A 55,026-nucleotide genomic window follows, 5' to 3' on the forward strand; every position below is an offset into this window, starting at 1 on the left:
TCGCCGACAACGATACCGAAGCGGGCCGCGAGGCCAATCGCCGGATCGAATTCACCCTGATCGAGCCTGATCCCGTCCCGGAAGAAGAAACAACGCTCGAAAGCGTTGAAGCCGCGCCCCAAGATGGGGCACAAGAAGAAAGCGGGGACGGGACGGACGAGGTAGGCGAGTGAACAGGATCGAATTCATCATCAGCACAGCGATCATATTATTCGTGGCGTTCTGCCTGGGCTGGTTCGCGAACTGGCTGGTGCACCGCTTCACGCGCGTCAGCCAAAGCGACATCTCCGAGCTCGAGAAGATGAGCCAGGAGCTGCACGAGGCCGAAGAAACGCGCGACCAGGCGATCACCTACCTGCAGCAGCGCGAGGCCGAGCTCACCAATCAGCTCGCACAGACCGAGGCTGAGCTTTCGGCGGCCATGGAGGGCTTGCGCGAGGCGCGCCACGAGGCCGAAGAGCTGCGCTCCTATCTCGAACGCAGCCAGGCCGCGGGCTGACCCTTTCTCTTGGGTTGGCCAAAATACCGCGGGGAGCGCGAGGGGCCGCGCCCCTCGCTCGCGGGATGATCGGAACGATCAGCCCGCCAGGGATGCGCGGGCCCAGGGCCCGCTCCGCCGGATCATCGTTTCCGCCGCCCGCCCGAAGATCTTTTGTGAAATGTCGGCGGACGCTTTGCGACCCAGGCGAGGAATCCTTGCATCCTGGGATGCGCGCGCAGCTTCTCGGGCGTGTCGTAGTCCCGCGCAAGCTCGGCCTCGGTGAAGGTGGCATGGATCTCGTTGTGGCAGATCTGATGCAACCTGACGACCGGCCCGCCTTTCCCGCCTTTGAGCTTCGGAACGAGGTGATGCAGGCTGCTCTTCGCGTCGGGCGGAATGGGCCGCAGACACAGCGGACAGATCGGATCGTCGGTCATGGCAGGCAAGATGGCAGTGGCTGATACGGCTTCAAGAGCGGATGCGCTGGTGATCGGCGGCGGCCCTGCAGGCCTGATGGCGGCCGAAGCATTGCTCGATGCCGGTCTTCGCGTGCTCCTGGCGGACCAGAAACCAAGCCTTGCGCGCAAGTTCCTGATGGCCGGGAAATCCGGGCTGAACATCACCCATGACAGCGCCCCCGCAGCCTTCCGCTCCGCCTTTGGAGCCGCGACCTGGCTGCACCCGGCTTTGGACGCATTCGGCCCACGCGAGGCCATCGCCTTTTGCGAGGCGCTGGGACAAGAGACGTTCACCGGCTCGACGGGCCGCGTCTTTCCCAAGGCGATGAAAGCGTCGCCGCTTCTGCGCGCATGGCTCGCACGGCTTGCGGGCAAGGGCCTTCAGACCCGTACGCGCTGGCGCTGGCAAGGCGATCTCGGCCCGTTCACTTTCGAAACGCCGGAGGGCGCCACGGAAATCGCTCCGCGGGTAACGGTTCTGGCGCTCGGCGGAGCAAGCTGGCGGCGTCTTGGCTCGGATGGCGAATGGGCTGTGCCGGTCGCAAACGCGGGCATCCCGCTCACGCCCTTTGCCCCCAGCAATTCAGGGCTGTGGGTGCGCTGGTCGGATCACATGCGCCGCCATTTTGGCGCGCCTCTCAAGAACGTGGCGTTTCGCGCAGGTGATCTGACGTCGCAAGGCGAAGCGGTGATCTCCGAACGGGGCCTGGAAGGGGGCGGGCTCTACCCGTTGACCCCTGCCTTGCGCGAAGGTGCCCCGCTCAAGATCGACCTTGCGCCGGGTCTGAGTACGGATGATGTGGCGCGGCGGCTCGCGAGACGGCGCGGGAAGGAGAGCCTGTCCAACCGGCTACGAAAGGCTCTCAATCTCGCGCCCCAGGCGCAGGCGCTTTTGATGGAATGGGGTCGTCCCCTCCCTGGTGATGCCGCAGAGCTTGCCGCATGCGTCAAATACCTGACTGCTCAGCATGACGGGCTGCGGCCAATGGACGAGGCGATTTCGACAGCCGGGGGCATCCAAGCCGGCGCGCTCGATACCGGCTTCATGCTCGACAGCCACCCCGGCATCTTCGCCGCGGGCGAGATGCTCGACTGGGAGGCCCCGACGGGCGGCTTTCTTCTGACCGCCTCGATGGCGACCGGCCTCTGGGCCGGCCGGGCCGCCGCGCGCTACGGCAGCGCCGACGCCCGTTTGTAAGCCTCGCGAGCACGCAGGGTCCGCGTGTAGTCCTTGAAGGCCTCGGGTGGATCGGGAAACTTCGCCGCGCGTGCCCAGCCGCCGCAATGGCACAAGAGGATGTCCGGCACGGTCATGGTTTCACCCAGAAGGTAAGGCCCCGCGATTTCGTCTGTGATCCGCGACAGGTTCTCGGCGAACTCGGATTTCAGACTGTCCTTGATCGCGGGCACGCGCGCAGGCTCGGGCAGGATGAAAGAGTGCCGAGCCGCTGTCCACAGAAGCGCGTCGAGCTCGTCGAGAATGCGGAACGTCCAGGCGTCCTGCTTGGCGCGCTCAACCGTTCCGGCGGCAAAGGTAAAGGCCCCGTGCCGGTCTGCGAGAAATTGCAGGATCGCTGCGGAATCGGGAATGGCCCGATCGTCCGCAAGAAGGACCGGGACCTTGCCCAGTGGGCTTGCGCGCCGCACCTCGTCGCTGCGCGGGCCGACGGGCTGGTGCTCGTAGTCGACCTCAAGCTCTTCCAAGAGCCATAGCGGGCGGAACGCGCGCGTTTTGGCCGTGCCAAGAAGGGTGTATTTCATCTGATGCTCTCCTCTGCGGTGCAGAGTGACAGCCACCTTCTGCCCCGGCAAGGCTCAGCGGCGGGCGAGCATCGCAAGGCGGATGAGCGCGCGCTCGACCAGCGCCATCTGCGGCGCGGTCTGGCCCGCAGAGCGCAGGCTGAGATCCGTATCGGTCAGGATGGTCAGCGCTTGTTCGAGCTTGCGCCCGCCCCAGCCGTGCGCCTGCCTCAGCATCCGGTCGCGGCGCGGCCCGAAGACGGGCGGGCGCACGCGCCCGATCCCCGCCTGCGGCCCGCCCGGATCGGAGGCCGCCGCGTGCAGCGTGCGGAAATGACGGGTCGCCATGATAACAAGCGTCACCGCGTTGCTGCCCTGAGCCTCGAGCCGCTGCATGACCGGGCCAATCTCTTCGGTCCGCCCTTCTGCAACGACATGCAGGATCTCGTCCACATCCGCTTCGGTCGAGGTCGGCGCCATCAGCGCCACCTCGGAGGCGGATAGCGGGGCCTCGTCGCCGATCTTGTAGAGCGCAATCTTCTCGACCGTCTGGCGGAAATCGCCGGGATCGAGGCTGCGCGCGAGCGCGAAAAGCGCATCGCCCGCGGACCGGTCGATCCGCGACAGGCCAGCGCGTTCCAGGTCGGCCTCGATCTCCGCACGGCTTGGCGGGTCGTTGTAGATGCCAACGGCATAGGCGCGAGGATGCGCCTCGAAGGCTTTGCGGAGCTTGGAGGTGGCCTTGAGCTGGCCTGCCGTGACGATGATCTGCGCATCGCCCGGTTGCCAATCCGCAAGCGCCGTGGTGACCGGCGCCGCGACGTTGTCGTTGCCTTCCTCGACAAAGGCGACGCGCGGGCCGGGGAAGAACCCTTGCGCCTTGATCGCATCGATGAGGCGCGCAGGCTCTTTCCTCAGCTCGGCGGCGGACATGCGTTCGAGCCGCATCTCCTCCTCACCGCTTGGGCCGATGAGCGCCGCGATCACCTCTTGCCGGCGAAGCGCCACGCGCATCGCGTCCTCGCCATAGATCAGAAGGCCAGCAGCCTCCGGGTCGGGCTTTCGGAAATAGGCGGGCGCATCGCGGGGCGAGAGTTTCATCGCGCCGGGGTCAGACGGTCCGCGACGAACAGAAGATCCTCGACGATCCGGTCGCCGAGAATCGTCGCCAACCGCTCCTCCGCATCGGCTTGGGACGCAGGCGTCGAAACGATGGAGCCGGTGGCCGAATAGCCGACGAACTCCTCGGCCTCACCCTCCGCGATCTCGATGCCGCGCGAATCCTCGAGCGAATAGGTGGCGCTGCCGACGATGCGGAAGCGCGTGGTGAAGCCGGCCGAGGTCGTGCCGAAATCCTGCTCTTCGGTTGAGACGTTCACGGTCAGAACGTAAGGCCCTTCGGCCCGGCCGATCCGCTCCTCGATCCGTCGGCGCAAGAGATAGCCGGAGCGATTGTCCGGCGCATCGACCCGGATCTGACCGTCCAGCACCTGCGCGCCACCCGACGGCCCATAGGCCGGGGTGAAGCCGCAGCCGGTCAGCGACGCCGCGATCAGGCTCGCCGCAACGCCATGCCGGATCCGCTCAAACGACCACATTCACGATCCGTCCCGGCACCACGATCACCTTCTTGGGTTCGGCACCGTCAAGCGCCTTGACCACAGCATGATGAGCGAGCGCGGTCTTTTCAACCTCGGCCTTGTCCATGTCCTTCGGCACGGCGATCTCCGCGCGGCGCTTGCCGTTGATCTGGATCGGAAGCGTCACGGTGTCCTCGACCATCATCGCCGGGTCGGCCTCGGGCCAGGGCGCATCGACGATGAGCCCCTCGCCGCCGAGCATCGACCAGAGTTCTTCGGAAAGGTGCGGTGTCATCGGCGACATGAGCTGCGCCAGCACGCGCGCGGCCTCCCGCTTCGCCTCGCCTCCGGCCTCGGCCTTCGACAGCGCGTTGGTGAAGGCGTAAAGGCGCGCGATGGCGGCATTGAAGCCAAAGCTTTCAACACCCTTCGTCACCTCGTCGATGGTCTTGTGCATCTCGCGCAAGAGCACCTCGTCCCCCTCTTGCGAGGAAGCCTCGGAGGTGGCCGCTTCGGAGGCGATGCGGTAGACCCGTGCGAGGTGCCTGGACGCAGCTTCCGCCCCCGCGGCGGTCCACTCGACATCCCGCTCGGGCGGACTGTCGGAGAGGACGAACCAGCGCGCGGTATCCGCGCCGTACTGATCGATGATCGAGACCGGATCGACGACGTTCTTCTTTGATTTCGACATCTTCGCAGATGGTACGATCTCGACCTCGGTGCCGTCTTTCAGGAACGCGGAATCGCCGCGCAGCTCGACATCCTCGGGGAAGTGGTAGACCGGGCGGCCCGCCTTGTCCTTGGTCTGGAAGATCGCGTGCGTCACCATGCCTTGCGTGAAGAGCGCGTCGAACGGCTCGTTCGCGGTCTCGGGCAGATGCCCGGTCAGGTGCATCGCGCGGGCAAAGAAGCGCGAATAGAGAAGATGGAGGATCGCGTGCTCGATCCCGCCGATATACTGGTCGACATTCATCCAGTAATCGGCTTCCGCCCGATCCGTCGGCGTCTCCGCGCGCGGCGCGGTAAAGCGGGCGAAATACCAGGACGAATCGACGAATGTGTCCATCGTGTCGGTCTCGCGCCGGGCCGCCGCACCGCAGTTCGGACAAGGGACATCGCGCCAGGTCGGATGCCGGTCGAGCGGATTGCCCGGCACGTCGAAGCTGACATCGTCCGGCAGCTCGATCGGCAGATTCTCCTTTTTCTCGGGCACCACGCCGCAGGTCTCGCAATGGACGACCGGGATCGGACAGCCCCAATAGCGCTGGCGCGAGAGACCCCAATCGCGCAGGCGGAACTTGGTCACGCCCTGCCCGACGCCCTGCTCTTCGCAAAACGCGATGGCGGCCTCGAGCGCCTCGTCACCGGTCTGCGCCTCCTGTCCCGCGAAGCCCTTGATATAGCGCACGGTCTCGGCCTTGGGCGGCACGTAGGCGGGCCCGCCCTCTTCCGGCAGGATGAAGGTGCCTTCCTCGCCCATCGCCGGGGCGAAGACGGTGGTGACCGGCAACTCATATTTGCGCGCGAAATCGAGGTCGCGCTGATCGTGGGCCGGGCAGCCGAAAATGGCGCCCGTCCCGTAATCCATCAGGATGAAATTCGCGATATAGACCGGCAGCTCCCAGCTCGTATCGAACGGGTGGCGCACGGTGATGCCCGTGTCAAAGCCACGCTTTTCGGCTTTCTCCAGCTCCTCTTCGGAGGTGCCCATGCGGCGGCACTCGGCGTTGAACGCGGCGATCTCGTCATTGTCGCGCTCAAGCTGACGGGCCAGAGGATGGTCGGGCGAAATGCCGACGAAGGACGCGCCAAGCAGCGTGTCGGGCCGGGTCGTATAGACCTCGATCCGGTCGAAGCCCTCGGGCGCGTCCACCGTCGAGAACGCGAATTGCAGCCCCCGCGACCGGCCGATCCAGTTGGCCTGCATGGTCTTCACCTTGGCGGGCCAGTCGTCGAGCGTATCGAGCGCATCGAGCAGCTCTTCGGAATAATCCGAGATGCGGAAGAACCATTGCGTCAGCTCGCGCCGCTCCACCAAGGCGCCCGACCGCCAGCCGCGCCCGTCCTCCACCTGCTCGTTGGCGAGCACGGTCATGTCGACGGGGTCCCAGTTCACCACCGCGTTCTTGCGGTAGACGAGACCCTTCTCGAGGAAATCGAGGAAGAGCGCCTGCTGCTGGCCGTAATATTCGGGATCGCAGGTCGCGAACATCCGGCTCCAGTCGAGCGAGAAGCCGAGCGGCTTCATCTGCTTCACCATTGTGTCGATGTTGTCGTAGGTCCAGGTCTTCGGATGCCCACCCGACGCCATCGCGGCGTTCTCGGCCGGCATGCCGAACGCGTCAAACCCCATCGGGTGCAGCACGTTATGCCCGGTCGCCCGCTTGTAGCGCGCCACCACGTCACCCATCGTGTAGTTTCGGACATGGCCGATATGAATACGCCCGGACGGATAGGGGAACATCTCGAGCACGTAGTATTTCGGCTTGTCGCCGGTGCGGCGGGCTTCGAAGCTGCCGGCCTCGTGCCAGGCATCCTGCCATTTCGGCTCGATCTCGGCGGGGGTGTAGCGCGCCATGCGGGCGTCCTTTCGGGGATCGGATCGTGTTTTCGCCTCGGGGTGATAGGGCGCACGGCGCGCGGCGTCCAGCCCAAGGGCGGGGCGTCCGGGGCACAATGGGCCGGAAACCGGTCGCATCCGGAGTGACGCTGCCACCCGGCTCGTGTCACATCCCACGCGAGACGACATCGGACCTGCGCGACATGAAGATCCTCTGCATCCACCAGAACTTTCCCGGCCAGTACAAACACCTCGCCCCGGCGCTGGTCGAGGCCGGACACGATGTCTGGGCGCTCACGCTCAGGGTCAAGGAACGCGCGATGTGGAAAGGCGTGAAGCTCGTGCCCTACAAGGTGGAGCGTTCATCGACCAAGAACGTCTTTCCGCTCGTCGCCGATTTCGAGACCAAGCTCCTGCGGGCGACCTACTGCTATCGCAACGCGATGACGCTGAAAAAGCAGGGCTTCGAGCCGGATGTCATCCTGGCGCATCACGGCTGGGGCGAGAGCCTCTTTCTCAAGGATGTCTGGCCGAACGCGCGGATGGGGCTTTATTGCGAATTGTATCATCTGTCAGACCCGGAATTCACGCAGTTCGATCCCGAATTCGCGCCGAAGACGCCCGAGGATCAGCCGCTCAAGCTGCGGCTGAAGAACCTCAACAACCGTTTGCACGAAGAGATCATGGATTCCGGCCTGTCGCCGACGCGGTTCCAGGCCGGGACGTTCCCCGCCGCCTTCCAGGACCGGCTCAGCGTCATCCATGACGGGATCGACACCGATACGGTCCGCGCCGACCCGGATGCCGAGCTGCAGATAGAGAACGGCCCGCGCCTTTCGCGCGAGGACGCGGTCATCACCTTCATCAACCGCAACCTCGAGCCTTATCGCGGCTATCACGTCTTCATGCGCGCCCTGCCCCGGCTTCTGCGGGACCGGCCCAATGCCCAGGTCGTCATCCTGGGCGGCGATGGCGTGAGCTATGGCTCGAAATCACCCGATGGCCGCAGTTGGAAAGACATCTTTCTCGATGAGGTGCGCGGACAGATCCCGGATGCGGACTGGGCGCGGGTGCATTTCCTCGGCCGCATTCCCTACGAGACCTTCCTGTCGGTGCTGCAGGTCAGCCGCGTGCATGTCTACCTGACTTACCCGTTCGTTTTGAGCTGGTCTCTGCTCGAGGCGATGAGCGCCGAGGCCGCCATCGTGGCGAGCGATACCCGGCCCGTGCGCGAGGTGATCGCGCAGGGAGAGACGGGACGGCTGATGGATTTCTTCGACCGCGAGGCTCTGCTGCGCGAGATATACGCGCTTCTGGACGATCCCGAGACGCGCGCGCGGCTCGGGGCGGCAGCGCGCCGGCACATTGTGGAAACCTACGATCTCAGAACGAGGTGCCTGCCGGAGCAGATGGCCTGGGTCGAAGAGCTGGCGGCCAAGACCGCCCGTCCGCCGCGAGACTGATCAGAACCGCGAATCCTGCTGCCGGAGCTGCCGCGCGCGGGTGAGGATCGCGTCCTCGACCGCGAGGACGGTCGCCGCGCTCGCCGGGCCGGATCGCGTCATCAGCGCCACGTTCAGGGAACGCGCATCGAGCGCCGGGTCGGTGACGTAGACCGTCGCGCGATATGGCTGCCCTCCGCCCGGCGGGGTGCCGAAGCCGGTGGTGATGACGCCGGTGAACGGATCGATGGAATCGACCGGCAGGAAGCTCAGCGTCTCGAGCGAGGCGTTCCAGATGTAGCGGTTGACCGCGCCGATCTGCTCGTTGTCGCCGCGATTGCGGAAAAGATCCCAGATCGTGCTCGAAGGGGGACCTTCGTCGCCGTAGATCTCCTGGTCGAGGATTTCGCTCGCGGGTCGGGTCTCGACCGGCGGCGCGGCCGGGTCGCGCTGGAAGACACCGCAACCGGTGAGCGCCACCAGCGCCATCGTGAGCCCAAGCCCTTTCGCGATCCGCATTGCGTTCATGTCCCCGTCCCTTGCGCCTTATAGTCTATAGTATCGCGTTCCTCATTAACGGCGGCGGCTGCGCCCGACAAGCGATCAATGGGCAAGGCCGGGATGCCGCGCCCGCCTTCGGGCCAGCCCGCACGGCCTGTGGCAGCTTTGTGGCAAATGTGCATCATGGATCGAGTTGTTCCCCCGGCCATTTCTGCATCGCTTGCAAGACCAGGGGTGCTCGGCGCATAGAAATCCCATCAAGGCCGGGCATCCGGATTGGTACGTGCCTTACGAACACATGAGGGAAACAATGAAAAAGCTTCTTCTTGCATCGACTGCGCTCGTTGCAACCGCAGGCGTCGCTCAGGCCGATATCGCCCTGACTGGTGGCGCCGAAATGGGTATCTTCGACAACGGCAACGATGACACTCAATTCTTCACCGACCTCGAGCTACGGTTCACGTTCTCCGGCGAGGCAGACAACGGCCTGTCGTTCGGCGCGACTATCGACCTCGACGAGGCCAATGCGAACGGCGTTCATGAAAATCCGGCACTTCAGGGTGGCGAAGCAATTTTCGTGTCTTTCGGTGGCGCAACGCTCACCATGGGTGACACCGACGGTGCGCTTGACGCGCGTTCGCCCGAAGCCAAGGTCGGCGGTGCGTCCTCCCTGGCGGACGACGAGACCATTCACCTCGGCTACAACCCCGATGACGGTTACGCCCTCTTCGGCGGCGGTGGTCTGGCACTTGACGGTGCCGGCGTCGACGGACAAATTGCAAGGTTCGACTACACCGTAGGCGGCCTGATCCTTTCGGCCTCCGTCGAGCAGTTCAATAATGGCGATAGCTCTGCGGACGACTTCGGATTCAATCTGTTCAATGGGCTGGTTCTGGGCAACAGAGGCGGTATCAACGGTAACGCTGGTCTCCCAATCTTCGTGGCAGATCCGGACTCTGATGTGGGTGAAATCTTCGGCGTTGGCGCATCCTACGCAACGACATTTGGCGGCGCAGACCTTTTGCTTGGTGCGGGTTACCAGTCGGCTGATGACCTCGCGTCCACTGCCTCCATTGGCGCAAACATGACGTTCTCGAATGGCTTCTCCGCTGGTTTGTCCTTCGCGCAGACGCAAATCGATGACACTCTTGAAAGCGCGATCGAAACCGCACTCGTAACGGGTGTTGGTCCCGGTGCCGTAAGACCGAGCATCGACACCACGATTTCGCACTTCGGCGTTGGCGTCGGCTACGAGATGAACGCTCTGGCAATCGGCCTCAACTACGGCCGTTACGAGAGCGACGAGATCGAAGTAGACGGCTACGGCCTCGCTGTTGCATACGATCTTGGCGGTGGTCTGTCGCTGAACGCAGGCTACGGCTACTCTGATGCAGACATCGACTTCACGACTGCTGACTACGACGATGACTTCGACACCTTCTCGCTGGGTGCACGCATGAGCTTCTAATCTCCCCGGAGATTGGATTGGAGAGCGGGTCCTTCGGGGCCCGCTCTTTTCTTTTGCGAAGGCGCGGCTTAGACCGAGTCCCATGTCGCGCGCTCCGCAAAATACCGCCCAGCCGGGCCCATTGACCGCCCGGTTCCAGGCCGGGATCGCGGCCTTGCGGGCCGGGCGTCTGGGCGAGGCCCGCAAGATCCTTGCCGCGCTCGATCTCGAGCGGCCGAACCAGCCCGAAATCCTGTTTCAGCTCTCGCGTCTCGCGCATCTCGAAGGCGATGCGAAAGGCCGCGCGCGGTATCTCAAGAATGCGCTCGCCGCGAAGCCCGATGAGCCTGCGCTGCTGACCGAGGCGGCGGAGGCGTTCGCCCGTGCAGATCTTCCGAAAGACGCGCTCGCGGCCCATGACCGGCTCATCGCCGCCGCGCCGTCGCAGATCAAACCCAAGGCCGACAAGGCGCTCTACCTGCAACGGCTGGGGCGGTTCGACGAGGCCGAGGAAATCTTCCGCAAGCTTCTGGCGAAGCATCCGCGCGAAGGCTCGCTCTACCGGATGTTCTTTGCCACCTCGAAACTCGACGCCGGTGATCCGGCTTTGCCCGCTCTGAGGAAGGCGCTGAACAATCCTGCCGTGACCGGCGAGGCGCGAATCCAGGGGCATTTCGCGATGGCGAAAGCGCTGTTCGACCAGGGCGAGGGTCCGCGCGCCTTCGAGGAACTGGACCGCGCCAACAAACTCCAGCGCAAGGCCGCGCCCTATGACGATGCCGCGCGCCGGGCCGAGCAATTGGCGATCCGCGCCGCGCAGGAAGGCGTCGACCTGGCACCCATCGGCTCCACCCCTGAGCCGCGTCCGGTCTTCGTCACCGGCCTGCCGCGCTCGGGCACGACGCTGGCCGAACAGATCATCGGCGCGCATAGCGAGGCGACGGCGGGCGGGGAGCTTGCCCATGCGCTCCGGCTCGTCTGGACATCCTTCGTGACCGAGGGCCGGATGGCGCCGCTCCGCAAAGCGTCCGACGCGCAGGTCCGCGACCTCGCCCGCGCCTACACGATGATGGTGCGGCGCGACACCGGCGCGCGGTCGGGCGTCGTGACCGACAAGTCGATCCAGACGCATCTGATCTACGGGTTCCTGTCGAAGGCCCTGCCCGGCGCGCGCTTCATCGTGATCCACCGCGATCCGCGCGACATCGCGCTGTCGATCTACCGCAACCATTTCGCCACGGGCACGCACCGCTACGCCAACGATCTCGGCGATATCGCGGGCGTCATCAAGGATTTCCGCGCCAGCATCGCCTATTGGAAGGGCCGGCTCGGCGACCGCATCGTCGAGTTCCGCTACGAGGATCTGGTGAGCGATCCCGAACCGCAGGCCCGCGCGCTCGTCGAGGCGGCAGGTCTCGATTGGGAAGACGCCTGCCTGCGCTTTCACGAATCGGGCGGCGCCGTCAAAACGCTGTCCGTGGCGCAGGTGCGCGAACCGATCCATGCCGGACGCCGCGCCGCCTGGACGAAACACGAGGCCGAGCTGGCCCCCTTCATCAAGGCCTGGGGAGACGATCCATGGGACTGAGCGACATCAAGGCGCGTATCGCCAAGGCGGAGGCGGATGCAGGCCGCGAGACCGGATCGACGCACCTCATCGCGATCTCCAAAGTGCAGCCGAACGAACGCGTCGAAGCGGTGCTGAATGAAGGGCATCGCCTCTTCGGTGAGAACAAGGTGCAGGAAGCCGAAGGCAAGTGGCCGGATTTCCAGGCGCGCTTTCCGGGCACCGAGGTGCATCTCGTCGGCCCGCTGCAATCGAACAAGGCGCGCCGCGCGATGGAGCTTTTCACGGCGATCCATTCGCTCGATCGCCCGAAACTGGCGCGGAGCATGGCGCGGATCGCGCAGGAGATTGGCTCCTGCCCCGATCTCTTCATCCAGGTGAATACCGGAGAGGAAGAGCAGAAGGCCGGGGTCGCGCCCGCCGACATGGATGGCTTCGTCGCGGAATGCCGCGATCTGGACCTGCCGATCCGCGGCCTCATGTGCATCCCGCCCGTCGAAGAGACGCCTTCGCTGCATTTCTCGCTTCTGGCGAAGATCGCAGAGCGTAACGGTCTCAGCGGCTTGTCGATGGGCATGTCGGGCGATTTCGAGGAGGCCATCTCCTTCGGTGCCACGCATGTTCGGGTCGGGTCGGCGATCTTCGGAGAGCGGGTCTACGACTAGGGTCGAACGCCCACGCGGCGACGGGTGACAAGCTGATCGCGCCCTCCTATAAGGCGCGCGACATACGTTGCGTCAAACGAGGACATTCCATGACCATCCAGGTTTTCGGCCACAAATCGCCCGACACCGACTCCACCGGCAGCCCGATCATCTGGGCGTGGTATCTCAGTGAAATCAAGGGCGAGACAGCCGAGCCCGTCCTCTTGGGCGAGCCCAACACCGAGGCCGCCTTCATGCTGGAGCGCTGGGGCCTCACGATGCCGCGCGTTCTGGGCAAGCTGGAGGAAGGTGCTCCGGTCGTGATCGTGGACACGAACAACCCCGCCGAGCTGCCCGAGAACATCAACTCCGCCGACATTCGCGGGATCATCGACCATCACAAGCTGGTCGGCGGCCTCGAGACCAAGGGCCCCATCGATATCCGTATCGAGCCTCTGGCCTGCACCGCCACGATCATGTGGAAGATGATCGGCAAGGACATGGCGCAAGCGCCCAAGCACGTGAAAGGCGCGATGCTGACCTGCATCCTGTCCGACACGCTGGAGTTCCGCTCGCCCACGACGACGCAGGAAGACAAGGCCATCGCGCATGAGCTGGCGAAGGATCTCGGCATCGATATTTCGGACTATGCCGCCGAGATGTTTGCGGCGAAATCCGATGTCTCCGCCTTCTCGGATGCAGAGCTCATCCGCATGGACAGCAAGGAATACGAGGTCGACGGCGTGAAGCTGCGCGTCTCCGTGCTCGAGACCACCGCGCCGGAGCAAGTGCTGTCGCGCAAGGAGAGCCTGATGGCCTCCATGAGCGATGTCTGCGTCGAGGACGGCGTGGACGAGGTGACGCTCTTCGTCGTCGACATCCTGAAGGAAGAGGCGACGATGCTGATCCCGAACAACCGGGTGAAGACCATCGCCGAGAAAAGCTTCGGTGCGAATGTCGACGGCGACACGGTCGTGCTGCCGGGCGTCATGAGCCGGAAAAAGCAGATCATTCCGAATTTGAAGGCGTAAGCGCGTTCGGCGCAGCCAAAATTCAAAGCACGTCATCCTCGGATCAACTCCGAGGATGATTGGCGTCGTTTGGCATCTAGCCATTCGCGGGCCCGCCCCCTACCAATAGGCGCATCGCCACAGGAGCCGCCTCATGACCGAAATCATCCGCCAGCTCTCTGACATCTCGGCGCGGTATGACGCGTTGTTCGTCGATCTCTGGGGCTGCGTTCATAACGGCGTCGTGGCCTATGACGACGCGGTCACGGCGCTGCAGGCGTTCCGCGCGACGGGCGGCAAGGTGGTGCTCGTTACCAACGCACCGCGCCCTCGCGACAGCGTGGCGCGCCAGATCGCGAAGCTCGGCGTGCCGGACGATGCCTGGGACACGATCGCGACCTCGGGAGATTCCGCCCGCGCGGCGATGTACCGGGGCGCGGTTGGCCGCAAGGTCTGGTTCATGGGCGAGGATCACGACAAGAGCTTCTTCTCGCCCCTCCACATCGTCGACAACCCGGTCGAGATCGAACAAGTCCCGCTTGAGGACGCCGAGGGTATCGTCTGCTGTGGCCCGTTCGATCCGCACGCGGATATCGCGGTGAACCGGCCCGAACTCCTTTATGCCAAACAGAAGGGCCTGAAGCTGCTTTGCGCCAATCCCGATATCGTGGTCGACCGCGGCGACAGTCGCGAATGGTGCGCGGGCGCGGTCGCCAAGCTCTATACCGAGATGGGCGGGGAAAGCCTCTATTTCGGCAAGCCGCATCCGCCGATCTACGATCTTGCGCGCAACCGGCTGGCCGAGCTGGGCGAAGCGCCGAGCAATTCAGGGATCTTGGCCATCGGGGATGGCCCGCAGACCGATATCTCGGGTGCGATGGGCGAAGATCTCGATTCACTGTTCATTTCCGGTGGACTTGCCTCTGAAGAGACGCGCACCACCACCGATCCCGACTCCGATGCGTTGAAGGCGTATCTGGCGAAGGAAGGCATATCCCCAAGCTTTGCCATCGGTTATCTGCGCTAAGGGCCTCTGCGACCAAAGCGGCGCTTGATTTCTGCGCTCGCGAAGTAATATTGTTGCCCGAAAGGCCGCGACGCGTCGCGGAATATTACTTACACAAGACGCGGAGGCGGAAGTGTTGGATAATCAACCGCGCGGCACGATTCCCATCGAGGATATCGAGATGGGCATGACCCGGTATCTCCAGAAAGAGATCACCGATGCCGATATCGAGAAATTCGCCGATGTCTCAACCGACCGGAATCCTGTCCATCTCGACGAAGGTTATGCGCGCGATACGATCTTCGGCGGTCGCATCGCCCACGGAATGCTGACCGCTGGGCTGGTCTCGGCTGTCATCGGCGAACAGCTTCCCGGTCACGGCACCGTCTATATGAGCCAGACGCTCAAGTTCCTTGCGCCCGTGCGGCCCGGCGATCTCGTCCATGCCGAGGTGAAGGTCACCGGTATCGAGGTCGGCAAGCGCCGCGTGACGCTCGATTGCCATTGCTCTGTCGATGGCAAGAAGGTTCTGATCGGCGAGGCGACCGTGCTCGCGCCAACACGCAAGTTCGACTGAACCCGCGCCTTGCAGAGGCCCCGCTCCGGGGCTAATTGCGGCCCATGCGGATCTTTCGCGATCATCGCCGGATACCCGAGGACGCCCGCGGCGCAAGCGCCGCCATCGGGAATTTTGACGGCGTGCATCGTGGACATCGTTCCGTCCTGGAAATCGCGCGAGAGGCGGCACCGGACGCACCCCTCGGCGTTTTGACCTTCGAGCCCCATCCGCGTGAATATTTTGCGCCCGATGCGCCTCCGTTTCGCCTGACATCAGCGGCAGCCCGCGCGTCGAGACTGCAGAAGATCGGCGTCGAGACCCTGTTCGAGTTGCCCTTCGATGCCGCGCTGGCAAGCCTGTCGCCCGAGGCTTTCGCGCAGGACGTGCTCGCCGACGGTCTCGGCCTTGCCCATGCTGTTGTTGGCGCGGATTTCTGTTTCGGAAAAGGACGCGCAGGCACGGCAGACGATCTGAAAGCCTTCGGGGCGAAGATGGGCTTCGGTGTCACCATCGCGCCGCTCATGAAGGCGGGCGATCGGCAGGTGTCGTCGACCGCGATCCGCCGCGCACTCAGTGAGGGCCGCCCGAGGGCGGCGCAGGATCTGCTGGGCCATTGGCACCGGATCGAAGGCCCCGTCCTGCACGGAGAGAAGCGCGGGCGCGACCTTGGCTATCCCACCGCGAACATGTCGATCGATGGGCTGCATCCGCCCCGCTTTGGCGTTTACGCCGTCTTCGCCGACGTGCTGACCGGGCCGCATACAGGCACCTATCGCGGTGCGGCATCCATCGGCGTGCGCCCGATGTTCGGTGAGAACCAGGCCAATATCGAAACCTTCCTGTTCGATTTCAAAGGCGACCTCTACGGCGCGCAGGTCTCGGTCGCGCTCGTGGAATTCCTGCGCCCCGAAGAGAATTTCGACAGTCTGGATACGTTGATCACACAAATGGAAGACGATTGCGCCCGCGCCAGGGCGATCCTCGAGGCGGCATGAGCGACAAAGACCCGATCGACCGGAACGGCCTGACCGAGCGGTTCTGGGAGCGGAAGGCGCTCAAGGATCTCTCGCCTGCGGAGTGGGAGGCGCTTTGCGACGGCTGCGGCAAGTGCTGCCTCAACAAACTGGAGGACGAGGATACGGGCGAGGTCGCGCTGACCCGCGTCGCCTGCCGTCTCTTCGATGACGAGACCTGCCGCTGCAGCCAATACGACATCCGGCACTCCTTCGTGCCCGAATGTATCGTCCTGACCCCGAAGACCATCGAACAACACGCCTACTGGCTGCCACGCACCTGCGCCTATCGCCTGCTCTGGGAGGGTCGGGATCTCTACGACTGGCATCCGCTTCTGACCGGCACGCCCGAGAGCGTGCACGAGGCAGGCGTCTCCGTTCGCGATATGACCGTGCCCGAATTCGAAGTCGATAGCGATGAATGGGAAGACCATATCATCGAAGAGCCCAACTGAAAGCCGCACCCCCATGTTCTTCGCATCCGACAATTCCGGCCCCGTGCCGCCGCAAATCCTCGACGCGCTCGCACGGGCGAACCACGGACCGGCCAAGGCCTACGGCAACGACCCGCTCAGCGAAGAGGTTGTCCAGCGCCTCCGCACGCTTTTCGAGGCGCCCGACGCCGCCGCATATCTCGTGGCAACCGGCACAGCCGCCAACAGTCTTGCTCTGGCAAGCTACGTGAAGCCTTACGATGCGATCTTCTGCACGCCGCCCTCCCATATCGAGGAAGACGAGTGCAACGCGCCCGAGTTCTATACCGGTGGGGCGAAACTGCGGCTCGTGGGAGACAGCGACCTTCTCGATGCAGACGATCTGCGCGCCGCGATCGACCGGTCGGGCCGTGCGGTTCACAATGCGCAACGCGGCGCCGTGTCGATCACACAGGCGACGGAAAAAGGTCATGTCTATACTCTGGAAGACATCGCCGCGCTGAGCGCGGTTGCCCGCGATTACGGCCTGCCGCTGCACCTCGACGGCGCGCGGTTCGCCAATGCCTGCGCCGCACTAGACTGCACGCCGGCAGAGATGACGTGGAAGGCGGGGGTCGATGTCGCGGTGTTCGGTGGCACCAAGAACGGGCTGATGGGGGTAGAGGCCGTGATTTTCTTCGATCCCGAGAAAGCGCGGGAATTCGAGCTGCGGCGCAAACGGGGTGGGCACTTGTTTTCCAAGCACCGCTATCTCGCCGCGCAGATGCAGGGTTACCTCCAAGACGATCTGTGGCTGGATCTCGCGCGGGAAGCTAATGCCAAATCCAAGAGGCTCCTCGACGGGCTCTCGGGCGTGGCAGAGATCACCGGCACTCCGCAGGTCAACATGATCTTTGCCAAGCTGCCGCGAAAGCTCCATGCGAAGGCGTTCGCGGCTGGAGCCTATTACTACTGCATGGACGACGTGGAATCGGGCGACCAGGATCAGCCAGTCATGGCGCGCTATGTCTGTGACTGGTCCATCTCGGAGGACCAGATCGACAGATACCTTGAGATCGTCACGGGCTGAGCCCGGTTCAGTTCATCTGAAAATGCGGCTCGTAGGAGCCGTCATGGAACTGGCCGAACAGCTCGGAGATGTCGGGGTGATCCACCGGCTCGCCCGAATAATCCGCCACGAGGTTCTGCTCGGATACATAAGCCACGTAGAAGCTCTGATCGTTTTCCGCGAGCAGGTGGTAGAACGGCTGGTCCTTCACCGGGCGGCTTTCCTCGGGGATGGACTCGTACCATTCCTCGGTATTCGCGAACTCCGGATCGACATCGAACACGACGCCGCGGAAGGGATGCTTGCGGTGCCGTACGACCTGACCGAGCTTGTATTTGGCGCGTTGTGTGTTCATGGGCGTGATCCTCTACCCTTGACACCTAGCGCTTTCAACGCCGGTTTGTCCATTTTTCCGCCCCATTTTCGCCGGAAACACTCTGTGCAGGTGAGTCGGACAAACGGGACTCGCTTTCAGCGCATGTCGGGCGATAAGCCGCCGTTTACAAGAGGCGCGGCGAATTATGGCCCATTCGTGATTTCCTCGCGCGCCGTGTTCCGCTAGAGTGGACGCCAAGAGCCGATAACGGCCAATTCAGAGCGAGAGGCAAATGAGCAGTTTCCTTCGCGCGCTTGTGATCGTGTTGCTGGCGGCGTCCTGCGGGGGCGGCGGTCCGAAGACCGCGCCGTCCAATCTGGACGATGCCTGTGAAATCTTGCGCGAGCGCCCACATTACACCCGCGCTTTCCGCGCCACCGAACGCAAATGGGGCGTCCCCGTTCACGTTCAGATGGCCACGATCTACCAGGAAAGCAAATTCATCGGCGATGCCCGGACGCCCTTCCAGTATCGGCTGGGCGTGATCCCCGTAGGCCGGCAAAGCTCTGCCTTCGGCTACGGCCAGGCGCTCGACGGCACTTGGGAAGAGTACCAGGAGCAGCATGGCGGCTTCCGTACACGCCGCGACGACATCAACGATGCGACCGACTTCATGGGGTGGTATATGGCCCAATCGCAGCGTGAGCTGGGGCTGTCCATGTGGGATGCCCGGAACCAGTACCTTGCCTATCACGAAGGCCGGGCCGGATTTCGCCGAGGCAGCTACAATTCGAAAGCGTGGCTGTTGCGGGTCGCCGATTCCGTCGGCTCCCGCGCGACGACCTATCAAGCGCAGCTCGTCGGATGCCGCTACGCGCGCTGAACGCATCAAATGGCTGCCGGACCGCCCATGAAGGCGCTCCGGCAGACGTCGCGATCTCGCTTAATTGGCCTCCGCAACCGCCCGGTCGATGTTGAACAGCGAGTTCGGCAGCTCTTGCTTCTGCAACGCGCCCAGCACGACGGTGGTCGTCTGCCCGTTCTGATCGGTGACGACCCATTGCTTGAGTTCCACCGGATTGTCGGTGAACTTCATCTGGATCGTGCCGTATTCGGGTCGCCGGGGATCGCGCGCGGTCACGGTGGTCGCGGTGCCATCGAAGCTGTGGCCCACGACCATGCCTTGCTGCGCGAGATTGACGTTCTGCGCCAGGATGATCGACAGCGGTGTCTGGTTCAGCGGATAGGTCTCGGGCACCCCGCCGACTTTCTTGTCGATGATGACGACCGTGCCCCGCCCCGCCATCACAAGCGCCTGCTCGGGCGGATTGTAGTCGAAGCGCATCTTGCCCGGCCGGGATAGCGCAAGCTCACCTGTCGAGATCGTGCCGTCGCCGTTGATCTGGGTGAAATCGCTCGCTGCCGTGCGGATCCCGTTGAGGTAGTTCGAGACCTCGTTCAGCGACAGCTTATCCGCCGCCGCCTGGCCTGCGGAAAGAAGCCCGATACCAAGGGCCGCGATGAAACCGGTGAAACGCATGGCGTATGATCCTCTTTGCATCGTGTCGTTCTGAGATCCGATATGGGCCGAGGCGGCCTGATATGCGATAGCGCGTGATTTCATTGTGATAAAAGCAGCAACGGCCCGCCAATCAACGCCGGAACCGCCGCGCAAATCGCGAGGAACATGACCGCACCATCGCGGGCGGTGATCGCAAGCCCGAAGATGAAGATCCCGATCATCGGGATGATCCCCGCGAAGGGCACAAGCTCGAGCGGCGGAACCGTCGCGCAGAGGGCAAGGATGAAGACCGCCGCGACCTTGCGAGCCGCTTTGCCTGCCAGCATGCTCATTCTCTGTCCGAACCAGCGATCCATCCGCGCGGCGACAGGCTCGATCCGGTCGAGCGCGGCGCAGAGACGTCTATCGGGCACGTTTTGGCGGCGGATGATGCGCGGCGTCCAGATATGATCGCTGCCGAACAGCATATGCAGGGCAGCGAAAGTCATGATCGCGGCCGTGAAGGTCGGCACACCCGGCACGCCTCCGAGCGGCGTCAGGATGAGCGCCGAGAGAATCAGAAAGACCGGCCCGAAGCCGCGCTCGCCGATGGCCTCGACGACATCGCCCACGGTCACGGTCTTGCGCGTCTCATCTTCTTGCGACACGCGATCGCGAAGATGGTTCACGACATCGCACACCTCCGAGCCACCCGGCGCGGCGAATGCCTTGATCTGTTCTGTCGCGTCGGCCCCTGACATGCAGGCCCAACGTCACGCTTGCGTGAGGGGTTCCGGAGCGGCGGAGCCGTCGGGCCCGATCACTGCTGTTCCGGCACCAGGATCTCGCGCTTGCCGACGTGGTTCGCCGAGGAGACGACGCCCTGATCCTCCATCTGCTCCACGAGCCGCGCGGCCTTGTTGTATCCGATGCCGAGCTTGCGCTGGATATAGGAGGTCGAACACTTGCGATCCTTGATGACGATGCCCACCGCCTCGTCGTAAAGGGCGTCCTCTCCGCCGGTATTCCCGCCGGTATTGAGGCCGAGAACCGCGTCGATATTGTCCGCCTTGTCGTCTTCCGGCCCTTCGACCACGCCGCCGACATAGGAGGGCGGACCAAAGGCCTTGAGGTGATTCACCACCTCCTCGACCTCCTCGTCCGAGACGAACGGGCCATGACAGCGGGTGATCTTCGCACCGCCCGCCATGTAGAGCATGTCGCCCTGCCCCAGAAGCTGCTCGGCGCCCATCTCGCCCAAGATCGTGCGGCTGTCGATTTTCGACGTCACCTGGAAAGAGATGCGCGTCGGGAAGTTCGCCTTGATCGTGCCGGTGATGACATCGACCGAGGGACGCTGCGTCGCCATGATGAGGTGGATGCCCGAGGCCCGTGCCATCTGCGCGAGGCGTTGGATGCAGGCTTCGATCTCCTTGCCCGCGACCATCATCAGGTCGGCCATCTCGTCGACGATGACGACGATATAGGGCATCTTCTTGGGCTCGAATTCCTCGGTCTCGAAAACCGGCTCACCGGTCTCGTCGTCAAAGCCCGTCTGGACCGTCCGGGAGAACATCTCGCCCTTCTTCTGGGCGTCCTCGACCCGGCCGTTATAGCCGTCGATGTTCCGCACGCCCATCTTGGACATCTTGCGGTACCGGTCTTCCATCTCACCGACGACCCATTTCAGCGCGACGACCGCTTTCTTGGGGTCGGTCACAACCGGGCTCAGCAGGTGCGGGATGCCGTCATAAACGCTGAGTTCCAGCATCTTTGGGTCGATCATCACCAGCCGCAGATCCTCGGGCGTGAGCTTGTAGAGAAGCGACAGGATCATCGTGTTGATCGCCACCGACTTACCCGAACCCGTCGTACCCGCGATCAGCAGGTGCGGCATCTTGGCGAGGTTCGCGACCATCGGATCGCCGCCGATATCCTTGCCGAGCGCGAGCGGCAGGCGTTGGTTGCCGTCCCCGTAGGAGCGCGAGGAGAGGATCTCGCGGAAGGACACCATCTCTCGGTTGTCGTTCGGCAGTTCGATCCCGATCACGCTGCGGCCCGGCACGGTCGAGACTCGCGCGGAGAGCGCCGACATCGACCGCGCGATGTCATCGGCAAGACCGATCACGCGGGAGGCCTTGAGTCCCGGCGCGGGCTCCAGCTCGTACATTGTCACGACAGGGCCGGGACGCACGCTGACGATCTCGCCTTTCACGCCGTAATCGTCGAGCACGGTCTCCAGCATCCTCGCGTTCTCTTCGAGCGCTTCATCCGAGAGGTGCAGCCGTTCGATCCGTTCGGGGTTCATCAGAAGCGACAGGGGCGGGAGTTCGAAATCTGTCTGGTTGTCCTCGAAGGAGAGGCGCGGCTGCGCCTCTTCCTGCGCGCGACGCGACGGCTGCACGGGTTTGCGCTGCGGCGTCTGAACGACCTTTTTCGGCTGCGCGGCGGGCATCGCCGGACGTTCGAAGGCAGGCGCGGACGCTTCGGCATAGGCCGAAAAATCGCTGTCCGCATCGTCCTCGTCGTCCTCGACCGCGATGAAGCGATCCTCGGGCACCTCATCGGTGCGCGGCGCGGCGCGGCTCGAAATGCGCGCGGGCTCCGCGGCGGGTGCGGGCGCTGCCGGTGCCTCGGGCGCCGCAGGCGCGCCGGAACGCGCGGTAAGCGGCGGCTCGGCGCGCAAACCGACCGGTGCGGGCGTGTAGATCAGAGGATCGGGGCCTCGGCCACGACCCTTGGTGAGCGGCATCTCCTCGGCGATGCGTGCTTCGGGCACACGGCGCAGCTTGGCCTTCACCGCGTCCGAGATCTTCGCGCTGACCCGCGCGGTTTCGGGCATGGCGGCATCCGGCGCGAGATCGGGTTCGATCAGCTCGGGTTCGAGATCTTCGGGCTGGCTGCGCGGCATGAGCCTCGAGAGGAAACCACCGGACTTTTCGGTTGCAGGCGCGGCATGTGCCGGATGCGCCTGGGCTTGAACGGAGGGCGCGGGACGCCGGGCGGTCAGGCTCGGCTCGGCACGCACGACGCGCTGCCCGGCTGATGCAGCCGCGGGAGCAGCGGCGGCACGCGGCTCCGCCCAAACCTGTGCATACTCGGCCTCTTCGGCACGCGCCGCACGGCGCGCATCCTGCGCCGCCTGCATCGCACGCGCACCGCGCACGGCGCCGGCTGCGCCTTTGCCGAATACTTTCAGAAGCCCGGCGTAGGCCATGACCACACCGACGAGCGCCAGCTGCGCTCCGCGCGCCAGCTCATCACGCGTAAAGCCGAGAACGAACGCGCCGAACGCAAGGACGCCAAGCCCGAAGACCAGCATGGCAAGCTTGAGCGATGCCCCCGCGCCCAGCGGCAGGAAGGTCAGAACCGATCCCATCGCCATATCGCCGAAAAGTCCGCCCATTCCGAAACTGTGGCTCCAGCCGTCGCCGGGGAGCTGGCCTGCCGCAAAGATCGACATGAGGGCAATCCAGATCGGCGCGAAAAGGGCGCGGGAGACCGCGCGCTCCTCGCCGCGATGAAGAACGAGCCGCAGGCCCCAGACGATCAGCACCGCAGCGATCGCCCAGGCGCCGCGCCCGACGATCATGTAGAGCGGTGCCGCAACGGCGGCCCCGAACCGGCCCATCCAGTTCTGCACGGGCGCATCCGTCGAAGAGAACCAGGACGGATCGTCCGGCGAGTAGGAGCCGATCATCGCGGCGGCCATCAGCCCCACCAATACCAGGGCAAGGCCCACAAGCTCCTTGCTCCGTTTCTCGATCGCCGCCTGCATGTCGCTGTCAAAGAGCGGTTCGCGTCCCCGTGCCGGATATGCCATTCCTCGCCTCGTCTTCGGTCTTTTGTAATTATGCACTCAATCGTAGAGGCAGGCGCGCAATCTCTCGAGCCCGTCCTGCATCTCGTCTCTCGGGGCGACCATCGCCGCCCGGATATACCCTGTTCCCGGATTGCCCGAAGGCGTCTCCCGGGAGAGATAGGCGCCGGGCAAAACCCGAACGCCCGTGTCGCGCCAAAGCTTCAGCGCCGCCGCCTCGCCATCCTCGACAGGCAGCCATAGGAAAAACCCGGCCTCGGGTGCCCCGGCGCCGTCGATGCCTTCGAACACGCGATCGGCAATATCGAATTTCTCGACGTAAAGCCGACGGCTCTCTTCGACATGCGCTTCATCCGCCCAGACCTTTTCCGCCACGCGCTGAAGCGGCATCGGCAGAGGTGCGCCGGAATAGGCACGAAGCTGGCGAATGCGCGCGATGCTCTCGGGACCGCCCGCGACGAAGCCGGAGCGCAGGCCCGGCAGGTTCGACCGCTTGGAGAGCGAATGAAACACGACGACCCGTTCGGGGCTGACGCCCATGTCGCGCGCCACCTCGAGCGCGCCGATCGGCGGCACGTCGCGGTAGATCTCGGAATAGCACTCGTCCGCGAGGATCTGGAAATCGTGTTCTTCGGCCAGGCCAATGAGCCGCTCCCAATAGGCGCGATCGGCCACCGCGCCCTGCGGGTTCGCTGGCGAGCAGATGTAGCACAGCGCGGTGCGCTCCAGCACGTCGCGCGGCAGGCCCGCGTAATCGGGCAGATGCCCGGTCTCGGCCGTGGCGGGCACGTAGACAGCCTCTGCGTTCACCGAAAGAGCCGCGACCGCGTAGACCTGATAGAACGGGTTCGGCGTCAGGATCACAGGCTGCTTGCCACCCTTCGTCTCGGGGCAAAGCGCCATCGCCGCGTTGTAGAGCCCTTCCCGCGTGCCGTTCAGCGCCATGACGCGGGTTTCAGGGTCGAGATCGACGCCATAGCGGCGACCCAGCCAATCGGTGATCGCGCGGCGTAGCTCTTCGCTGCCTTCGTTCACGGGATAGCGCGAGAACTCGTTCACATGTCGCGCAAGCACCTCGCCCACCCAATCCGGGAAGGCGTGGCGCGGCTCACCGATCGTCATGTGGACGACCGGCCCGCCGGGCTCATACGCGTCGAGAAGCGCCCGAAGGCGCGGAAACGCATAGGCCGGAAGGTCCGAAAACCGTTCGGGAAACATGCTCGACTGCCTCGTGAATGCGGGATCGTTCCTGCCCCGCTTTGAGGGGACGATACCCTGTCAGGGGGAGGGTCGTCCAGAAATTCCCAGAACTCTCAAGGAGCTGTGGCAGGAAATCCGCATTGACAGAAAAGTCTATGCAAGGGCGCGTTCTGTCTCTGCCGCAACGCGCAAAAGGCGCGACTCGCCCCAAGGCGCGCCATTGAGCAAAAGCCCCGCCGAGGGTGTGCCCGTCGGCAGGCTCACCCCCGCCAGACCCATGAGGTTGCCGACGCGCGTATTCCTGAGGGTGCGAAGGTTCTCCGACACATAATACTCGCCATCCGTCATCAGCCGCTCCGCCTCGGGCGGCAAGTTCGGCGTCGTGGGGCAGAGCACCGCATCGACGCCGGCAGTAGCCCGCGCCCATTCCGCGCGCACGGCCTTCATCCGCTCGACCGCCCGCAGAAAGGTCGCCGCCGCAACCTCTTTGCCCGCTGCGAAGCGCGACCGCACCGCGCCGAACATCAGATCGCCCTTCTCGTCGATGAGCGCGCCCCATTCCGCCCAGGCCTCAGCGGTGTAGAGAACGCCCGCATCGCCCATCGGACCTTCAAGCGCGGGAAAGTCGAAATCCACGATCTCTGCGCCCGCCGCCCCAAGCTTCGCGAGCGCGGCCTCGTAGGCCTCGGCGATTGCCGGTGAGAGATCGTCTTCCACGATCGTGCGAAGCCGGGCGAAGCGCCGTCCTGAAAGGCCCCCTGCCCTCCCCGGCACCGGCGGCTGCACGCCGTCCAGCGCCGCGAAGAGCGCCGCCGCATCGGCGACGTCGCGGCAGAGCGGCCCGACCGTGTCGAACCCTTTCGCCAGCGGCACCACACCTTCGAGGGGCAGCCGCCCCGAGGTCGTCTTGAGCCCCACAAGGTCATTCCATGCCGAGGGCACGCGGACCGATCCGCCGGTATCCGATCCGATGGCCGCGGCGGCGAGCCCGAACGCGACCGAAGCCGCTGCTCCCGACGAAGATCCCCCCGGAACGGCAGCTTGATCGTTCACGCAAGGCGGTGTGGCCGTCACCGGGTTCAACCCCAGCCCCGAAAATGCGAGCTCGGACATATGCGTCTTGCCAAGGCAGACGAGCCCCATCGCGGCACCGTTCCGCAGCACGCGCGCATCCGCAGAGGGCACTCGTCCCGCCAGCATGGCAGAGCCCGCCTCCGTCGCGATCCCGGCCGTGTCGAACAGATCCTTCCAGCTCACCGGCACGCCGTCGAGACGAGAGCGCCGCCGCCCGATGCGCGCGCGCTCCGCCGCCGCCTTCGCTTCCGCGCGGGCGCGATCCGCGGTCACGCGCGCATAGATCCGGTCACGCAGCGGGTGTTCGTCGATCTTCTCCAGAAAGGTCTCCGTCAGCTTGGCCGCGTCGATCTCACCGCGCCCGATGCCGTCGCCCAACGCAAGGGCGTTCATCTCCGTCCAATCGCTCATGCCGTCCTCCGTTGACCTTTCGAGACGCTAGCGGCGGGACGCCTCATGGACAATGCCGCGCACGAGAGCATATTTCGCCCCATGAAGATGGATTGCGATATCGCCATAATCGGCGGCGGCCTTGCCGGTGGCACGCTGGCCCTAGCGCTGGCCCATGCGGGCTTTGGCGTCACCTTGCTGGATGCCGCCCCGGCGGAGACCCACCGCGCGCCCGATTTCGACGGACGGTCCTATGCGCTCGCGCTGACGTCGAAGCGTCTCCTGACGAATCTCGGGCTCTGGGACGTGCTCGGCCCCAATAGCCAGCCGATGCACCGGATCAAGGTGACCGACGGGCGCGTCGGCGATGCCTCGGTCGCTCTTGGTCTCGAGTTCGACAGCGCGGAACTCGAGGAAGGGCCGATGGGCCACATGGTCGAGGACCGGCACCTGCGCGCGGCTATGCTCGATGCGCTGGACGCCGCGCAGGGAATCGACCACCGCACCGGCACGCGCGTCACGAACCAAAGCGCGGCGGAACATGGCGCGACGCTGACGCTTGAGGATGGACTTGACATCACCGCTCCCCTCGTGATCGCCGCCGATGGCCGCCAGAGCGGCACCGCCCGCCGCGCCGGCATCACGCGCACGGGATGGGACTACCCCCAGACCGCGCTTGTCTGCGCCATTGCCCATGAGCGGGATCATGGCGGCACCGCCCACCAGCTCTTCCTGCCCTCCGGTCCGCTCGCGATCCTGCCACTGACCGGCAACCGCTCCTCCATCGTCTGGAGCGAGCGCCGCGGCCTTGCGGAAGACATCAACGCCTTGTCCGAAGAGGATTACCTGACCGTCCTGCGACCCCGTTTCGGGGATTTCCTCGGCGAGGTTTCACTCGCCGGCGCGCGCTACAGCTATCCTCTGAACCTGACGCTGGCCGACAGCCTCACCGCGCCCCGCCTCGCGCTCGTTGGCGATGCCGCGCACGGCGTGCATCCGATCGCGGGACAAGGCCTCAATGCAGGTCTGAAAGATGTCGCGACGCTGGCGGACGTTCTGTCCTCCGCCCGCCGCAGGGGCGAGGATATCGGTGCGCCTCAGGTTCTGGACCGCTACGCGCGGTGGCGGCGCTTCGACACGGCAAGCCTCGGGCTCGCGACCGATCTCTTCAACCGCCTCTTCTCGAACGACAGCGCGGCGCTTCGGGCGATCCGCGATCTCGGCATGCAGGCGGTCAATGCCGCGCCCGGTCTGCGCCGGGCCTTCATGCGCGAGGCGGCAGGCCTTTCGGGCGAGTTGCCCGAACTCATGGCCCGCGAGCGCTGATCCTCAGCCCGGGCGCAGCCCGGTCTCGACGAGCATGCCCTGCCGCTTGGCCTCGTAGTAGTAACCGCGCGCATACCAGCTGACCGCAGTGCCGTGATCGCCGTCCGACAAAAGCCAGGCGCCGCGCAGGTATTTCACCGCGTATTTGAGGTTCGTCTCCGCATCCAGGAGATCCTCGGGCGCGCCGCGGAAGCCCATTGTTCGTGCGGTCGCGGGCAGGATTTGCATGAGACCGTAATACGGCCCGTTCCGCGCCCAGGGCCGATGCGTGCTCTCGCGAATGACGACGCGATGCACCAGCTTGCGCGGAACCTGATAATAGTCGGCATATTCGTTGATCAGCGCACGCAGCTCTTCGGTCTCGTTCGGATGAAGCGGCGGATTGTAGCTGTCGACCGGGTCGGGCGCAGCGGCGAATTGCAGCCGCTCGGTCGATCCAAGGTCGGGAAGAGAACAGGCAGACAGAACGGAACCGAGTAAAAGAGCCAAGGCGAAACGAAGCATATCCGTCATCCGGAATTGTTGAACTGCATCGCTTGTGCCCTCTGCCCATGATTCGCGCGACCCCGGCCTTGCGCGGTAGGCGGGGCGCCGCCCATCCCTTGCCAAATGCGCGGGCGCGCGCCAGTTTCGCGACCATGACAGGCACGCTTCTTTCACTGGGTCACGGCTATTCCGCGCGCGCGCTGGCAGCGCGGCTTTTGCCGCAAGGCTGGACCGTGATCGGCACGACCCGCGATCCCGATAAGCTGGGCTCGCTCGCCGAGACCGGGATCGAGCCGATTCTCTGGGACCGCGAAGCGGTCGAGCGGGCCTTGGCCCGCGCCGATCATCTCCTGATGTCCGCCGCCCCAGGCGACGAGGGCGATCCGGCCCTTGCGCTCGCACGCGACACCATCGCCGCGCGGGCACCAAATATCCGCTGGGCGGGCTATCTTTCCACCACCGGCGTCTACGGCGATGCGGACGGCGCGTGGATCGACGAGAGGGCACCTCTCAATGCCCATAGCCGGCGCGGGCGCGCGCGCGTGAAAGCCGAAGCCGACTGGGCCGCGATACCCGGCCTGCCGCTCCACATTTTCCGCCTTGCTGGCATCTACGGGCCGGGCCGCGGCCCGTTCGCCAAGGTCCGCGAGGGACGCGCACAGCGGGTGGTCAAACCCGGACAGGTTTTCTCGCGTACCCATGTGGAGGACATCGCCCGCGTGCTGGAAGCCTCGATCGCACATCCGACCCCGGGCGAGGCCTTCAATGTCTGCGATGACGAACCCGCCCCGCCACAGGACGTGATCGCCCATGCCGCCGAACTCCTCGGCCTGCCGATCCCGCCCGAAGTCCCCTTCGACGAAGCCGACATGAGCCCCATGGCCCGCAGCTTCTATGCCGATAACAAACGCACATCGAACGAGAAGGTGAAGCACATGCTTGACCTTGAAATGCGCTACCCGACCTACCGCGAAGGCCTCGCCGCCCTCTTGCGCGAGACCGAAGGGGACAGCGGCACGCCCTGATCTTTGGGTTGGGACAAATACCGCGGGGGTGAATTGGCGGCCCCGCCGCCAAGAGGGGGCCGCGCCCCCTTCCCTGCCCGATGATCGGCACGATCAGCGGGCCAGACATGCCCCGCGCGGCACGCGCGGGACCGCTGTATCAGGCGCGCTTTTCCATGCGCGCAACACCCAGGACGTCGAGAACTTTCGCCTCGATATCGGATGCGTTCAGTCTTGCGACGGCATACATGTCCGCCGGGCTCGCCTGGTCGATGAACGTATCCGGCAGCACCATGGAGCGGTATTTCAGACCGGTATCGAACACGCCTTCCTCGGCCAGCAGCTGCGCGACATGGCTTCCGAAGCCGCCGATCGCGCCTTCCTCGATCGTCACGAGTGCCTCGTGATCCCGCGCAAGGCCGAGGATCAGTTCGCAGTCGAGCGGTTTCGCAAAGCGCGCATCGGCGATCGTCGGATGGATGCCCCGCGCCTCCAGAGCCTCCGCGGCCTGCAACACTTCCTTGAGCCGCGCCCCGTAGGACAGGATCGCGACGCGTGCGCCCTCGCGGATCATCCGGCCCTTGCCGATCTCGAGGATTTCTCCCCGTTCGGGCATCTCCACACCCATGCCCTCGCCGCGCGGGTAGCGGAAGGCGATCGGCCCCTCGTCATGCGCCGCGGCTGTCGCGACCATGTGCTTGAGCTCGGCCTCGTCCGCCGCGGCCATCACGGTGAAGCCCGGCAGATTGGCCAGATATGCCACATCGTAGCTGCCCGCATGGGTCGCCCCATCCGCCCCGACGAGCCCTGCCCGGTCGATGGCAAAACGCACGGGCAGCCGCTGGATCGCGACGTCATGCACGACCTGGTCGAAGCCGCGCTGCAGGAAGGTCGAATAGATCGCCGCGAACGGCCGCATCCCGCCCGCGGCGAGGCCCGCGCAGAAGGTCACGCCGTGCTGCTCGGCGATACCCACGTCGAAGCAGCGCGACGGAAACCGCTCGGCCATCAGGTTGAGCCCGGTCCCATCCGGCATCGCCGCTGTCACCGCGCAGATCCGGCTGTCCTCCTCGGCAAGCTCCACCAAGGTCTGACCGAAGACCTTGGTATAGGCCGGTGCATTGGAGGCCGCCTTCTTCTGCTCGCCCGAGCTCACGTCGAATTTCGCCGTCGCATGGCCCCGGTCCGGGCGACCTTCAGCGGGCGCGTAGCCCTTGCCCTTCTTGGTGATGCAATGAATGAGGATCGGCCCATCCGCCCGCGCCTTCACGGTCCTCAGGACCGGCAGCAGGCTTTCCATGTCATGCCCGTCGATGGGCCCGATATAGGAAAAGCCGAGCGCCTCGAAGAGCGTGCCTCCGACGGCCATGCCCTTGATCATGTCCTTGGCCCGCCTGGCCCCTTCGCGGAATGGCTCCGGCAGAAAGCTCACCGCTCCCTTGGCGACATCCTTCAGGGAATGGAACGGCGCCTCGGCATAGAGCCGCGAGAGATAGGACGACATCGCTCCCACGGGCGGCGCGATGGACATTTCGTTGTCGTTCAGGATCACGATCAGCCGTTTGCCGAGGTGGCCGGCATGGTTCATCGCCTCGTAGGCCATGCCCGCCGACATCGCGCCATCACCGATGACCGCGATGGCATCGCCATGCCCCGTCTCGGACGCGCCGTTCAAATCGCGCGCCACCGCGAACCCCAGGCTCGCTGAAATCGACGTCGAACTGTGGGCCGCCCCGAACGGATCGTAGGGGCTTTCGGAACGCTTGGTGAAGCCCGACAGCCCGTCCTTCTGACGCAGCGTGCGGATACGGTCGCGCCGCCCCGTGAGGATCTTGTGCGGATAGCTCTGATGGCTCACATCCCAGACGATCTTGTCCCGCGGCGCATCCCAGACCGCGTGCAGCGCGACGGACAGTTCCACGACGCCAAGCCCCGCGCCGAGATGCCCGCCCGTCTCGGAGACGGCCGAGATCGTCTCGGCGCGCAATTCGTCTGCCACCTGTCGGAGCTCGGTATCAGAGAAGGCCTTGAGGTCTGCCGGTGTATGGACGCGGTCAAGCAGCGGTGTTTGGGGGCGGTCGGACATCGTCACTCACATCTGGTTCGGTCTGCCCGGAATGGATCAGGCTTTCCGGGCGATAACGAAGCGGGCGGCCTCGATCAAGCCGCGTGCCTCCTTGCCGTAGTCAGATAGGGCCGTCTCGGCGCTGTCCACCAGCTCGGCCGCGCGCGCCTTCGCGCCACCCAGCCCCAGGAGCGAGACGAAGGTGGCCTTGCCCCGATCGGCATCCTTGCCCGCCGCCTTGCCCATCGCCGCTGCGTCGCCCTCGATGTCGAGGATGTCATCAGCAATCTGGAAAGCGAGACCCAGCGCATCGGCATAGGCCCGCATCGGCGCGGGATCAGCCCCGGCAAGGCGCGGACCCGCTTCCGCGGCCCAGCGAATGAGCGCGCCGGTCTTGCCCGCCTGGAGGGCCGTGATCTCCTCGAGGTCGAGCGGCGTGCCCGCGCTCTCGGCGGCAATATCGAGCGCCTGGCCCAGAACCATGCCCTCCGCCCCGCTCGCACGTGCGAGGCTCAGGGCGAGATCCGCACGCACCGACGGATCGGGATGCGCCTCGGGCGCAAGGCAGAGCTCGAAGCCCAGCGCCTGCAGACCGTCCCCCACCAGGATCGCGGTCGCCTCGTCCCATTTTCGATGCACGGTCGGCTGACCGCGCCGCAGATCATCGTCATCCATCGCCGGCAGATCGTCATGAACGAGGCTGTAGGCATGCACGGCCTCGATGGCGAGCGCGGCATTCAGCGCATCGTTCGCGCCGTGCAGCCGCGCGCCTTCAAGTGCGAGATAGCCGCGCAGGCGTTTACCGCCGCGCGTGGCATAGGCCATCCCGCGGTGAAGCGGCAGATCCGCGCGGGCCTCGAAAAGCCTGTCGAACCCGCCCTGGATCCGGGTCTGCGCCTCCGTCAGTCCGGCCTCGAACATGCGAGGTCAGAGCCCCTCGACCGGGGTCGTCCCCTTGGGCTGGCCCTCGGCGTCGAGCGTGATCGCCGCGACCTTTTCCTCGGCCTCTTTCAGCTTCTGCTCGCAACGCTTCTTGAGCTTCGCACCGCGTTCGTAAAGCGCGATCGACTGCTCGAGCGGCACGTCCCCGCGTTCGAGTTGCCCCACGACCTCTTCAAGTGCGCGCATCGCTTCCTCGAAACTCATCTCTTCGACGGGCTTGCCTTCGTCGCTCATTCGCCTGCCTCCATCAATGCGCGCACATGCGCCGCCCCGGCCTCGGACAGCGCCTGAAGATCATAGCCGCCCTCGAGTGTCGAGACCACGCGGCCGCCGCAGACCTCGCTGGCCAGCGCGCAAAGCCGCTCGGTCAGCCAGCGGAAATCCTCGGTCTGCCAATTCAGGTTGGCCAGCGGATCGTCGGCATGGGCATCGAACCCTGCCGACAGGATGATGAGGTCGGGGGCGAACTCCCGCAGCCGCGGGAAGACCCGGTCCTCGTAGACCTCGCGCATCCGCGACCCGTCGCTCCCGGGCGGCAGCGGCAGGTTCAGCACGTTGTCATGGGCTCCGGTCTCGTGCGACGCGCCGGTGCCGGGCCAGAGCGGCGACTGGTGCGAGGTGATCGTCAGCGCCCGCCTCTCGTGCCATAGAAGATCCTGAGTGCCATTGCCGTGATGCACGTCGAAATCGACGACCGCCACGCGCGAAAGACCCCGCGTCTCGAGCGCGTATTTCGCACCGATTGCCGCGGTCCCGAACAGGCAGAAGCCCATCGCCGTCGTCCGCTCCGCGTGATGGCCGGGCGGGCGCATCGCAACGAAGGCATTGGCGACCTCGCCGTCCAGTACCATGTCGATGGCCTTCACGATCCCCCCCGCCGCGCGCCGCGCCGCATCGAGCGATCCCGGCGACAGCCAGGTATCCCCATCGACCTGATGCAAGCCCCGCGACGGCAGATGGCTCTCGAGCGAGCCGATATAGCTCGGCGGATGGCAGCGCTCGATATCGCTGTCCTCCGCCAAGGGCGCGGGCACGCGCATCAGCGGGAAGGCGGCCAGCGCATGCAGGAGATGCTCGATCCGCGCCACCCGCTCGGGATGACCTTCGGGCGTGACGTGATGCAATGCGGCGTCATGGGTGAGAAGGGCAGTGACCAAGGCGCATCCTTTCCTGAACGGGCTCGAACAAACCGCGAAACGGCGCCGCTGGCAACCCGGTGACCGGCGCCCCTTTGGATTGGGACAAATACCGCGAGAGCGCGAGAGCTGGCTCTCGCCGGCCGGGTCCGGGGCTCGATGCCCCGGGACCGGACGCGCTAGCGCCGCCAGTGGGTCGGCACGATGATGAGCGCGCCAACCGAAGCCAGAATCGCGTTCCAGCCCTGTCGGCCAAAACCGATGCCGAACATGATCGAGACGAAATAGAACAGGAACGCGCCGCCGACGCAGATGATGACGCTGGCAAGCACACCGTTGTGCGTGAAGCTGGACCGCTCCGAGAGGTATCCGACGATGCCCGCGATCACCACGGTGCCGATCAGGGTTGGGAACACCTCGCCTCACTCCTCTCCGAGCCGATCGCCCGGGACAAGACCTGCCCCGCGCAGGAACGCATCGGCATCCTGCGCACCGCGTCCTGCCTTCTGCAAGCGCGTAACTTCGATCGCGCCATCGCCGCAGGCGACGCGGAGGCCGGGCCCGCCCAGGACTTCGCCCGGCGCGCCCTCCCCGTCCGACATCCGGCTCCCGAGAAGTTTCAGCCGCTCGCCACGCGCCTCGGTCCAGGCACCGGGAAAGGGGGCAAGCGCGCGGATCTGCCGATCGACGATACGGGCGGGCCGCGTCCAATCGATACGGGCCTCCGATTTCTCGATCTTGGTCGCGTAGATCACGCCCTCGTCGGGCTGCGGTTCAGGGGTGAGCGTGGGCAGCCTCGAAAGCGTGTCGACGATCATCCGCGCGCCCATCTCCGACAGCCGGTCGTGCAGGGTCTCGCTTGTCTCCTCCGCTGCGATCTCGGTCGCCTCGGCCATGAGAACGGGGCCGGTATCGAGACCCGCTTCCATCTGCATCACGGCGATGCCGGTCATCCGGTCGCCTGCGAGGATCGCGCGCTGGATGGGCGCGGCCCCGCGCCAGCGAGGCAGGAGGGATGCATGGATGTTGAGGCAGCCGTAATCCGGCGCATCGAGGACCGGCTGGGGCAGGATCAGCCCGTAGGCGACGACCACCGCGACCTGGGCCTCGAGCGCGGCAAAGGCCGCCTGCTCGTCAGCGCCCTTCAAGGATGCCGGGTGGCGCACCTCCAGCCCAAGTTCGAGTGCGCGCGCGTGGACCGGGGTCGGCCGGTCTTTCTTGCCACGCCCGGCGGGCCGGGGCGGCTGGCAATAGACCGCGGCGATCTCGTGTCCGGCCGCCGCCAGCGCCTCCAGGACCGGAACCGAAAAGTCCGGCGTGCCCATGAATACGACGCGCATCGCGCACCAACTCCTTTTGTCTGTCCCACCCGGCTTATCGCGCCGGGCGGATCAGGAAAAGGGTGGCCTCACTTCACCTTGCGGATCTCGCCCGAGCGCAGCTTCTCGGAATATTTCCGAAGCTCCTGCTTCACCAGCGGCATCAGGAAGTAGAGCCCGATCACGTTGAAGATCGCCATCGAGAAGAGCGCCGCATCGGAGAAGGCGATGACCGGATCCAGGCTCGCCGCCGCTCCGATCACGACGAAGAAGCAGAAGATCGCCTTGAAGACGAGCTCCTTGCCCTTGCCTTCGCCGAAGAGGAAGGTCCAGGCCTTGAGGCCGTAATAAGACCAGCTCAGCATCGTCGAGAAGGCAAAGAGCACCACCGCGACGGCCAGCACGATCGGGAACCAGGAGAACGCCGTCGCGAAGGCGTCCGAGGTCAGCGCGACACCCGTTGCCCCCGTCTGGGTCACGATCTGACCGTTCTCGACCACGAAGAGCCCGGTCTCGGGATCGGTGACGAGTTGATCGGAGATGATGATGACAAGCGCGGTCATGGTGCAGATCACGACCGTGTCGATGAAGGGCTCGAGAAGCGCGACGAAGCCCTCGGTGATCGGCTCCTTGGTTTTCACCGCCGAGTGGGCGATGGCCGCCGAGCCGATGCCCGCCTCGTTCGAGAAGGCGGCGCGCCGGAAGCCCTGGATCAGCGCCCCGACCATGCCGCCGGCGACACCGAGCCCGGTGAACGCCCCTTCGATGATGCGGCTGAAGGCGATGCCGATCTGATCGAAATTGGCGAGGATGATGACGAGCGCCGCAAGGACGTAGAGGATGCCCATGAAGGGCACGACCTTCTCCGTGACACGGGCGATGGATTTAAGACCGCCGATGATGACGACACCGACGATCACCGCGAAGACGATGCCGGTGATCCAGCCGGGATATTCCCCTACGACGCCAGAGATCTGCTGGTGCGCCTGGTTGACCTGGAACATGTTGCCGCCGCCGAGGGCGCCGAGCAACGTGAAGACCGAAAAGCCCACGGCAAGGAAGGTGCCGCCGGGAAGGCCGCGTTCCTTGAACCCCTTGGTGAGGTAATACATCGGCCCGCCCGAGACGCTGCCGTCCGGGAACTCGTTGCGATATTTCACGCCAAGCGTGCACTCGGTGAATTTCGTCGCCATGCCCAGAAGACCCGCAAGGATCATCCAGAACATCGCGCCGGGCCCGCCGATGCTCATCGCCACGGCGACGCCCGCGATATTCCCGAGTCCGACCGTGCCCGAGAGGGCGGTCGCGAGCGCCTGGAAATGGCTGACCTCACCGGCATCGTTCGGGTCGGAATAATCGCCTTTCACAAGGCGGATCGAATGTCCCACCCAGCGAAACTGCACGAAGCCGAAATAAAGCGAGAAGACCACCGCGCCGATCACCAGCCAGCCGACGATCCACGGCACCTCGGTGCCGGGAAAGTTCGCAAATATCAGGTTCACGTACCAGCCCGTCGAGCTTTCGAAGAGGCCGTTGATGGTCTCGTCGAGCGATTGCGCCTGCGCGCCCGTGGCCGCGAGGAGCGCGGCGAAGAAAACGAAGATGCGAGAGATGACTGACATGGTCTGGCTCCTTCAGGGAACGATGGTGCAGGGCACAGGCGAGACCTGGACCAGCGTTGCGGCGGTGGAGCCGAAAAGACGGGCCTTGAAGGCCGAAGAGCCATCGCGACCGACGAAGATCTGCCGGGCTTTCTCGGACTTGGCGAGCTCGACCAGGATCTCGGCGGAATGGCCGTAGCGGATCACGGGCGACACCTCGACGCCGTGTCCCGAGACCCGTTCGAGCGCTGGCGTGACCACGGCGCTTTCGGCGCGGGCCAGCTCTTCCTTGCGGCGGCGGTGGCGCTCGGCCAGCTCTTCCTGCGTCAGAAACGAATACGGCGACCATTCGAGAACATGGACAAGAATGATCGGCGTGGAGGCTTCGACCGCTTGCGCGATGGCGACATCGAGCGCCCGATCCGAAGCGGGGCTGCCGTCATAGCCGACGATGAATGGATCTGACATGGGAAGGCTCCGGCTGTGGGAACAATGGAGTTCAGCTAGCGCAGATGTGAAGTGCGGCCAAAGAATTGTTTTCCCAACGCATGACGCACGGAACGCAAGAGCGGCCTTGCAAGGCAAGACCGCTCAGAAAATACGCGGCGCGGCCCCGAAGGGCCACGCGATATCCGCCCGTGTCAGGCGACGTCGAATTGCAGGTTGCGGATCTGCCGGAACAGACCGGTCTCGTGCAGTTCCTTCAGGGCCTCTGGCTTCACCGCCTCGTCGACGTAGAGAAGCGCGATCGCCTCGCCCTTGGCTGCCGAACGCCCGAGGGTAAAGTTCGCGATGTTCACGCCGTTCTTGCCCATCGTCGTGCCGAGCGTGCCGATGATGCCGGGCACGTCCTCGTTCGTCGTGTAGAGCATGTGGCGGCCGATCTCGGCGTCGATATTGATGCCCTTGATCTGGATGAAGCGCGGCTTGCCGTCCGAGAAGACCGTCCCGCCGATGGAGCGCTCGCGCTTGTCGGTTGCGACCGTCACCTTGATATAGCCCTCGAAGGCACCCGATTGCGCCTGCCGCGTGGTCGAGATCTTGATCCCGCGCTCCTTCGCGATGAGCGGCGCGGAGACCATGTTCACCTCGGGATTGATGCTCTTCATGATCCCGGCGATCAGGCTGCAATTGAGCGCCTCGAGATTCATCTCGGACACCGAACCGTCATAAAGGATGTTGATCGCCTTGATCGCCTCGTCGGTCATCTGCCCGATGAAGCTGCCGAGGTGATCGGAGAGCTTGATCCACGGCCCCATGACCTTGGCCTCTTCGGCCGTCACAGACGGCATGTTAAGCGCGTTCTGCACGGCGCCTGTCAGCAGGTAGTCGGCCATCTGCTCGGCGACCTGGAGTGCCACGTTCTCTTGCGCCTCGGTGGTCGCCGCGCCCAGATGCGGGGTGCAGACGACGTTCGGCAGGTTGAAGAGCGGGTTCTCCTTGGCAGGCTCCTCGGCGAAGACGTCGAAACCCGCACCGGCGACATGGCCCGACTTCAAAAGCTCGGCCAGCGCCGCCTCGTCGACGAGCCCGCCGCGCGCGCAGTTGATGATCCGCACGCCCTTCTTCGTCTTCTCGAGGTTCTCCTTGGAGAGAATGTTCTTCGTCTGGTCGGTCAGCGGCACATGCAGCGTGATGAAGTCGGCGCGGCTCAAAAGCTCATCGAGCTCGACCTTCTCGACGCCCATCTTGTCGGCCTTTTCCTGGCTGAGGAACGGATCATAGGCGACGACCTTCATCCGCAAGCCCCGCGCGCGGTCGCAGACGATGCCGCCGATATTGCCCGCGCCGATGACGCCAAGGGTCTTGCCCGTCAGCTCGACCCCCATGAACTTCGACTTCTCCCACTTGCCCGCGCGGGTCGAGGCCGAAGCCTCCGGGATCTGGCGAGCAACGGCGAACATCATCGCGATGGCATGCTCGGCGGTCGTGATCATGTTGCCGAAAGGCGTGTTCATCACGATGACGCCCTTCTTGGACGCCGCCTCCTTGTCGATATTGTCGGTGCCGATGCCGGCGCGGCCGATGACCTTCAGATTCGGCGCATTCTCGAGGATCGTCGGCGTGACCTTCGTGGCCGAGCGGATCGCGAGACCATCGTAGTCACCGATCACCTCGGCGAGCTTGTCCTTGTCCTTGCCGAGGTCGGGCTGGAAGTCGACCTCGATACCGCGGTCGCGGAAGATCTGCACCGCAGCGTCAGACAGTTTGTCGGAGATGAGAACCTTGGGAGCCATGTCAGTGGTCCTTTGAATGAACGATATAGGAAAGGACCGGGCCCGCCGCCCGAGACGTCACGTGACGTCTCGGACGAAATCCGCATGGATTTCGGGCCCGGAGGAAACCGGGATCAGGCCGCTTCGGAGAGCGCGGCGTATTCGGTGTGATAGGCCCATTCGAGCCAGGGCAGCATGGCTTCGATGTCCGAGGTCTCGACCGTGCCGCCGCACCAGATCCGAAGACCTGCCGGCGCATCGCGGTAGGAGCCGACATCGAGCGCGACGCCCTCGGCCTCGAGCCGCTTTTGAACCGACTTGGCGAAAGCCGCCGGGTCCGAGATCGCGCCGTCGGTGAACTTGAGGCACACCGATGTGTTCGACCGTGTCGCACGATCCTGCGCGAGGTTGTCGATCCAGTCCCGGCTCTCGCAGAAGTCCCAGACCGCCTGCGCGTTGGCATCGGCCCGCGCCATCAGGCCCTTGAGGCCACCGACAGAGCGCGCCCAGTCGAGCGCGACGAGGTAATCCTCGACCGCGAGCATGGAGGGCGTGTTGATCGTCTCGCCGATGAAGATGCCTTCGTTGAGCTTGCCGCCTTTGGTCAGGCGGAAGATCTTCGGCAGCGGCCAGGGCGGCGTATAGCTCTCGAGCCGCTCCACCGCGCGAGGGCTCAGGATGAGGATGCCATGCGCGGCCTCACCACCCAGCACTTTCTGCCAGGAGAAGGTCGTCACATCGAGCTTGTCCCAGGGCAGATCCTGCGCGAACGCCGCCGAGGTCGCATCGCACAGGGTCAGACCCGCGCGATCCGCGGGGATCGCCTCAGCAGACGGCATCCGCACGCCCGATGTCGTGCCGTTCCAGGTGAAGCAGACGTCGCGGTCGTAATCGAGCGACGCCATGTCGACAATCTCGCCATACTCGGCGGTATGAACCGTGTGCTCGATCTTGAGCTGCTTGACCGCGTCGGTGACCCAGCCTGCGCCGAAGCTTTCCCAGGCGACCATTTCGACAGGCCGCTCGCCCAGCATCGTCCACATCGCCATCTCATAGGCGCCCGTGTCGGATGCCGGCACGATGCCGATGCGGTAGTCATCAGGAACGCCCAGGATCTCGCGCGTGCCATCGATCGCGGCTTTCAGCTTGTCCTTGCCCACCTTCGCGCGGTGGGACCGGCCAAGTGCCGCATCCGAGAGCATATCGAGGGAGAAACCGGGGATCTTGGCGCAAGGGCCAGAGGAAAAACGCGGATTTTCCGGCCGCACGCCGGGTTTGGTCATCGCCATATCTGTCTAACCTTCCAGATAGAAGCCCCTCGTTGGGGAGGGGTGTCCCACGGACGCATCTACTGCCCGCCCCGATGTTCCACAAGTCGCAAAAGAGCCGTGCGGCGACCTTTCGCAGCGCAAAAGCGGCATCGGTGGAGCGGATCGGAAACTTCTCGGCGCAAGCCTTTCAGGCGCGGGCCTGCCGGTTTATAGCGCGATCATGTCCATCCGAGGCCAAGCTCCATGTCCCATGTCGTCACGCTTCTCACCGCGCCCAGCGCGCCATCGCTAGAACCTGCGGCGGCCGAGGCGCTCCGCAATGCCTGGGGTGGGGGCGCGATTCATTGGCTCGCCCCGGATGAAGCCTGCGAGTTCGAAGTGCCGGGCTGTCCGGTGAACCTCGCGCAGGTCTGGCAGGATCTTCAGGCTCTGAAGATCGATCTTGTCTGCCAGCCCGCCGAAGGACGCCTGAAACGGATGCTCCTCGCGGACATGGATTCGACGATGATCCAGCAGGAATGCATCGACGAGTTGGCAGACGAGGCAGGTGTCGGCGAGCGGGTCAAAGAGATCACCGCCCGAGCCATGAACGGTGAGCTCGACTTCGAAGGCGCACTCATCGAACGCGTCTCGTTGCTCAAGGGACTTCCCGAAGCGGTGATCGCGCGCGTTTTGGCCTCCCGTATCTCGCACATGCCGGGCGGGCGTGAATTGGTGGCAACGATGCGCGCCACTGGCGGTTACGCGGCGCTCGTCTCCGGCGGGTTCACGGCCTTCACGGGCGCTGTCGCCGAGGCGCTCGGTTTCGATGAGCACCGCGCCAACATGCTTCTGATCGACGGCGGCACGCTGACGGGAGAGGTCGCTCAGCCAATCCTCGGACGCGAGGCCAAGGTGGCGGCTCTGGAAGAGATCACCCGGCGGCTCGGCATCAACGAGAGCGATGTGATCGCAGTCGGGGACGGCGCGAACGATCTCGGCATGATCCAGCGCGCCGGAACCGGCGTAGCGCTTCATGCCAAACCGTCGGTTCAGGCCGAAGCCGAACACAGGATCAACTTCGGCGACCTGACGGCGCTCCTCTACATCCAGGGCTACGCGAAAACCGAATTTGCCGCTTAACCCAGAAGCGTCACCGCCGGTTTGATCGACCCGGTGACGATGCCGCGCCGGTTGGTGATCTGGGGCGACAGGAACCGCGCCACGTCCCTGTGATCCGCATCCAGAACACCCATCCGGACGAGCACCGCCGCGATCGCGCATTCTGCGGCCCGCGTGGCACCGTCTTGCGCCTTGATCGCGATACCTTGGCCGCGCTCTGGCAAAATCGCGATAAAGAACCCTTCCGCCCCGGTCTTGAGGGCGACAGGCTCCTTCGCGGCCTGCATCAGGAGCGTGCAGGCGCGACCCTCACCCGCAACGAGCAATGGATGCGCCATCATCGCTTCGCGCAGACGGACGCCGGCGCGCGACAGGGTATCCTCGCGGCGATGCGCCGTGGCGAACCAGGACATTGCACGCGCCATCGCGGACATCGTCGTTGCGAAATTCGGCGCCGAGCATCCGTCGATCCCGAAGCCTGGGCTTTCACGATCGGTGACCACCTCGAAGGCATCGCGGGCGGCGATCTGGACGGGATGTTCCGGCTCGACATATTCCGCGCCACCGCCAAGCTGCGCGGCGAGCGTCAGGAACCCTGCATGCTTGCCTGAGCAATTGTTGTGAAGCTGCGAGGGAGATTTGCCATCCCGAATCATCTCGAACCGCAGATTCTTGTCGCGCGACGGCTCGGGCCCGCAGCGCATCTCCGCCTCGTCGAAACCTTCGGCCGTCAGCCACTCGGCCACTTTTGCGACATGCAGCGGCGCGCCCTGATGGCTGGCACATGCCAAGGCGAGTTGTTCGGGCCCGAGCCCCCGCGCGTTGGCGGCTCCCGACGCGACAAGAGGCAGCGCCTGGATCATCTTGGCAGAGGAGCGTGGCAGGATCGTCGCGTCGGGGTCGCCCCAGGCGGCTTCGACCTCTCCATCCGGCCCGGCAATGACGACATGACCGAAATGCACCGACTCGGCGATGGGTCCGCGCCAAACTTCACACAGGCGCGCGGTGGATGGGCTCATCGGGAGTGTCCTCACAGGTTGGCGATTATCTGCCGAGAGGGCTTTTCGCCCATGGCAAAATCAGGCTAATGTCCGCGGCGAATTCGGGTTTCAACCGGCAACATAAACCGGGGCGCTTTCGGCACAACCCGAAGCTTTGAGGGTCAGGTTTTTCTGGAGGGTCAGGCAATGAAAGCTCAGATCGGGGTCGGCCTCGTCGCAGCGCTCTTCGCGTGGGGCGGCATGGCCCACGCACAGGATGAAAGCACCAACCGCGTCGATGCGATGACGGACTGGTCGGTGTTCGAGGGATCGGACCCGCGCGAATGCTGGGCGGTGACCACTTACAAGGAAAGCGTGAACACCCGCGACGGCCGCGTCGTGGCCGTGACGCGCGGCGAGATCCTGTTGATGGTCTTCTACCGACCCGAAGCAGAAGTCATGGGCCAGGTCGCATTCACCGGCGGCTATCCCTTCGCGGAAGGCTCGACGGTTAACCTCAATATCGGCGGCACGGAATTCGAGATGTTCACCGAGGGCGAATGGGCCTGGCCGGCGACACCGCAGGACGACAATCGCATCATCACGGCGATGAAGCGCGGCGCGGACGCGGTTCTGACCGCACGCTCCTCGCGCGGCACAACGACCGAGGATACGTTCTCGCTTCTGGGCTTCACCGCCGCGGTCGAGGATGCGGAGCGCCGCTGCAGGAGCTGATCGCTCCCGAGCCGCTCCCTCGAGACAAACATCGCAGCGCGTCGATTTTCTTTTGGAATCGGCGCGCTCTTCCTATATCAGGCCCACTTTCGCACGTATCGCGCCCCTCGGGACCAAGAGACCGCCATGACCTCGAACGCACCGATCACGCAGGACCTCGTCACCATCCCCCGCAAGGCGGAGGAGGGCCCGCAGAATATCGTCGGAATGACGCGGATTGCGCTCCGTGATGCGCTGCTGGCCGTCGGAACACCTGAAAAGCAGGTGAAGATGCGTGTGAACCAGGTCTGGGCCTGGCTCTATCACTGGGGCGTGCGCGACTTCGAGGCGATGACGAACCTCTCCAAGGACTATCGTCGCCTTCTGACCGAGAACTTCGCGATCCGGTTGCCCGAGGTGGTGTCCAAGACCGTGTCGATGGACGGCACGCGCAAATATCTCGTGCGGATCGCCGGCGGCCATGAAGTCGAGATGGTCTATATTCCCGAAGAGGATCGCGGCACGCTCTGCATCTCGAGCCAGGTCGGCTGTACGCTGACATGCTCCTTTTGTCATACCGGCACGCAGAAGCTGGTTCGCAACCTGACGTCGGGTGAGATCGTGGGGCAGATCATGCTGGCACGTGACGATCTCGACGAATGGCCCGCGCCTGGCACCGGCACCGGCGACAACGGCCCGCGGCTCCTGTCGAACATCGTGCTGATGGGGATGGGCGAGCCGCTCTACAATTTCAACAACGTGCGCGATGCGATGAAGATCGCGATGGACGGCGAAGGCATCGCCCTGTCCCGCCGACGGATCACGCTGTCGACCTCGGGTGTCGTGCCCGAGATCGCCCGCTGCGCCGAAGAGATCGGCTGCCAGATGGCCGTCAGCTTCCACGCGACGACCGACGAGGTGCGCGACAAGCTCGTGCCGATCAACAAGCGCTGGAATATCGAGACTCTGCTGACCGCGCTCAAGGAATATCCGCGTCTGTCGAACTCTGAGCGGATCACTTTCGAATACGTGATGCTGAAGGACGTGAACGACAGCGATGCCGATGCGCGCCGCCTCGTGCAGCTCATCAAGGGCATCCCGGCAAAGATAAACCTGATCCCGTTCAACGAATGGCCCGGCGCGCCCTATGAGCGCTCGGATTGGAGCCGGATCGAGGCCTTCGCCGACATCGTCTACAAGGCCGGCTATGCCTCGCCGATCCGCACCCCGCGCGGAGAGGATATCATGGCGGCCTGCGGTCAGCTCAAATCCGCGACCGAGCGCGAGCGCAAGAGCCGCCGCGAGATCGAAGCCGAAGCCGCACGCGGATAGGATCCGAGACATTATTGACGCTAGGGCAGCTCGGATGTAAATGATTTTTACATCCAAACCCGGTGTTACGCTTGCCGTTTGACCACGCCAACAAAAGTTCACCAGTCGCTCGGCGTCCTCGACCGGGGCAGAGATGAACTTCGCCCCGCTCTGGGCAGACGGCCCCGTCATCTCCGTTCACGCCCTCGCAGCGCTGGCAGCTTTCGCGATCGGGGCGTCGCAACTCGCAATGCGGAAAGGCACTGCGCGCCATCGCTTTGTCGGATGGGTGTGGGTGAGCCTTATGGCGGTCGTTGCGCTATCCAGCTTCTGGATTCACGAGTTTCGCGTTTTCGGCCCGTTCAGCCCGATCCATATTCTGTCGATCTTAACGCTCGCGACGCTTGTCTATGCCGTACGATCCGCGCGTGCGGGTCGGATCGCGGCGCATAAATCCGCCATGACCTTCCTATTCCTGCTCGCCATCATGCTGACAGGCGCTTTCACGCTTCTGCCCGGCCGGACCATGCATGCGGTCCTGTTCGGCGGCTGAACCCGCCTCGAATTGCAGCTTTCTGCGGTGCCGGGTATGCCGCTCGCGAGGTTCGGAGGCAGGGCATATGACCGATACGCAGACCAAACGCGCCACGTTGATGGTGATCGCGGCGGGAACTCTCTGGGGGTTCTACTGGGTGCCGGTGCGTGCGCTCGACGCGGCGGGCCTGCCGGGCGCCTGGGGAACGGCGTTGATCGTCGCCATCGCGGCGCTGTCCCTCGTGCCTCACGCGATCCGGCAATTCGGCACCCTGCGCCGAGCGGACCGGGCGGCCCTTGCCTATATCGCGCTCGGCGGCGCAGGCTTCGTCCTCTACTCGGTCGGGCTCGTCTATGGCCGGATCGCGGTCATCATACTTCTGTTTTTCCTGACGCCCGTCTGGTCGACGCTGATCGGGCGCGTCGTGATGGGGTGGGCGACACCGCGCCTGCGGATCGCGGCCATCGTGACGGGAATACTGGGCCTCGGCATCATGCTCGGTGCGGGCGGGGGGCTGCCGGTCCCGCGCGGCATCGGCGAATGGATGGCCTTGTTGTCGGGCATCACCTGGGCAATCGCGACAATCGGCATCCGTGTGCGGCCAGCGGTTCCGCCCGGGCTGGCCTCCTTCGTGTTCGCAGCGGGTGCGACGCTCTGTGCGCTCGCGCTCGCGCCCTTCCTCTCCGGCTTGCCCACGCCGAACGACGCGCTTTTGCCGGCTTTGCCCTGGGCGGTGGCAGCGGGCACGATCTGGTGGGCGGCCTGCATGGCGGGGCTGATGTGGGCGACAGTGCGCCTCGATCCGCCGCGCGTCGGGATCCTTTTGATGATCGAGGTGCTTGTCGGCACGGCATCGGCGGCCTGGCTTGCCGGTGAGGTGCCATTACCTCAGGAGCTTGTCGGCGGCGCGCTCGTACTGATCGCCGGCATCCTCGAGGTCTGGCCCGTTCGCAAGCGCGCTGTCGTGGCACAATAAAATGCCCCGATCACCCTGAGGCGATCGGAGCCAGTGTGCCTCGGAACAGGCATTCGGGAATTTACCAGTCGGTCGGACCTTTCTCGGCGAACTCGTGCACGAGGAAGTCGATGAAGGCGCGCACCTTGGGCTGCGTGAAACGGCCCGGCGGATAGACCGCGTAGATGCCTTGCGTCTCTTGCGGCAGATCGGGGATCGCGTCTTCGACCAGGCCGGCGGCGAGTGCGTCGCCGTAGAGGAAGGACGGCAGGTATGCGATGCCAAGGCCCGCGATGCAGGCATTGAGCAGCGACTGGCCGTCATTGACCGAGAGCCAGCCCGCGGTGCGGACCTGGCGCTTCTCACCGGAGGGCGCGGTCACTTTCCACACGTTGCCGGAGGATTGGTTGGAATAGTGCAGCAGCTTGTGATCGTTGAGATCGTCGATCCGCGTCGGGCGGCCGAACTTTTCGAAATAGGACGGGGAGGCGATCATGCGCTTGGTGCATTCGGTCAGCTTGCGGGCACGCAGCGTCGAATCCTCCAGCTCCCCAATCCGCACTGCCATGTCGAAGCCCTCTGAAATCAGCTCCACGTAGCGGTTGTTGAGGACCATGTTCACGGTGATGTCCGGGAACTCCGCGAGGAACTGACCCAGGATCGGCGAGAGATGATTGACGCCGAAATCCGTGGCAACCGAGATCCGCAGAAGACCCGACGGCGCTGATTGCATCGACGTAACCAGCGCATCCGCCTCTCCGGCATCGTTCAACACGCGCCGGGCGCGGTCGTAATAGGCCAGACCGATCTCCGTGGGGCTGACCCGGCGGGTCGTTCGATTGAGGAGCCGTGCACCGAGGCGCGCCTCAAGCGAGGAGACGTGTTTGGAGACGGCGGATTTGGAAATCCCCATCTTCTTGGCGGCATCGGTAAAGCCACCCTGATCCACCACGGTGGCAAAAGCCTCCATTTCGGTCAGCCGATCCATTGACCGCTCCTTCGCGTCGTTATTCGTCTCCCTTGGGTATCGCGGCCAAGTTGGGCACAATCGCGGCACCCCGCAGACAATTGGAAGGTAATTGTCCGCTCTGTTTGAGACTTGGAAACGCTGGCGCATTGCGACGGACATACTTGCGAGGCCTGACCGTGTGCCAGCGGCATCTCTGTGCATGAAAAAGCCCCCTCGGCTGAACCGAGAGGGCTTTGCCTTTAAAAGATCACGCGATTACGCCGCCTTGCGCGCATGCGTGCCTTCTTCGATCTCCTCGACGATCTTGGCGACGAAGGCGTCGAGATCGTTCGGGTTGCGGCTTGTAACGATGCCCTCGTCGGCGACAACGGTCTCATCGACCCAGTGCGCGCCGGCATTCGCGACATCCGTTTTCACCGACGGATAGGACGTCGCCTTGCGGCCGTTCAGGATACCCGCTTCGACGAGAACCCACGGCGCATGACAGATCGCGGCGATCGGCTTGCCGGCCTGGTAGAAGCTTTTCACGGTTGCGATCACTTCGTCCTGAACGCGCAGGATGTCGGGATTGATCTGGCCGCCCGGAATGACGAGCGCGTCGTAGTCGGACGGGTCGATATCGCCGAGCGCGGCGTCGGCGGGCACGGTCTGGCCCCAGTCGTCGCCGTCCCAGCCCTTGATATCCTTGCCGTCGAGGCTGGCGACATGAAGCGTGGCGCCATGTTCGCGCAGCTTGTCGCGCGGCACTTCAAGTTCGGATTGTTCGAAGCCGTGGGTCGCAATGAGAAGGATCTTTGCGTCGGATATGGCAGGCATGATGTGGCCCTTTCGTCTTACTGTGAGGCTCCGGTAGGGGACCGAAGCATTTGCCGACAGAACGCCCTGCCGCGCGGCGCGTTCCCTGGATTGCCGCTCTCTCGGATAAGTGACCGCCGCGGCCCGCACCGGCTTGACGGGAGAGCGGGGCCGCGCCAAACCCCGGCTGTCATGGCAGAGCTTTTCGCATTCACCGACGGCGCGTGTTCCGGCAATCCCGGCCCGGGAGGCTGGGGCGTCCTTCTGCAGGCCAAGGACGGCGAGAGCGTTGTGAAGGAGCGCGAGCTCTCGGGCGGCGAAAGCGGCACCACGAATAACCGGATGGAGCTGCTGGCCGCGATCAACGCGCTCGAAAGTCTCTCGCGTCCATCCCGGATCACCATCGTCACCGACAGTGCCTATGTGAAGAACGGCGTCACCGGCTGGATTCACGGTTGGAAACGGAACGGCTGGAAAACCGCCGCCAAGAAGCCCGTGAAGAACGTGGAGCTTTGGCAGCGGCTCGACGAGGCGCAGAAGCGCCACGATGTGAACTGGGAATGGGTCAAAGGTCATGCCGGCCATCCCGAAAACGAGCGGGCGGACGAGCTGGCCCGCGCTGGGATGGCCCCGTTCAAGCCGTCGAAATGACGCTCTTTACGCTTCTCGATTACGCCGCCGTGCTGGTCTTTGCCGCGACAGGGGCGCTGACGGCAAGCCGCGCGCAGCTCGACGTGGTGGGCTTTGTCTTTCTCGGCGCATTGACTGGGCTCGGGGGCGGGACGGTGCGAGACCTGCTGCTCGACCGCAATCCGGTCTTCTGGATCGCCGATCCGTTCTATCTTGCCGTTGCCTCGCTCTCGGCTCTCGCTGTCTTTTTCGTGGCGCACCGGCTCGAAAGTCGGCTCGTGACCCTGCGCTGGCTCGATGGTGCGGCTCTCGCCGTGGCTGCTGCGGCGGGCTCGGGGATTGCCTTCGAAGCCGGGCAGCCCGCGCCGGTGGTGGTGGTCATGGGCATGGCCACCGGCTGCCTCGGCGGGCTGATGCGCGATGTCGTTGCCAATGACGTGCCCGTGGTGCTGAGCCAGGGCGAGCTATACGTGACCTGTGCGCTCGCCGGGTCGCTGGCGACGCTCGCCGCGCATTGGCTGGGCTTCGGGGATGCGATCGCGGCGCTGGCCTGCGCGCTCGTGACCTTCACGCTCCGGGCCGGAACGCTGGCACGGGGCTGGAGCCTGCCGACCTACAAGTCGCGGCCGCCTCGGGGTAAGTAGGCGAGGTCTTCTCCTCCGGCACATCCGCGCTGGTGTCGCTAAAGCGTCAAGAGCCGCCCATCTTCGGCGACGCAGGTGATCCGGCTGAGCCCCGCCTCCGTCTTGAGCCGCCCAAGCGCGTGCTGATCCATGAACACCGCCGCCGTCGAGAGCGCGTCAGCCCTTACCGCGCGATCCGCCTCGATGCTGACCGTCGACCAGACGGGCCGCTCCTTACGCGGGCCGAGGATATGCGCCCCGCCGCCAAGCGCCATCGCGCCCGGGCTCGACGTGGCGATCGCGCCACCCGTCAGCGTCCGCTGGCCGAGAAAGCCCTGCACAGGGTCTTCGAGCCCAAGCCGGAACGGCCCGCCAAGAGCCCGCGTCTCGCCAATGTCGATGAGTGCATGGGTGAAGCCGCGCGCAGCAAGCCGGTCGGTGACAAGATCGGTCGCAAAGCCTTGCGCGATCCCGTTGAAGGTCAGCGCCTGTCCCGGTCCGAGGCGGATCGCACCTGCACGCCGCACCTTGTCCCACCCGATAAGGCTGCGTGCGCTCTCGGCATCGTGGCCCGCCGCCAGCGCCCGCCAGAGCGGCTGCACGGTCGGGTCGAAGAGCCCACCCGAAAGCCGGTGCGCGGCGTCCGCCTCCGTCATGAGTGCGGCGAAGGCGGACGACGGGTCGAGATGCCCCGCGGCGTTCAACCGTGAGAGCGCGCTGTCCGGACGATAGAGCGAGAACTCCGCCTCCACCTCCTCGAGCCATCCGGGAATTGCCGCGAGCGCCGCGTCGACGTCGGGCCGTGGCCCCGAAAGCGCGACCGACACCTCCGCCCCAAGTGCCCGCCCGCGCCATGTCTGAGCGACCGCGAAACTCGGGGCGCAAGCGAAGGCGGCAGCCAGGGTGAGAAACCGCCGCCGCTTCATTCCGCCGGCACCGTGTTGGGATGGCCCGTCACGCGCGGGCGGCGCTTTTCGGCCCGGCCCTTCAGCACAAGCGGCACGCAGCGCGTCTCATCGTCGTGGATCGACACGCAATCGAGGCATTGGAAACATTCGGCGTAATCGATCTTCCCCGACTTCTCGATGGCGCCGTACTGGCACTCCACCCGGCAGAGCTGGCAGGGCGAGCCACATTCCATGCGCCGAGGGATCCAGCGGCGAAGGCGCAGCGCCCCGCCGATCGCCATGAGCGCGCCGAGCGGGCAGACATAGCGGCAGAACCCCTTGAACAGCATCATGCCAAGCAGAAGCCAGAAGATCGCGTAGGCCGCGTAATACCATTCGCGCAGGAAGAAGGTGGTGATGGCTGTCTTGAACGGCTCTACCTCGGCGGCCTTGTCCATGTGTTGCGGCAGCCAGAGCGTCACCGCCACGAGCGCCGCCAACACGACGTATTTCAACCATTTCAGCCGCGCATCCCAGCGAGCGGGCATTTCGACCTGCGGAATACGCAGCAGGCGGCCCAGATGGTGCGCGAATTCCTGCATCGCGCCAAACGGGCAGAGCCAACCGCAGAACAGCCCCCTGCCCCAGAGCACGAAGCCGAGGATCGTCGCCCCCCAGATCGCGAGCGAGAACGGATCGTAGAGCAGGAAGTTGAAGGAGCCGCCCGCCAGCGTCGATTGCAGCGTCGCGAGCGGCGTCACGATGGACAGCTGCCCCTGCCCCCACCAGCCGATAAAGCCCAGAACCGCTGCGAGAACGCCGAGGCGGATTGGCGTGAAGGCGGCAAGCCCCGCCAGCCGCGCCTGACCGAACAGCAGCGCCGGCAGCATCACGCCCAGCATCGCGCCGAGGATGATCAGATCGCTCTGGCGGTTGTAGATCGCCTCGAGCCATTGCGGCAGCCGTTCGACCTGGCCCGGCCGGGTGAAGAAACGCTCGGGCGTTGCATGGGTCAGCGACAGCTCGACCGAGCCGATCTCGGGCTGGAACATGCCATGCTCGCGCACTGCCTGGACGCTGAGCGTCCATTCGGACGCCGGATCGAAGCCGAGGCGGCGGTCCGTCCGCAGGATAAGCGCGCGACCATCTTTCAGCTCTTCGGGCACGTCTTCGGCCAGCCCGACATAGAGATCGGCGTCCCTGAGCGCGACGGGCAGTCCTCCTTGCTCGGCCGAGATCCAATCGGGCGAGGTGTTGCGGACGAAATCCTCCGAGACGAGCCCGTGCCGCGCGGTCTCGACGACAAGAATCGGCTCATCGGTCTGCGAGATTTCCATGAAGCGGCGCAGATCGACGAAAGTATCCTCGTCCAGCACCGCCCGGGCGACGGACGGCGGACCAAGATCGACGACCCAGAGATCGAGGTAGGTCTCTTCGGGGTAGTCGCTGGCTTCAGGGTCGTCATCGGCCCAGACCGTCCCAGCGAAACGGTCATCGATCTCGGCATTGCTCACCCGCAAGTGGCCGACAAGGCCCTGGTTCACCAATGCCTGCCAATCGAGCTCTTCGCTGTAGTCAGGATCGGGATGTGCGGGCGGGCCTGCCGAAATGCCCTGCATCTTCTCGCGCGCGACCTGCAGCGTCGCGGCCAGCACCGATTCATGCGCGATCCGTACGCTCGCTGTCGCCTTGGTCACACCATCCAGATAGACGAGGCTGCCTCCGGCGCCTCCCCCGCCATACGGCGTGCCGACCACAAGGCTTTCCGAGATGGAATGGCCTTCATATTGCTCGAAGAAGGCGTGAAACGGCGCTTGCCCGAGCCCCGAGACGAAGATCGGCTCGTTATGATCGAGGAGCCGTACGGAGATGAAGCGCCCCTCGAGATCGAGCACCACAAGCACATTGATCGGAGCGCCCGAAAAGCCCGGTAGCGGGGCGAGCGGCTCTGTTTCGAACACGTAGCCCGAGTGTTGACCGCCGGAATTCAGAAGTTCGTAGACACCGTCTTCACTGATCCGCTCGCCAAGGCTCATCGGCGCGATGATCTTCTCGGCGATGCGGTCCCGATCGGACGGCTCCGCCGTGGCCTGAAACGACAGGCTCAGCCACGCAAGCGCAGCCAATATGACGCGCAATCCTCCCATTGGGCCGACACTAAGGCGGGCCGGTCGGCCGCCATATGCGACCTTGGTGCGCCCTTAGCCTTTTACGAGCGTGGCCATGTAGAACCCGTCCATGCCGCCGCGCTCTGTCCAGAAATCGGGGCGCAGGCGCAGCCCGCCTTCGCTGGAACGCCAGTTCTCCTCGATCCAGTCGCCCTCGGGCGGGATCACGGCAAGTCCCGGATGCCGGTCAAGCGCCTCTTCGATCTGCACCTCGCCTTCATCGGGAATGAGCGAACAGGTGCAGAAGACCAGCCGGCCGCCCGGCGCCAGAAGGCCAAGCGCGTGATCGAGCATCGCCGCCTGCAATTCGATCAACTCCGAGATGCCCGCCCCGTCGCGAGCGTGCGGCAGGTCGGGATGGCGACGGATCGTGCCCGTGGCCGAACACGGCGCATCGAGAAGGATAGCGTCGTAGCGGCCCTCATGGGTCAGCGCATCGCCAACAACAATCTGGGCCTCGAGGCCGGTCCGCGAGAGGTTCTCGCTCACGCGTTGAAGCCGCGCCTTCGACAGATCGAGCGCCGTGACTTTAGCCCCGCTTGCCGCGAGTTGCAGCGTCTTCCCGCCCGGCGCGGCGCACATGTCGAGGACGCTCTTGCCCCGCACGTCTCCGAGCAGCCGCACCGGCAACGCGGCCGCCGCGTCCTGCACCCACCATTCGCCTGTCTCGAAACCCGGCAAGGCCGAGACCTGCACCCGCGCATCGCAGCGAATGGACCCGGTGGGAAGACGTGCGCCATTCACGGCCTTGGCCACCGTTTCAGGGTCGGTCTTCGCAGTCAGATCAAGCGGCGCACCGACGGCATGCGCCGCTTCCATACCGCGCACCGCATCGCGCCCCCACGCCTCAAGCAGCGGTCCGCGAAGCCAGTCCGGCAGACGCGAGGGCGGCAGCGCCGCCCATTCGCCCGGAGCCTGACCCGCGACTTTCCGAAGCACGGCGTTCACCAACCCCTTCAGCGCACGCGTCCGCTTGTGCCCGTCGGCCAGCGTCACGCAGGCATCGACCACACCATGCGCCGCGCCTCCCTGCGCCAGTTCCACCGTCCCGAGCCGAAGGATATTCTGCCCCCGAAGCGGCGGCTTTTTCTGAAGATGCGGGCGCAGAAGACGGTCGGCGCGATCAAGATGCCGCAATGTCTCTGCCGCGAGCCGCTGCGCTGTGGCGCGCGCCTCGGGCGGCATCTTTCGAAAGGAGGGCGCGGCGATCATGTCGCTCAAAAGCCGTCCTTCGCCCAATACACCGTCGAGTAGGTCCACGCTCGCGCGCCGTGCCTGATCCATGTCGCCTGCCTTGTTCCCTGCTGTCGCGCGGATATATCAGTGGGAGACGACCGGAGGAACCGCAGATGAGCGAAGAGAAAAGCGACTTGCCGCCCGCCGCACAGCGCGCATTGGCCGAAGCAGAAGAGCGCCGCCGTCTCGCGGAGGCAGCTGAAGCTGCCGACCCGCGCCCGATAGAGCTCGGCGGCCGTAAAGGACCGGAGCCCGTCCGCTACGGCGACTGGGAAAAGAAGGGCCTTGCGATCGACTTCTGAGGCCGCGCCTCAGCGCAGGGTAAAGCCCGCCGAGCGGCCTGAGCCGCGATCCGAGGTGAAGGTGATGCGATTGCCCTCGAGGGTCACGAGCTGGCAGTTGTAACCAAGGTCGTCGCCGCCCCAGTTGAGGCTGCGGCAGAAAAAACCGTCCTCCCAGCTCCATTGACCGGTTACGTCCCATGCCGCCCCCGAGCCGGAGATACCGCCGCCGGGCGTGACGCGCAGATCGACCAGCGGACGGACGAGCCGCTTGCCTTGGACTGCCGATACGAACTCGTCGCGCGTGTCGACACGCTCCGCCTTGGCCGCGACTGGCGCGGCGATGGCGAGGATCAGGGTCAGAACCAGTGATTTGCGCATGATCGCCTCCTGAAACACACCTTGATATACGGTGAGATGCGGCGATCGGTTTCGTTTTCCAGCGTGCTGGCGCGGTCGTGAGCCCCTGAAACGTTCTCAGTTGAGCCCGAGCACATCCAGCATGTCGTAGAAGCCCGGCTCCTGGTCGAGCGCCCAGGACGCCGCCTTGAGCGCCCCGCGCGCGAACAGCGCCCGGTCGGAGGCGACATGGCGGAGGATGATACGTTCTCCGGGACCGGCGAATATCACGTCATGTTCTCCGACAATGTCACCGCCCCGGATCGCGCTGAAGCCGATATCGCCCGCCTTGCGCGCGCCGGTGATACCGTCGCGCCCCCGATCCGACGCATCGGCCAGCGAGACGCCCCGGCCCTCGGCTGCGGCCTCGCCCAGCATCAGCGCGGTGCCCGACGGCGCGTCGACCTTGCGATTGTGATGAGCCTCGACGATCTCGATGTCGAACTCGGTGTCGAGAGCCTCGGCGACCTTCCGCGTCAGCAATGTCAGAAGGTTCACGCCGAGCGACATGTTGCCCGCACGCACCTGAACAGATCCTTTCGCGACCTCGGCCAGCTCGTCCAGTTCTTCGTCCGAAAAACCGGTCGTGCCGATGACGTGGACAAGCCCGCGCTCCGCGGCGAGCCGCGAAAAGCCCAGCGTCGCGGCGGGCGCGGTAAAATCGATGATCGCGCGCGCCTCGGCGAAGGCTGCCTCCGCGTCGTCGGTCACGAGAAGCTCCGTCTCCGCACCGCCCATCGCCAGGCCGAGATCGCGCCCGATCCAGTCATGTCCGGCCCGGTCGACCGCGCCCGTCAGTCGCAGCTTTTCCGAGGCTTGCACCTCGCGCACCAGCATCTGACCCATCCGGCCCGAAACGCCGGTGATGACAACTCCGGGAAGATCGCCCATCGCACGTGCCTCCGATTGATTTACTCTGCCTTATCGCGCCTGCTTCGCCTTGGCAAAGTGCCAGCGAAGGCGTATCTGCGATGCATGGCCAAACGCGCTTTCCAAGACGGACCCGGACCCAGCCAGCGGCAGCTTCGCGTGGGCGAACTCGTGCGCCGCACCCTGTCGGACGTGCTGATGCGCGGTGACGTGCATGATGCCGACCTGTCGGGCATGTCGATCACAGTTGGCGAGGTGCGTGTCTCACCCGATCTCAAGGTCGCGACCGCCTATGTCACGCCGCTTGGCGGCAAGGGCCAGGATCAGGTGGTCAAGCTCCTGGCGCGGAACGCAAGCGAGCTGCGAAAGCTTGTCGCGAAGAACGTGCAGCTCAAATTCGCGCCCGAGCTGCGGTTTCGCGTCGACGAGACCTTCGACCGGCTCGACGAGACACGGCGGCTGTTCGATCAGGACAACGTGCGCCGCGATCTCGACGACGAGTGACCTTCATGCGCTGGCCCGCCCTTCTCGTTCCGCTGATCTTCGGCGCGCTGCCCGGCGCGGCCAAAGCGGTCGAATGCCGCGAGTTCATCTTCGAGGACGTGCCCTACACGCTCTGCCATGTGGACAGCGGCTCGGAGGACCTGCGCCTTTTCCTTTACGATGAGGATGAGCGGCCCTTCGGAAATTTCGGGCGGCTCGATCAAGCGCTGTCCGCCGGGGGCGAACGGCTGGCCTTCGCGATGAATGCCGGGATGTATCATCCCGATCGCGCTCCGGTCGGCCATTACGTCGAGGATAACGAGCAATATCGCGGCGTGATCTCGACTTCGGGACCGGGAAATTTCGGGCTCCTGCCGAACGGCATCTTCTGCATCGGCGACGGGCGCGCCGATGTGATCGAGACCCGGCGCTTCGAGGCGGAATCCCCGTCATGTCGCTACGCCACGCAGTCCGGGCCGATGCTCGTGATCGACGGGGAGCTGCATCCGCGATTCCTCGAGGACAGCGACAGCCGCTATATCCGCAACGGTGTCGGCACGTCGGAAGACGGCACCAAGACGATCTTCGCGATCTCCGAGCGCCCGGTGACGTTCCACGAGTTCGGACGGCTCTTCCGCGACGCGCTGGAGATGCCTCAGGCGCTGTTCCTCGATGGCAATATCTCGCGGCTTTACGCCCCGGCGATTCGGCGTGCCGATCTGGGCCGCCCGTTGGGACCGATCGTCGGCGTCGTCGTTTCCGAGGATCGCTGACGGCCCGAACTTGCGCAGGGCGTGCCCGCGGCCTAGGTCCAGACCACACGATCGCACGAGGGAACCCTATGTCTCACGACTTGTCACGCCTGACCGAAGACCTTCTGTCCGCCGCCGCCAAGGCCGGCGCGGACAGTGCCGATGCGATGGCGGTGGAC

The 55,026-nt window shown here is 65.0% G+C and carries 58 protein-coding genes (2 of these 58 running past the window's edge); 27 read left to right on the forward strand and 31 right to left on the reverse strand.

Features of this window, described 5'->3' with window-relative positions:
* Nucleotides 1–173: the 3' end of an OmpA family protein gene (locus FIU91_RS17100; protein WP_152463389.1), read on the forward strand. 1,735 nt of this gene lie to the left of the window's left edge; 173 of the gene's 1,908 nt are visible here — the last part of the coding sequence; the start codon falls outside the window, past its left edge; its stop codon occupies nt 171–173.
* The gene (locus FIU91_RS17105; protein WP_093008930.1) at nt 170–499 is read left to right on the forward strand and encodes a hypothetical protein; all 330 of its coding nucleotides are present in this window, start codon (nt 170–172) and stop codon (nt 497–499) included. The genes FIU91_RS17100 and FIU91_RS17105 overlap by 4 nt, the downstream gene beginning before the upstream one ends.
* Nucleotides 500–621: 122 nt before the next feature.
* Here the strand turns inward: FIU91_RS17105 and FIU91_RS17110 are convergent, their stop codons facing one another.
* Entirely contained in the window at nt 622–918 is a 297-nt protein-coding gene (locus FIU91_RS17110) for an HNH endonuclease (RefSeq protein ID WP_152463390.1), read from the reverse strand.
* Here FIU91_RS17110 and FIU91_RS17115 point away from each other — a divergent pair.
* A complete protein-coding gene (locus FIU91_RS17115) occupies nt 917–2,137 on the forward strand; it encodes a TIGR03862 family flavoprotein (protein WP_254701995.1) in 1,221 nt (406 codons plus the stop codon). The genes FIU91_RS17110 and FIU91_RS17115 overlap by 2 nt on opposite strands.
* Here the strand turns inward: FIU91_RS17115 and FIU91_RS17120 are convergent.
* The 4 genes from FIU91_RS17120 to leuS are packed head-to-tail and all read right to left on the reverse strand — an operon-like array spanning nt 2,110 to nt 6,837.
* Nucleotides 2,110–2,700 (reverse strand): glutathione S-transferase family protein, encoded by a 591-nt coding sequence (locus tag FIU91_RS17120; RefSeq protein WP_152463391.1) that lies wholly within the window; start codon nt 2,698–2,700, stop codon nt 2,110–2,112. The genes FIU91_RS17115 and FIU91_RS17120 overlap by 28 nt on opposite strands.
* 54 nt (nt 2,701–2,754) lie before the next feature.
* On the reverse strand, nt 2,755–3,780 hold the full coding sequence (gene holA / locus FIU91_RS17125) for a DNA polymerase III subunit delta (protein ID WP_152463392.1): 1,026 nt from the start codon (nt 3,778–3,780) through the stop codon (nt 2,755–2,757).
* Complete coding sequence (gene lptE, locus FIU91_RS17130; protein ID WP_152463393.1) at nt 3,777–4,277, reverse strand: LPS assembly lipoprotein LptE; 501 nt, start codon at nt 4,275–4,277, stop codon at nt 3,777–3,779. Before lptE ends, holA begins: the two co-directional genes overlap by 4 nt.
* Nucleotides 4,264–6,837, reverse strand: a complete 2,574-nt coding sequence (gene leuS, locus FIU91_RS17135) for a leucine--tRNA ligase (RefSeq protein WP_152463394.1) — start codon at nt 6,835–6,837, stop codon at nt 4,264–4,266. Before leuS ends, lptE begins: the two co-directional genes overlap by 14 nt.
* A gap of 185 nt (nt 6,838–7,022) precedes the next feature.
* Here leuS and FIU91_RS17140 point away from each other — a divergent pair, with 185 nt between their 5' ends.
* On the forward strand, nt 7,023–8,282 hold the full coding sequence (locus tag FIU91_RS17140) for a glycosyltransferase (RefSeq protein WP_152463779.1): 1,260 nt from the start codon (nt 7,023–7,025) through the stop codon (nt 8,280–8,282).
* Here the strand turns inward: FIU91_RS17140 and FIU91_RS17145 are convergent, their stop codons facing one another.
* Nucleotides 8,283–8,789: a DUF3576 domain-containing protein gene (locus FIU91_RS17145; protein ID WP_371418208.1), complete on the reverse strand. Its 507-nt coding sequence runs from the start codon at nt 8,787–8,789 to the stop codon at nt 8,283–8,285.
* A 283-nt stretch (nt 8,790–9,072) separates the two neighbouring features.
* On the opposite strand from FIU91_RS17145, the gene FIU91_RS17150 reads away from it, so the two are divergent.
* The 9 genes from FIU91_RS17150 to FIU91_RS17190 all read left to right on the forward strand — a co-directional run bounded on the left by FIU91_RS17150 (nt 9,073) and on the right by FIU91_RS17190 (nt 17,511).
* On the forward strand, nt 9,073–10,230 hold the full coding sequence (locus tag FIU91_RS17150; protein WP_152463395.1) for a porin: 1,158 nt from the start codon (nt 9,073–9,075) through the stop codon (nt 10,228–10,230).
* Between the two features lie 82 nt (nt 10,231–10,312).
* Nucleotides 10,313–11,797, forward strand: a complete 1,485-nt coding sequence (locus FIU91_RS17155; RefSeq protein ID WP_152463396.1) for a sulfotransferase — start codon at nt 10,313–10,315, stop codon at nt 11,795–11,797.
* Nucleotides 11,788–12,441 (forward strand): YggS family pyridoxal phosphate-dependent enzyme, encoded by a 654-nt coding sequence (locus FIU91_RS17160; protein WP_152463397.1) that lies wholly within the window; start codon nt 11,788–11,790, stop codon nt 12,439–12,441. The genes FIU91_RS17155 and FIU91_RS17160 overlap by 10 nt, the downstream gene beginning before the upstream one ends.
* Before the next feature lie 89 nt (nt 12,442–12,530).
* On the forward strand, nt 12,531–13,451 hold the full coding sequence (locus tag FIU91_RS17165) for a manganese-dependent inorganic pyrophosphatase (protein WP_152463398.1): 921 nt from the start codon (nt 12,531–12,533) through the stop codon (nt 13,449–13,451).
* Between the two features lie 133 nt (nt 13,452–13,584).
* The gene (locus FIU91_RS17170) at nt 13,585–14,457 is read left to right on the forward strand and encodes a TIGR01459 family HAD-type hydrolase (protein ID WP_152463399.1); all 873 of its coding nucleotides are present in this window, start codon (nt 13,585–13,587) and stop codon (nt 14,455–14,457) included.
* 112 nt (nt 14,458–14,569) lie between these two features.
* Nucleotides 14,570–15,013 (forward strand): MaoC family dehydratase, encoded by a 444-nt coding sequence (locus tag FIU91_RS17175; protein WP_093008942.1) that lies wholly within the window; start codon nt 14,570–14,572, stop codon nt 15,011–15,013.
* A gap of 44 nt (nt 15,014–15,057) precedes the next feature.
* The gene (locus FIU91_RS17180) at nt 15,058–15,990 is read left to right on the forward strand and encodes a bifunctional riboflavin kinase/FAD synthetase (protein ID WP_152463400.1); all 933 of its coding nucleotides are present in this window, start codon (nt 15,058–15,060) and stop codon (nt 15,988–15,990) included.
* On the forward strand, nt 15,987–16,463 hold the full coding sequence (locus tag FIU91_RS17185; RefSeq protein WP_093008944.1) for a YcgN family cysteine cluster protein: 477 nt from the start codon (nt 15,987–15,989) through the stop codon (nt 16,461–16,463). The genes FIU91_RS17180 and FIU91_RS17185 overlap by 4 nt, the downstream gene beginning before the upstream one ends.
* Nucleotides 16,464–16,476: 13 nt before the next feature.
* Nucleotides 16,477–17,511, forward strand: a complete 1,035-nt coding sequence (locus FIU91_RS17190) for a low specificity L-threonine aldolase (protein WP_152463401.1) — start codon at nt 16,477–16,479, stop codon at nt 17,509–17,511.
* A 7-nt stretch (nt 17,512–17,518) separates the two neighbouring features.
* Here FIU91_RS17190 and hspQ read toward each other — a convergent pair whose 3' ends face one another.
* The gene (gene hspQ / locus FIU91_RS17195) at nt 17,519–17,845 is read right to left on the reverse strand and encodes a heat shock protein HspQ (protein WP_093008946.1); all 327 of its coding nucleotides are present in this window, start codon (nt 17,843–17,845) and stop codon (nt 17,519–17,521) included.
* A gap of 253 nt (nt 17,846–18,098) precedes the next feature.
* On the opposite strand from hspQ, the gene FIU91_RS17200 reads away from it, so the two are divergent.
* Nucleotides 18,099–18,689, forward strand: a complete 591-nt coding sequence (locus FIU91_RS17200; protein ID WP_152463402.1) for a lytic transglycosylase — start codon at nt 18,099–18,101, stop codon at nt 18,687–18,689.
* A 60-nt stretch (nt 18,690–18,749) separates the two neighbouring features.
* Here FIU91_RS17200 and FIU91_RS17205 read toward each other — a convergent pair whose 3' ends face one another.
* The 5 genes from FIU91_RS17205 to FIU91_RS17225 all read right to left on the reverse strand — a co-directional run bounded on the left by FIU91_RS17205 (nt 18,750) and on the right by FIU91_RS17225 (nt 25,812).
* Complete coding sequence (locus FIU91_RS17205) at nt 18,750–19,346, reverse strand: outer membrane lipoprotein carrier protein LolA (RefSeq protein WP_152463403.1); 597 nt, start codon at nt 19,344–19,346, stop codon at nt 18,750–18,752.
* 80 nt (nt 19,347–19,426) lie between these two features.
* Entirely contained in the window at nt 19,427–20,068 is a 642-nt protein-coding gene (locus FIU91_RS17210; RefSeq protein WP_093008949.1) for an exopolysaccharide biosynthesis protein, read from the reverse strand.
* A gap of 59 nt (nt 20,069–20,127) precedes the next feature.
* Complete coding sequence (locus FIU91_RS17215) at nt 20,128–23,130, reverse strand: DNA translocase FtsK (protein ID WP_152463404.1); 3,003 nt, start codon at nt 23,128–23,130, stop codon at nt 20,128–20,130.
* Between the two features lie 36 nt (nt 23,131–23,166).
* Entirely contained in the window at nt 23,167–24,345 is a 1,179-nt protein-coding gene (locus FIU91_RS17220) for an aminotransferase class I/II-fold pyridoxal phosphate-dependent enzyme (RefSeq protein WP_093008951.1), read from the reverse strand.
* A gap of 135 nt (nt 24,346–24,480) precedes the next feature.
* Nucleotides 24,481–25,812, reverse strand: a complete 1,332-nt coding sequence (locus FIU91_RS17225; RefSeq protein ID WP_152463405.1) for an amidase — start codon at nt 25,810–25,812, stop codon at nt 24,481–24,483.
* Nucleotides 25,813–25,857: 45 nt separating this feature from the next.
* Between FIU91_RS17225 and FIU91_RS17230 the strand changes: the two genes are divergently transcribed.
* Complete coding sequence (locus FIU91_RS17230; RefSeq protein WP_152463406.1) at nt 25,858–27,117, forward strand: FAD-dependent monooxygenase; 1,260 nt, start codon at nt 25,858–25,860, stop codon at nt 27,115–27,117.
* 3 nt (nt 27,118–27,120) lie between these two features.
* On the opposite strand, the gene FIU91_RS17235 is transcribed toward FIU91_RS17230, so the two are convergent.
* The gene (locus tag FIU91_RS17235; protein ID WP_152463407.1) at nt 27,121–27,630 is read right to left on the reverse strand and encodes a lytic transglycosylase domain-containing protein; all 510 of its coding nucleotides are present in this window, start codon (nt 27,628–27,630) and stop codon (nt 27,121–27,123) included.
* Between the two features lie 125 nt (nt 27,631–27,755).
* Here FIU91_RS17235 and FIU91_RS17240 point away from each other — a divergent pair, with 125 nt between their 5' ends.
* Nucleotides 27,756–28,628: an SDR family oxidoreductase gene (locus tag FIU91_RS17240; protein ID WP_152463408.1), complete on the forward strand. Its 873-nt coding sequence runs from the start codon at nt 27,756–27,758 to the stop codon at nt 28,626–28,628.
* A 139-nt stretch (nt 28,629–28,767) separates the two neighbouring features.
* On the opposite strand, the gene dxs is transcribed toward FIU91_RS17240, so the two are convergent.
* From dxs to FIU91_RS17290, 10 genes are all read right to left on the reverse strand, one after another.
* Nucleotides 28,768–30,693: a 1-deoxy-D-xylulose-5-phosphate synthase gene (gene dxs / locus FIU91_RS17245; RefSeq protein WP_152463409.1), complete on the reverse strand. Its 1,926-nt coding sequence runs from the start codon at nt 30,691–30,693 to the stop codon at nt 28,768–28,770.
* Between the two features lie 36 nt (nt 30,694–30,729).
* Nucleotides 30,730–31,593: a polyprenyl synthetase family protein gene (locus FIU91_RS17250; protein WP_152463410.1), complete on the reverse strand. Its 864-nt coding sequence runs from the start codon at nt 31,591–31,593 to the stop codon at nt 30,730–30,732.
* A gap of 6 nt (nt 31,594–31,599) precedes the next feature.
* A complete protein-coding gene (locus FIU91_RS17255; protein WP_093008958.1) occupies nt 31,600–31,848 on the reverse strand; it encodes an exodeoxyribonuclease VII small subunit in 249 nt (82 codons plus the stop codon).
* Nucleotides 31,845–32,771 (reverse strand): histone deacetylase family protein, encoded by a 927-nt coding sequence (locus tag FIU91_RS17260; protein WP_152463411.1) that lies wholly within the window; start codon nt 32,769–32,771, stop codon nt 31,845–31,847. Before FIU91_RS17260 ends, FIU91_RS17255 begins: the two co-directional genes overlap by 4 nt.
* A gap of 158 nt (nt 32,772–32,929) precedes the next feature.
* A complete protein-coding gene (locus tag FIU91_RS17265; RefSeq protein WP_152463412.1) occupies nt 32,930–33,166 on the reverse strand; it encodes a hypothetical protein in 237 nt (78 codons plus the stop codon).
* 6 nt (nt 33,167–33,172) lie between these two features.
* Complete coding sequence (gene fmt / locus FIU91_RS17270) at nt 33,173–34,090, reverse strand: methionyl-tRNA formyltransferase (protein ID WP_152463413.1); 918 nt, start codon at nt 34,088–34,090, stop codon at nt 33,173–33,175.
* 68 nt (nt 34,091–34,158) lie between these two features.
* Complete coding sequence (locus FIU91_RS17275) at nt 34,159–35,691, reverse strand: sodium:alanine symporter family protein (protein WP_152463414.1); 1,533 nt, start codon at nt 35,689–35,691, stop codon at nt 34,159–34,161.
* Nucleotides 35,692–35,703: 12 nt separating this feature from the next.
* Complete coding sequence (locus FIU91_RS17280; protein ID WP_152463415.1) at nt 35,704–36,138, reverse strand: universal stress protein; 435 nt, start codon at nt 36,136–36,138, stop codon at nt 35,704–35,706.
* A gap of 173 nt (nt 36,139–36,311) precedes the next feature.
* Entirely contained in the window at nt 36,312–37,907 is a 1,596-nt protein-coding gene (gene serA, locus FIU91_RS17285) for a phosphoglycerate dehydrogenase (protein ID WP_152463416.1), read from the reverse strand.
* Nucleotides 37,908–38,020: 113 nt separating this feature from the next.
* Complete coding sequence (locus FIU91_RS17290; protein ID WP_152463417.1) at nt 38,021–39,175, reverse strand: phosphoserine transaminase; 1,155 nt, start codon at nt 39,173–39,175, stop codon at nt 38,021–38,023.
* A 225-nt stretch (nt 39,176–39,400) separates the two neighbouring features.
* Here FIU91_RS17290 and serB point away from each other — a divergent pair, with 225 nt between their 5' ends.
* On the forward strand, nt 39,401–40,279 hold the full coding sequence (gene serB, locus FIU91_RS17295; protein WP_152463418.1) for a phosphoserine phosphatase SerB: 879 nt from the start codon (nt 39,401–39,403) through the stop codon (nt 40,277–40,279).
* Here the strand turns inward: serB and FIU91_RS17300 are convergent.
* On the reverse strand, nt 40,276–41,277 hold the full coding sequence (locus FIU91_RS17300; protein WP_152463419.1) for an asparaginase: 1,002 nt from the start codon (nt 41,275–41,277) through the stop codon (nt 40,276–40,278). The two genes, serB and FIU91_RS17300, sit on opposite strands and share 4 nt — an antisense overlap.
* 168 nt (nt 41,278–41,445) lie before the next feature.
* Between FIU91_RS17300 and FIU91_RS17305 the strand changes: the two genes are divergently transcribed.
* From FIU91_RS17305 to FIU91_RS17320, 4 genes are all read left to right on the forward strand, one after another.
* Nucleotides 41,446–41,973: an invasion associated locus B family protein gene (locus FIU91_RS17305; RefSeq protein ID WP_172975041.1), complete on the forward strand. Its 528-nt coding sequence runs from the start codon at nt 41,446–41,448 to the stop codon at nt 41,971–41,973.
* Between the two features lie 126 nt (nt 41,974–42,099).
* Complete coding sequence (gene rlmN, locus FIU91_RS17310) at nt 42,100–43,284, forward strand: 23S rRNA (adenine(2503)-C(2))-methyltransferase RlmN (protein ID WP_152463420.1); 1,185 nt, start codon at nt 42,100–42,102, stop codon at nt 43,282–43,284.
* Nucleotides 43,285–43,417: 133 nt separating this feature from the next.
* The gene (locus tag FIU91_RS17315) at nt 43,418–43,816 is read left to right on the forward strand and encodes a DUF2306 domain-containing protein (protein WP_152463421.1); all 399 of its coding nucleotides are present in this window, start codon (nt 43,418–43,420) and stop codon (nt 43,814–43,816) included.
* Between the two features lie 67 nt (nt 43,817–43,883).
* On the forward strand, nt 43,884–44,774 hold the full coding sequence (locus FIU91_RS17320) for a DMT family transporter (protein WP_152463422.1): 891 nt from the start codon (nt 43,884–43,886) through the stop codon (nt 44,772–44,774).
* 61 nt (nt 44,775–44,835) lie between these two features.
* Here FIU91_RS17320 and FIU91_RS17325 read toward each other — a convergent pair whose 3' ends face one another.
* Both FIU91_RS17325 and FIU91_RS17330 read right to left on the reverse strand, forming a co-directional pair.
* Nucleotides 44,836–45,741, reverse strand: coding sequence for a LysR family transcriptional regulator (locus FIU91_RS17325; protein WP_093008971.1), 906 nt, complete (start codon nt 45,739–45,741; stop codon nt 44,836–44,838).
* Nucleotides 45,742–45,978: 237 nt separating this feature from the next.
* A complete protein-coding gene (locus FIU91_RS17330) occupies nt 45,979–46,539 on the reverse strand; it encodes a type 1 glutamine amidotransferase domain-containing protein (protein ID WP_093008972.1) in 561 nt (186 codons plus the stop codon).
* A 171-nt stretch (nt 46,540–46,710) separates the two neighbouring features.
* Here FIU91_RS17330 and rnhA point away from each other — a divergent pair, with 171 nt between their 5' ends.
* Complete coding sequence (rnhA, locus tag FIU91_RS17335; RefSeq protein ID WP_152463423.1) at nt 46,711–47,169, forward strand: ribonuclease HI; 459 nt, start codon at nt 46,711–46,713, stop codon at nt 47,167–47,169.
* Nucleotides 47,166–47,792 carry a trimeric intracellular cation channel family protein gene (locus FIU91_RS17340; RefSeq protein WP_152463424.1) on the forward strand — a complete coding sequence of 209 codons (627 nt, stop codon included), beginning with the start codon at nt 47,166–47,168 and terminating at the stop codon, nt 47,790–47,792. The genes rnhA and FIU91_RS17340 overlap by 4 nt, the downstream gene beginning before the upstream one ends.
* Before the next feature lie 38 nt (nt 47,793–47,830).
* On the opposite strand, the gene FIU91_RS17345 is transcribed toward FIU91_RS17340, so the two are convergent.
* Genes FIU91_RS17345 through FIU91_RS17355 form a run of 3 tightly spaced genes read right to left on the reverse strand, consistent with a single transcriptional unit; the run spans nt 47,831 to nt 52,110 of the window.
* Nucleotides 47,831–48,697 (reverse strand): FAD:protein FMN transferase, encoded by an 867-nt coding sequence (locus FIU91_RS17345; RefSeq protein WP_152463425.1) that lies wholly within the window; start codon nt 48,695–48,697, stop codon nt 47,831–47,833.
* Nucleotides 48,694–50,805 (reverse strand): 4Fe-4S binding protein, encoded by a 2,112-nt coding sequence (locus FIU91_RS17350; RefSeq protein WP_152463426.1) that lies wholly within the window; start codon nt 50,803–50,805, stop codon nt 48,694–48,696. Before FIU91_RS17350 ends, FIU91_RS17345 begins: the two co-directional genes overlap by 4 nt.
* Nucleotides 50,806–50,859: 54 nt before the next feature.
* On the reverse strand, nt 50,860–52,110 hold the full coding sequence (locus FIU91_RS17355) for an RsmB/NOP family class I SAM-dependent RNA methyltransferase (RefSeq protein WP_152463427.1): 1,251 nt from the start codon (nt 52,108–52,110) through the stop codon (nt 50,860–50,862).
* A gap of 65 nt (nt 52,111–52,175) precedes the next feature.
* Here FIU91_RS17355 and FIU91_RS17360 point away from each other — a divergent pair, with 65 nt between their 5' ends.
* Nucleotides 52,176–52,364 (forward strand): DUF1674 domain-containing protein, encoded by a 189-nt coding sequence (locus FIU91_RS17360; protein WP_093008978.1) that lies wholly within the window; start codon nt 52,176–52,178, stop codon nt 52,362–52,364.
* Between the two features lie 9 nt (nt 52,365–52,373).
* On the opposite strand, the gene FIU91_RS17365 is transcribed toward FIU91_RS17360, so the two are convergent.
* Together FIU91_RS17365 and dapB are read right to left on the reverse strand one after the other, a co-directional pair.
* On the reverse strand, nt 52,374–52,724 hold the full coding sequence (locus FIU91_RS17365) for a dihydrodipicolinate reductase (RefSeq protein WP_093008979.1): 351 nt from the start codon (nt 52,722–52,724) through the stop codon (nt 52,374–52,376).
* Nucleotides 52,725–52,820: 96 nt separating this feature from the next.
* Nucleotides 52,821–53,633, reverse strand: coding sequence for a 4-hydroxy-tetrahydrodipicolinate reductase (dapB, locus tag FIU91_RS17370; protein ID WP_152463428.1), 813 nt, complete (start codon nt 53,631–53,633; stop codon nt 52,821–52,823).
* An 84-nt stretch (nt 53,634–53,717) separates the two neighbouring features.
* Between dapB and rbfA the strand changes: the two genes are divergently transcribed.
* The 3 genes from rbfA to FIU91_RS17385 form a co-directional block, all read left to right on the forward strand.
* Nucleotides 53,718–54,116, forward strand: a complete 399-nt coding sequence (rbfA, locus tag FIU91_RS17375; protein ID WP_152463429.1) for a 30S ribosome-binding factor RbfA — start codon at nt 53,718–53,720, stop codon at nt 54,114–54,116.
* Nucleotides 54,117–54,121: 5 nt separating this feature from the next.
* On the forward strand, nt 54,122–54,868 hold the full coding sequence (locus tag FIU91_RS17380; protein WP_152463430.1) for a phosphodiester glycosidase family protein: 747 nt from the start codon (nt 54,122–54,124) through the stop codon (nt 54,866–54,868).
* A gap of 68 nt (nt 54,869–54,936) precedes the next feature.
* Nucleotides 54,937–55,026, forward strand: the 5' portion of a protein-coding gene (locus FIU91_RS17385) for a TldD/PmbA family protein (RefSeq protein ID WP_152463431.1). It continues 1,257 nt past the right edge of the window; the window shows 90 of its 1,347 coding nt (coding positions 1–90); it begins with the start codon at nt 54,937–54,939; its stop codon lies off the right edge, out of view.

It is taken from the genome of Roseivivax sp. THAF30 (genome assembly GCF_009363575.1).
Lineage (GTDB): Bacteria > Pseudomonadota > Alphaproteobacteria > Rhodobacterales > Rhodobacteraceae > Roseivivax > Roseivivax halotolerans.

Bases quoted from the DNA above. Each gene is read 5' to 3' on its own strand.
- FIU91_RS17115 (WP_254701995.1), top strand. From the start codon at position 917: ATGGCAGGCAAGATGGCAGTGGCTGATACGGCTTCAAGAGCGGATGCG.
- FIU91_RS17180 (WP_152463400.1), top strand. From the start codon at position 15,058: ATGCGGATCTTTCGCGATCATCGCCGGATACCCGAGGACGCCCGCGGC.
- rnhA (WP_152463423.1), top strand. From the start codon at position 46,711: ATGGCAGAGCTTTTCGCATTCACCGACGGCGCGTGTTCCGGCAATCCC.
- FIU91_RS17140 (WP_152463779.1), top strand. From the start codon at position 7,023: ATGAAGATCCTCTGCATCCACCAGAACTTTCCCGGCCAGTACAAACAC.
- FIU91_RS17255 (WP_093008958.1), bottom strand. From the start codon at position 31,848: ATGAGCGACGAAGGCAAGCCCGTCGAAGAGATGAGTTTCGAGGAAGCG.
- FIU91_RS17160 (WP_152463397.1), top strand. From the start codon at position 11,788: ATGGGACTGAGCGACATCAAGGCGCGTATCGCCAAGGCGGAGGCGGAT.
- FIU91_RS17165 (WP_152463398.1), top strand. From the start codon at position 12,531: ATGACCATCCAGGTTTTCGGCCACAAATCGCCCGACACCGACTCCACC.
- FIU91_RS17380 (WP_152463430.1), top strand. From the start codon at position 54,122: ATGCGCTGGCCCGCCCTTCTCGTTCCGCTGATCTTCGGCGCGCTGCCC.
- FIU91_RS17230 (WP_152463406.1), top strand. From the start codon at position 25,858: ATGGACAATGCCGCGCACGAGAGCATATTTCGCCCCATGAAGATGGAT.
- fmt (WP_152463413.1), bottom strand. From the start codon at position 34,090: ATGCGCGTCGTATTCATGGGCACGCCGGACTTTTCGGTTCCGGTCCTG.
- FIU91_RS17340 (WP_152463424.1), top strand. From the start codon at position 47,166: ATGACGCTCTTTACGCTTCTCGATTACGCCGCCGTGCTGGTCTTTGCC.
- FIU91_RS17225 (WP_152463405.1), bottom strand. From the start codon at position 25,812: ATGAGCGATTGGACGGAGATGAACGCCCTTGCGTTGGGCGACGGCATC.
- FIU91_RS17215 (WP_152463404.1), bottom strand. From the start codon at position 23,130: ATGGCATATCCGGCACGGGGACGCGAACCGCTCTTTGACAGCGACATG.
- FIU91_RS17320 (WP_152463422.1), top strand. From the start codon at position 43,884: ATGACCGATACGCAGACCAAACGCGCCACGTTGATGGTGATCGCGGCG.
- FIU91_RS17205 (WP_152463403.1), bottom strand. From the start codon at position 19,346: ATGCGTTTCACCGGTTTCATCGCGGCCCTTGGTATCGGGCTTCTTTCC.
- FIU91_RS17240 (WP_152463408.1), top strand. From the start codon at position 27,756: ATGACAGGCACGCTTCTTTCACTGGGTCACGGCTATTCCGCGCGCGCG.
- FIU91_RS17145 (WP_371418208.1), bottom strand. From the start codon at position 8,789: ATGAACGCAATGCGGATCGCGAAAGGGCTTGGGCTCACGATGGCGCTG.
- FIU91_RS17250 (WP_152463410.1), bottom strand. From the start codon at position 31,593: ATGTTCGAGGCCGGACTGACGGAGGCGCAGACCCGGATCCAGGGCGGG.
- FIU91_RS17185 (WP_093008944.1), top strand. From the start codon at position 15,987: ATGAGCGACAAAGACCCGATCGACCGGAACGGCCTGACCGAGCGGTTC.
- FIU91_RS17365 (WP_093008979.1), bottom strand. From the start codon at position 52,724: ATGCGCAAATCACTGGTTCTGACCCTGATCCTCGCCATCGCCGCGCCA.
- FIU91_RS17150 (WP_152463395.1), top strand. From the start codon at position 9,073: ATGAAAAAGCTTCTTCTTGCATCGACTGCGCTCGTTGCAACCGCAGGC.
- FIU91_RS17275 (WP_152463414.1), bottom strand. From the start codon at position 35,691: ATGTCAGTCATCTCTCGCATCTTCGTTTTCTTCGCCGCGCTCCTCGCG.
- dapB (WP_152463428.1), bottom strand. From the start codon at position 53,633: ATGGGCGATCTTCCCGGAGTTGTCATCACCGGCGTTTCGGGCCGGATG.
- serA (WP_152463416.1), bottom strand. From the start codon at position 37,907: ATGGCTCCCAAGGTTCTCATCTCCGACAAACTGTCTGACGCTGCGGTG.
- FIU91_RS17220 (WP_093008951.1), bottom strand. From the start codon at position 24,345: ATGTTTCCCGAACGGTTTTCGGACCTTCCGGCCTATGCGTTTCCGCGC.
- FIU91_RS17330 (WP_093008972.1), bottom strand. From the start codon at position 46,539: ATGCCTGCCATATCCGACGCAAAGATCCTTCTCATTGCGACCCACGGC.
- hspQ (WP_093008946.1), bottom strand. From the start codon at position 17,845: ATGAACACACAACGCGCCAAATACAAGCTCGGTCAGGTCGTACGGCAC.
- FIU91_RS17200 (WP_152463402.1), top strand. From the start codon at position 18,099: ATGAGCAGTTTCCTTCGCGCGCTTGTGATCGTGTTGCTGGCGGCGTCC.
- lptE (WP_152463393.1), bottom strand. From the start codon at position 4,277: ATGTGGTCGTTTGAGCGGATCCGGCATGGCGTTGCGGCGAGCCTGATC.
- rbfA (WP_152463429.1), top strand. From the start codon at position 53,718: ATGGCCAAACGCGCTTTCCAAGACGGACCCGGACCCAGCCAGCGGCAG.
- FIU91_RS17155 (WP_152463396.1), top strand. From the start codon at position 10,313: ATGTCGCGCGCTCCGCAAAATACCGCCCAGCCGGGCCCATTGACCGCC.
- FIU91_RS17315 (WP_152463421.1), top strand. From the start codon at position 43,418: ATGAACTTCGCCCCGCTCTGGGCAGACGGCCCCGTCATCTCCGTTCAC.
- FIU91_RS17345 (WP_152463425.1), bottom strand. From the start codon at position 48,697: ATGAAGCGGCGGCGGTTTCTCACCCTGGCTGCCGCCTTCGCTTGCGCC.
- FIU91_RS17120 (WP_152463391.1), bottom strand. From the start codon at position 2,700: ATGAAATACACCCTTCTTGGCACGGCCAAAACGCGCGCGTTCCGCCCG.
- FIU91_RS17210 (WP_093008949.1), bottom strand. From the start codon at position 20,068: ATGTCAGGGGCCGACGCGACAGAACAGATCAAGGCATTCGCCGCGCCG.
- FIU91_RS17290 (WP_152463417.1), bottom strand. From the start codon at position 39,175: ATGGCGATGACCAAACCCGGCGTGCGGCCGGAAAATCCGCGTTTTTCC.
- FIU91_RS17235 (WP_152463407.1), bottom strand. From the start codon at position 27,630: ATGACGGATATGCTTCGTTTCGCCTTGGCTCTTTTACTCGGTTCCGTT.
- FIU91_RS17360 (WP_093008978.1), top strand. From the start codon at position 52,176: ATGAGCGAAGAGAAAAGCGACTTGCCGCCCGCCGCACAGCGCGCATTG.
- FIU91_RS17110 (WP_152463390.1), bottom strand. From the start codon at position 918: ATGACCGACGATCCGATCTGTCCGCTGTGTCTGCGGCCCATTCCGCCC.
- holA (WP_152463392.1), bottom strand. From the start codon at position 3,780: ATGAAACTCTCGCCCCGCGATGCGCCCGCCTATTTCCGAAAGCCCGAC.
- FIU91_RS17325 (WP_093008971.1), bottom strand. From the start codon at position 45,741: ATGGATCGGCTGACCGAAATGGAGGCTTTTGCCACCGTGGTGGATCAG.
- rlmN (WP_152463420.1), top strand. From the start codon at position 42,100: ATGACCTCGAACGCACCGATCACGCAGGACCTCGTCACCATCCCCCGC.
- FIU91_RS17190 (WP_152463401.1), top strand. From the start codon at position 16,477: ATGTTCTTCGCATCCGACAATTCCGGCCCCGTGCCGCCGCAAATCCTC.
- FIU91_RS17280 (WP_152463415.1), bottom strand. From the start codon at position 36,138: ATGTCAGATCCATTCATCGTCGGCTATGACGGCAGCCCCGCTTCGGAT.
- FIU91_RS17305 (WP_172975041.1), top strand. From the start codon at position 41,446: ATGAAAGCTCAGATCGGGGTCGGCCTCGTCGCAGCGCTCTTCGCGTGG.
- FIU91_RS17170 (WP_152463399.1), top strand. From the start codon at position 13,585: ATGACCGAAATCATCCGCCAGCTCTCTGACATCTCGGCGCGGTATGAC.
- leuS (WP_152463394.1), bottom strand. From the start codon at position 6,837: ATGGCGCGCTACACCCCCGCCGAGATCGAGCCGAAATGGCAGGATGCC.
- FIU91_RS17350 (WP_152463426.1), bottom strand. From the start codon at position 50,805: ATGGGAGGATTGCGCGTCATATTGGCTGCGCTTGCGTGGCTGAGCCTG.
- FIU91_RS17355 (WP_152463427.1), bottom strand. From the start codon at position 52,110: ATGGATCAGGCACGGCGCGCGAGCGTGGACCTACTCGACGGTGTATTG.
- dxs (WP_152463409.1), bottom strand. From the start codon at position 30,693: ATGTCCGACCGCCCCCAAACACCGCTGCTTGACCGCGTCCATACACCG.
- serB (WP_152463418.1), top strand. From the start codon at position 39,401: ATGTCCCATGTCGTCACGCTTCTCACCGCGCCCAGCGCGCCATCGCTA.
- FIU91_RS17300 (WP_152463419.1), bottom strand. From the start codon at position 41,277: ATGAGCCCATCCACCGCGCGCCTGTGTGAAGTTTGGCGCGGACCCATC.